This is a genomic window from Paenibacillus sp. 01T47, from assembly GCF_056398245.1.
In genome coordinates this window covers 114,119-171,789 of the sequence record NZ_JBFTPA010000015.1, presented here as the reverse complement: position 1 = coordinate 171,789, position 57,671 = coordinate 114,119, and the positions used below count along the sequence as shown (strand labels likewise).

General features: G+C 43.9%; 65 protein-coding genes (2 of these 65 running past the window's edge). 3 read left to right on the top strand and 62 right to left on the bottom strand.

Annotated elements, in window-relative coordinates:
- The 37 genes from AC1DOV_RS25215 to AC1DOV_RS25035 form a co-directional block, all read right to left on the bottom strand.
- Positions 1 to 40: the start of a hypothetical protein gene (locus AC1DOV_RS25215; protein ID WP_441883492.1), read on the bottom strand. Its footprint begins 122 nt before the window's first position; 40 of the gene's 162 nt are visible here — the first part of the coding sequence; the start codon lies at positions 38 to 40; the stop codon falls past the left edge of the window.
- Positions 41 to 70: 30 nt separating this feature from the next.
- A complete protein-coding gene (locus AC1DOV_RS25210; protein ID WP_441883490.1) occupies positions 71 to 952 on the bottom strand; it encodes a hypothetical protein in 882 nt (293 codons plus the stop codon).
- A 3-nt stretch (positions 953 to 955) separates the two neighbouring features.
- Positions 956 to 1,924 (bottom strand): hypothetical protein, encoded by a 969-nt coding sequence (locus AC1DOV_RS25205; RefSeq protein ID WP_441883488.1) that lies wholly within the window; start codon positions 1,922 to 1,924, stop codon positions 956 to 958.
- Positions 1,921 to 3,393: an ATPase, T2SS/T4P/T4SS family gene (locus AC1DOV_RS25200; RefSeq protein WP_441883486.1), complete on the bottom strand. Its 1,473-nt coding sequence runs from the start codon at positions 3,391 to 3,393 to the stop codon at positions 1,921 to 1,923. The genes AC1DOV_RS25205 and AC1DOV_RS25200 overlap by 4 nt, the downstream gene beginning before the upstream one ends.
- Positions 3,394 to 3,401: 8 nt before the next feature.
- On the bottom strand, positions 3,402 to 4,385 hold the full coding sequence (locus AC1DOV_RS25195; RefSeq protein ID WP_477512448.1) for a CpaE/TadZ family protein: 984 nt from the start codon (positions 4,383 to 4,385) through the stop codon (positions 3,402 to 3,404).
- Between the two features lie 170 nt (positions 4,386 to 4,555).
- On the bottom strand, positions 4,556 to 5,254 hold the full coding sequence (locus AC1DOV_RS25190; RefSeq protein ID WP_441883482.1) for an SAF domain-containing protein: 699 nt from the start codon (positions 5,252 to 5,254) through the stop codon (positions 4,556 to 4,558).
- 15 nt (positions 5,255 to 5,269) lie between these two features.
- Positions 5,270 to 5,641, bottom strand: a complete 372-nt coding sequence (locus tag AC1DOV_RS25185; protein WP_441883480.1) for a hypothetical protein — start codon at positions 5,639 to 5,641, stop codon at positions 5,270 to 5,272.
- A 271-nt stretch (positions 5,642 to 5,912) separates the two neighbouring features.
- Positions 5,913 to 6,206 (bottom strand): hypothetical protein, encoded by a 294-nt coding sequence (locus AC1DOV_RS25180; protein ID WP_441883476.1) that lies wholly within the window; start codon positions 6,204 to 6,206, stop codon positions 5,913 to 5,915.
- Positions 6,207 to 6,270: 64 nt separating this feature from the next.
- Positions 6,271 to 6,585, bottom strand: a complete 315-nt coding sequence (locus AC1DOV_RS25175; protein WP_441883474.1) for a type II toxin-antitoxin system PemK/MazF family toxin — start codon at positions 6,583 to 6,585, stop codon at positions 6,271 to 6,273.
- A 36-nt stretch (positions 6,586 to 6,621) separates the two neighbouring features.
- Positions 6,622 to 6,783 (bottom strand): hypothetical protein, encoded by a 162-nt coding sequence (locus tag AC1DOV_RS25170; protein WP_441883472.1) that lies wholly within the window; start codon positions 6,781 to 6,783, stop codon positions 6,622 to 6,624.
- Positions 6,784 to 6,864: 81 nt separating this feature from the next.
- Positions 6,865 to 7,656 carry an AAA family ATPase gene (locus AC1DOV_RS25165; protein WP_441883470.1) on the bottom strand — a complete coding sequence of 264 codons (792 nt, stop codon included), beginning with the start codon at positions 7,654 to 7,656 and terminating at the stop codon, positions 6,865 to 6,867.
- 223 nt (positions 7,657 to 7,879) lie between these two features.
- Positions 7,880 to 9,997 carry an FtsK/SpoIIIE domain-containing protein gene (locus AC1DOV_RS25160; RefSeq protein WP_441883468.1) on the bottom strand — a complete coding sequence of 706 codons (2,118 nt, stop codon included), beginning with the start codon at positions 9,995 to 9,997 and terminating at the stop codon, positions 7,880 to 7,882.
- Between the two features lie 7 nt (positions 9,998 to 10,004).
- Entirely contained in the window at positions 10,005 to 10,259 is a 255-nt protein-coding gene (locus tag AC1DOV_RS25155) for a hypothetical protein (RefSeq protein WP_441883466.1), read from the bottom strand.
- 6 nt (positions 10,260 to 10,265) lie between these two features.
- Positions 10,266 to 11,372, bottom strand: coding sequence for a M23 family metallopeptidase (locus tag AC1DOV_RS25150; protein WP_441883464.1), 1,107 nt, complete (start codon positions 11,370 to 11,372; stop codon positions 10,266 to 10,268).
- Positions 11,373 to 11,380: 8 nt separating this feature from the next.
- On the bottom strand, positions 11,381 to 13,234 hold the full coding sequence (locus tag AC1DOV_RS25145; protein WP_441883462.1) for a helicase HerA domain-containing protein: 1,854 nt from the start codon (positions 13,232 to 13,234) through the stop codon (positions 11,381 to 11,383).
- On the bottom strand, positions 13,206 to 15,089 hold the full coding sequence (locus AC1DOV_RS25140; protein WP_441883460.1) for a hypothetical protein: 1,884 nt from the start codon (positions 15,087 to 15,089) through the stop codon (positions 13,206 to 13,208). Before AC1DOV_RS25140 ends, AC1DOV_RS25145 begins: the two co-directional genes overlap by 29 nt.
- Positions 15,090 to 17,324, bottom strand: a complete 2,235-nt coding sequence (locus tag AC1DOV_RS25135) for an MFS transporter (RefSeq protein ID WP_441883458.1) — start codon at positions 17,322 to 17,324, stop codon at positions 15,090 to 15,092.
- Positions 17,324 to 17,608 carry a hypothetical protein gene (locus AC1DOV_RS25130; protein ID WP_477512450.1) on the bottom strand — a complete coding sequence of 95 codons (285 nt, stop codon included), beginning with the start codon at positions 17,606 to 17,608 and terminating at the stop codon, positions 17,324 to 17,326. The genes AC1DOV_RS25135 and AC1DOV_RS25130 overlap by 1 nt, the downstream gene beginning before the upstream one ends.
- Before the next feature lie 56 nt (positions 17,609 to 17,664).
- Positions 17,665 to 18,066, bottom strand: coding sequence for a hypothetical protein (locus tag AC1DOV_RS25125; RefSeq protein ID WP_076269575.1), 402 nt, complete (start codon positions 18,064 to 18,066; stop codon positions 17,665 to 17,667).
- Between the two features lie 83 nt (positions 18,067 to 18,149).
- Positions 18,150 to 18,950: a metal-dependent hydrolase gene (locus AC1DOV_RS25120; protein ID WP_441883454.1), complete on the bottom strand. Its 801-nt coding sequence runs from the start codon at positions 18,948 to 18,950 to the stop codon at positions 18,150 to 18,152.
- Positions 18,951 to 19,015: 65 nt separating this feature from the next.
- Positions 19,016 to 19,699, bottom strand: a complete 684-nt coding sequence (locus tag AC1DOV_RS25115; protein ID WP_441883452.1) for an EAL domain-containing protein — start codon at positions 19,697 to 19,699, stop codon at positions 19,016 to 19,018.
- Between the two features lie 11 nt (positions 19,700 to 19,710).
- Positions 19,711 to 20,763, bottom strand: a complete 1,053-nt coding sequence (locus AC1DOV_RS25110) for a CpaE/TadZ family protein (RefSeq protein WP_441883450.1) — start codon at positions 20,761 to 20,763, stop codon at positions 19,711 to 19,713.
- 283 nt (positions 20,764 to 21,046) lie between these two features.
- The gene (locus AC1DOV_RS25105; protein ID WP_441883448.1) at positions 21,047 to 21,451 is read right to left on the bottom strand and encodes a DinB family protein; all 405 of its coding nucleotides are present in this window, start codon (positions 21,449 to 21,451) and stop codon (positions 21,047 to 21,049) included.
- Between the two features lie 140 nt (positions 21,452 to 21,591).
- Positions 21,592 to 21,987, bottom strand: coding sequence for a VOC family protein (locus AC1DOV_RS25100; RefSeq protein WP_441883446.1), 396 nt, complete (start codon positions 21,985 to 21,987; stop codon positions 21,592 to 21,594).
- A 205-nt stretch (positions 21,988 to 22,192) separates the two neighbouring features.
- The gene (locus tag AC1DOV_RS25095) at positions 22,193 to 23,410 is read right to left on the bottom strand and encodes an MFS transporter (RefSeq protein WP_477512452.1); all 1,218 of its coding nucleotides are present in this window, start codon (positions 23,408 to 23,410) and stop codon (positions 22,193 to 22,195) included.
- Between the two features lie 66 nt (positions 23,411 to 23,476).
- Complete coding sequence (locus AC1DOV_RS25090; protein WP_441883444.1) at positions 23,477 to 24,052, bottom strand: TetR/AcrR family transcriptional regulator; 576 nt, start codon at positions 24,050 to 24,052, stop codon at positions 23,477 to 23,479.
- Between the two features lie 702 nt (positions 24,053 to 24,754).
- Positions 24,755 to 26,218 carry a hypothetical protein gene (locus tag AC1DOV_RS25085; protein ID WP_441883442.1) on the bottom strand — a complete coding sequence of 488 codons (1,464 nt, stop codon included), beginning with the start codon at positions 26,216 to 26,218 and terminating at the stop codon, positions 24,755 to 24,757.
- Between the two features lie 29 nt (positions 26,219 to 26,247).
- Complete coding sequence (locus tag AC1DOV_RS25080; protein WP_441883441.1) at positions 26,248 to 26,910, bottom strand: ArpU family phage packaging/lysis transcriptional regulator; 663 nt, start codon at positions 26,908 to 26,910, stop codon at positions 26,248 to 26,250.
- Positions 26,911 to 27,162: 252 nt separating this feature from the next.
- Complete coding sequence (locus AC1DOV_RS25075; protein ID WP_477512454.1) at positions 27,163 to 27,432, bottom strand: hypothetical protein; 270 nt, start codon at positions 27,430 to 27,432, stop codon at positions 27,163 to 27,165.
- Positions 27,433 to 27,611: 179 nt separating this feature from the next.
- The gene (locus AC1DOV_RS25070) at positions 27,612 to 28,055 is read right to left on the bottom strand and encodes a hypothetical protein (RefSeq protein ID WP_477551316.1); all 444 of its coding nucleotides are present in this window, start codon (positions 28,053 to 28,055) and stop codon (positions 27,612 to 27,614) included.
- 177 nt (positions 28,056 to 28,232) lie between these two features.
- Positions 28,233 to 28,484: a hypothetical protein gene (locus tag AC1DOV_RS25065; RefSeq protein WP_441883435.1), complete on the bottom strand. Its 252-nt coding sequence runs from the start codon at positions 28,482 to 28,484 to the stop codon at positions 28,233 to 28,235.
- 55 nt (positions 28,485 to 28,539) lie between these two features.
- Positions 28,540 to 28,875: a hypothetical protein gene (locus tag AC1DOV_RS25060; RefSeq protein ID WP_441883433.1), complete on the bottom strand. Its 336-nt coding sequence runs from the start codon at positions 28,873 to 28,875 to the stop codon at positions 28,540 to 28,542.
- A gap of 82 nt (positions 28,876 to 28,957) precedes the next feature.
- Positions 28,958 to 29,113 (bottom strand): hypothetical protein, encoded by a 156-nt coding sequence (locus tag AC1DOV_RS25055; protein ID WP_441883431.1) that lies wholly within the window; start codon positions 29,111 to 29,113, stop codon positions 28,958 to 28,960.
- A 5-nt stretch (positions 29,114 to 29,118) separates the two neighbouring features.
- Complete coding sequence (locus AC1DOV_RS25050; protein WP_441883429.1) at positions 29,119 to 29,280, bottom strand: aspartyl-phosphate phosphatase Spo0E family protein; 162 nt, start codon at positions 29,278 to 29,280, stop codon at positions 29,119 to 29,121.
- A 62-nt stretch (positions 29,281 to 29,342) separates the two neighbouring features.
- Positions 29,343 to 29,678 carry a hypothetical protein gene (locus AC1DOV_RS25045; protein ID WP_441883427.1) on the bottom strand — a complete coding sequence of 112 codons (336 nt, stop codon included), beginning with the start codon at positions 29,676 to 29,678 and terminating at the stop codon, positions 29,343 to 29,345.
- Positions 29,675 to 30,841 carry an Alp7A family actin-like protein gene (locus tag AC1DOV_RS25040; RefSeq protein WP_477512455.1) on the bottom strand — a complete coding sequence of 389 codons (1,167 nt, stop codon included), beginning with the start codon at positions 30,839 to 30,841 and terminating at the stop codon, positions 29,675 to 29,677. The genes AC1DOV_RS25045 and AC1DOV_RS25040 overlap by 4 nt, the downstream gene beginning before the upstream one ends.
- 433 nt (positions 30,842 to 31,274) lie before the next feature.
- Positions 31,275 to 31,466, bottom strand: coding sequence for a helix-turn-helix transcriptional regulator (locus tag AC1DOV_RS25035; RefSeq protein WP_441883423.1), 192 nt, complete (start codon positions 31,464 to 31,466; stop codon positions 31,275 to 31,277).
- Between the two features lie 144 nt (positions 31,467 to 31,610).
- On the opposite strand from AC1DOV_RS25035, the gene AC1DOV_RS25030 reads away from it, so the two are divergent.
- From AC1DOV_RS25030 to AC1DOV_RS25020, 3 genes are all read left to right on the top strand, one after another.
- Positions 31,611 to 31,970: a helix-turn-helix domain-containing protein gene (locus AC1DOV_RS25030; RefSeq protein ID WP_477512456.1), complete on the top strand. Its 360-nt coding sequence runs from the start codon at positions 31,611 to 31,613 to the stop codon at positions 31,968 to 31,970.
- 401 nt (positions 31,971 to 32,371) lie between these two features.
- On the top strand, positions 32,372 to 33,055 hold the full coding sequence (locus AC1DOV_RS25025; protein WP_477512457.1) for a LexA family transcriptional regulator: 684 nt from the start codon (positions 32,372 to 32,374) through the stop codon (positions 33,053 to 33,055).
- Between the two features lie 25 nt (positions 33,056 to 33,080).
- A complete protein-coding gene (locus AC1DOV_RS25020) occupies positions 33,081 to 34,595 on the top strand; it encodes a recombinase family protein (RefSeq protein ID WP_477551315.1) in 1,515 nt (504 codons plus the stop codon).
- A gap of 185 nt (positions 34,596 to 34,780) precedes the next feature.
- Here AC1DOV_RS25020 and AC1DOV_RS25015 read toward each other — a convergent pair whose 3' ends face one another.
- The 25 genes from AC1DOV_RS25015 to AC1DOV_RS24895 all read right to left on the bottom strand — a co-directional run.
- Positions 34,781 to 35,872: a prephenate dehydrogenase gene (locus AC1DOV_RS25015; protein ID WP_477551314.1), complete on the bottom strand. Its 1,092-nt coding sequence runs from the start codon at positions 35,870 to 35,872 to the stop codon at positions 34,781 to 34,783.
- A gap of 4 nt (positions 35,873 to 35,876) precedes the next feature.
- Positions 35,877 to 36,974, bottom strand: coding sequence for a histidinol-phosphate transaminase (hisC, locus tag AC1DOV_RS25010; protein ID WP_477551313.1), 1,098 nt, complete (start codon positions 36,972 to 36,974; stop codon positions 35,877 to 35,879).
- 733 nt (positions 36,975 to 37,707) lie between these two features.
- Entirely contained in the window at positions 37,708 to 38,517 is an 810-nt protein-coding gene (trpA, locus tag AC1DOV_RS25005; RefSeq protein ID WP_441883409.1) for a tryptophan synthase subunit alpha, read from the bottom strand.
- Positions 38,504 to 39,709, bottom strand: coding sequence for a tryptophan synthase subunit beta (gene trpB, locus AC1DOV_RS25000; protein ID WP_076271332.1), 1,206 nt, complete (start codon positions 39,707 to 39,709; stop codon positions 38,504 to 38,506). Before trpB ends, trpA begins: the two co-directional genes overlap by 14 nt.
- Complete coding sequence (locus AC1DOV_RS24995) at positions 39,706 to 40,383, bottom strand: phosphoribosylanthranilate isomerase (protein ID WP_441883407.1); 678 nt, start codon at positions 40,381 to 40,383, stop codon at positions 39,706 to 39,708. The genes trpB and AC1DOV_RS24995 overlap by 4 nt, the downstream gene beginning before the upstream one ends.
- Positions 40,380 to 41,180: an indole-3-glycerol phosphate synthase TrpC gene (gene trpC, locus AC1DOV_RS24990; protein ID WP_477551312.1), complete on the bottom strand. Its 801-nt coding sequence runs from the start codon at positions 41,178 to 41,180 to the stop codon at positions 40,380 to 40,382. Before trpC ends, AC1DOV_RS24995 begins: the two co-directional genes overlap by 4 nt.
- On the bottom strand, positions 41,167 to 42,219 hold the full coding sequence (gene trpD / locus AC1DOV_RS24985) for an anthranilate phosphoribosyltransferase (RefSeq protein ID WP_477510555.1): 1,053 nt from the start codon (positions 42,217 to 42,219) through the stop codon (positions 41,167 to 41,169). The genes trpC and trpD overlap by 14 nt, the downstream gene beginning before the upstream one ends.
- Positions 42,219 to 43,790 carry an anthranilate synthase component I gene (gene trpE / locus AC1DOV_RS24980; protein ID WP_477551311.1) on the bottom strand — a complete coding sequence of 524 codons (1,572 nt, stop codon included), beginning with the start codon at positions 43,788 to 43,790 and terminating at the stop codon, positions 42,219 to 42,221. The genes trpD and trpE overlap by 1 nt, the downstream gene beginning before the upstream one ends.
- Positions 43,791 to 44,149: 359 nt before the next feature.
- Complete coding sequence (aroH, locus tag AC1DOV_RS24975) at positions 44,150 to 44,518, bottom strand: chorismate mutase (protein ID WP_076271337.1); 369 nt, start codon at positions 44,516 to 44,518, stop codon at positions 44,150 to 44,152.
- Complete coding sequence (gene aroB / locus AC1DOV_RS24970) at positions 44,518 to 45,618, bottom strand: 3-dehydroquinate synthase (protein WP_477551310.1); 1,101 nt, start codon at positions 45,616 to 45,618, stop codon at positions 44,518 to 44,520. Before aroB ends, aroH begins: the two co-directional genes overlap by 1 nt.
- A gap of 2 nt (positions 45,619 to 45,620) precedes the next feature.
- Complete coding sequence (gene aroC, locus AC1DOV_RS24965; protein ID WP_441883398.1) at positions 45,621 to 46,790, bottom strand: chorismate synthase; 1,170 nt, start codon at positions 46,788 to 46,790, stop codon at positions 45,621 to 45,623.
- Between the two features lie 295 nt (positions 46,791 to 47,085).
- On the bottom strand, positions 47,086 to 47,256 hold the full coding sequence (locus tag AC1DOV_RS24960; protein ID WP_179089935.1) for a hypothetical protein: 171 nt from the start codon (positions 47,254 to 47,256) through the stop codon (positions 47,086 to 47,088).
- 73 nt (positions 47,257 to 47,329) lie between these two features.
- Entirely contained in the window at positions 47,330 to 48,109 is a 780-nt protein-coding gene (locus AC1DOV_RS24955) for a CheR family methyltransferase (RefSeq protein ID WP_477510551.1), read from the bottom strand.
- Between the two features lie 29 nt (positions 48,110 to 48,138).
- Complete coding sequence (gene ndk / locus AC1DOV_RS24950) at positions 48,139 to 48,582, bottom strand: nucleoside-diphosphate kinase (protein WP_477551309.1); 444 nt, start codon at positions 48,580 to 48,582, stop codon at positions 48,139 to 48,141.
- A gap of 29 nt (positions 48,583 to 48,611) precedes the next feature.
- Complete coding sequence (locus AC1DOV_RS24945) at positions 48,612 to 49,586, bottom strand: polyprenyl synthetase family protein (protein WP_477510550.1); 975 nt, start codon at positions 49,584 to 49,586, stop codon at positions 48,612 to 48,614.
- Positions 49,587 to 49,594: 8 nt separating this feature from the next.
- Positions 49,595 to 50,443 (bottom strand): menaquinone biosynthetic enzyme MqnA/MqnD family protein, encoded by an 849-nt coding sequence (locus AC1DOV_RS24940; protein WP_477551308.1) that lies wholly within the window; start codon positions 50,441 to 50,443, stop codon positions 49,595 to 49,597.
- Entirely contained in the window at positions 50,406 to 51,071 is a 666-nt protein-coding gene (locus AC1DOV_RS24935) for a UbiX family flavin prenyltransferase (protein ID WP_339203275.1), read from the bottom strand. The genes AC1DOV_RS24940 and AC1DOV_RS24935 overlap by 38 nt, the downstream gene beginning before the upstream one ends.
- Complete coding sequence (locus tag AC1DOV_RS24930) at positions 51,065 to 51,940, bottom strand: UbiA-like polyprenyltransferase (protein ID WP_076271344.1); 876 nt, start codon at positions 51,938 to 51,940, stop codon at positions 51,065 to 51,067. Before AC1DOV_RS24930 ends, AC1DOV_RS24935 begins: the two co-directional genes overlap by 7 nt.
- 2 nt (positions 51,941 to 51,942) lie before the next feature.
- Entirely contained in the window at positions 51,943 to 52,653 is a 711-nt protein-coding gene (locus AC1DOV_RS24925; RefSeq protein ID WP_339203276.1) for a demethylmenaquinone methyltransferase, read from the bottom strand.
- An 18-nt stretch (positions 52,654 to 52,671) separates the two neighbouring features.
- Entirely contained in the window at positions 52,672 to 53,532 is an 861-nt protein-coding gene (locus AC1DOV_RS24920; protein WP_441883392.1) for a heptaprenyl diphosphate synthase component 1, read from the bottom strand.
- 125 nt (positions 53,533 to 53,657) lie between these two features.
- Positions 53,658 to 54,233: a hypothetical protein gene (locus AC1DOV_RS24915; RefSeq protein WP_441883390.1), complete on the bottom strand. Its 576-nt coding sequence runs from the start codon at positions 54,231 to 54,233 to the stop codon at positions 53,658 to 53,660.
- Between the two features lie 160 nt (positions 54,234 to 54,393).
- Entirely contained in the window at positions 54,394 to 54,615 is a 222-nt protein-coding gene (mtrB, locus tag AC1DOV_RS24910; protein WP_054024369.1) for a trp RNA-binding attenuation protein MtrB, read from the bottom strand.
- 227 nt (positions 54,616 to 54,842) lie between these two features.
- Positions 54,843 to 55,145: an HU family DNA-binding protein gene (locus tag AC1DOV_RS24905; protein ID WP_441883526.1), complete on the bottom strand. Its 303-nt coding sequence runs from the start codon at positions 55,143 to 55,145 to the stop codon at positions 54,843 to 54,845.
- Positions 55,146 to 55,347: 202 nt separating this feature from the next.
- Complete coding sequence (spoIVA, locus tag AC1DOV_RS24900; RefSeq protein ID WP_076271348.1) at positions 55,348 to 56,826, bottom strand: stage IV sporulation protein A; 1,479 nt, start codon at positions 56,824 to 56,826, stop codon at positions 55,348 to 55,350.
- A gap of 295 nt (positions 56,827 to 57,121) precedes the next feature.
- On the bottom strand, positions 57,122 to 57,671 hold the 3' portion of the coding sequence (locus AC1DOV_RS24895; protein ID WP_477551307.1) for a hypothetical protein. The gene runs 203 nt beyond the window's last position; only the last 550 of its 753 coding nucleotides appear in the window; its start codon lies beyond the right edge, outside the window — the gene reads right to left on this strand; the stop codon is at positions 57,122 to 57,124.

The following is a 57,671-nucleotide window of genomic DNA, read 5'->3' as shown; positions in this document are numbered from 1 at the left end:
TTGCTGCGATTAGTAGAATAGTACCCATTGCTTCTTTCATTTTAAAATCTCCTCTCGCCCTCTAGGCGTTTTAGTTTAGTGCATCCATGAGGATGCTTTTATAGGCATTCGCGGCCATGTTCACAAAGTAAATGACCGAAATGATTGCTAAGAATACGACCGTATGGCCCATATACCCGTTTATCTTCAATCTTTGCTTGCGACGTTGCCTACGAAAATCCAAAAACGTATCGTAGTTCTTATCAAGTAGATCGACGGCCATTTCTGGGTTAGACTCATTGATTTTTTCAAGCAAATCCGCCAAAGTTTTTGCTTCCTTGGTTCCTACGCTCTCACCAAAAACTTTGAATGCGCGGGGACCATCCACCGGAAGATCTAATAGCAAACGATCTAGATCCGGACGAAGCGCTTTTGTAAAAACATTAAATTCCGTCAGCTTGGCAAATACGCTTTGGTAATGATCATTATTCTCCGCCTGATAATCATTAGAGAGCAGCATATAAAGATCAATAATCTCATCGCTCTTCTGCTTTTGCTTTTCTTTTCCGGCCATGACCAGGAATAAGCGTCCTGGCGCTATGGATGCCCCCGTCAACGTCAACAGATAGCACAAAGTAGCGATGACCATCCCCTTCAGTGGATACTGCTGATAGACCAGGAAAAATCCATGCAAAACAATAACAACAATAATGAAAAGCAAATCGCGATAAAATTTGTATTGCCAGGCCGAACCATTTTTCATAAATCCTGCAATCGAAAAGGCTGCATCCAAGCGATCATCTTGATAGAGCTGCGTAATTCGCCCCTTCTGACCACCCGCAAAATGAATGAATTGCTTGATTAATTGTGGCGGTGGACTACGGCGCCGAATATATAAAATTTCTCGTATAAACAGTGGTAGAGAGATCACCATCAGTAGATACAAACCTAACTTAAAAATAGGGATTAGCATGGGTTACACCTCAATTTTCGGCTTGGACAAAATCAAAGAAGTCACTAAGCCAATCACAACAAAAATAATACAAATGATTAATGCCTGTAAGGTCTTCGGATCATCAAATAAGACGTGAAAGATAGCCCCTTCAAACATTTTATTAATGCCAAAAATGGCAGCCGGTACAAGGAACAAAGGGATATAGCCCATGATAATAGAATCCGTATATTCCGATTTTTCGGACTCGACGATTCGTTTCGATTCTTGCATATCGGTATGCACTTTCTCCAAAGCTCGTCCAATATCTCGATTTTCTTTCGCGGCTTTGGTGAACAACACACCGAGCTGCTTCGACCAGCTATTATCGATTTGATAGCTAAAGAGCGCCACACCCTCACGGATGGCCATCTTACCCTGCAGCTGTAATACAGATACCAATGCACTAAATGCTCGTTTCATCGTTCCCTGCAATTCATCAGCCGTGTTATAAAGGGCATGATAGAGATCCCCATGAATCCCAGGGCTCCGGTATTTTAGAATAAGGAGCTCCGTTGCTTCAATCAAAGCATAGCTATTTTCTCTGCGAATATTGTAGAGCTTAACTCTAAGCAAACCGTAAGGCACGAGCGCCGTTATGCCTGCTAAACCAAATGCGCGTTTATTCCACCAGGTTACAAACTCCCCGCCGTTAAAGCCAAGTAACAGGAGCAGATACATGACGCTAAACACGCCACCACTGAAGATAAGAAACTGGTTAACGGAGTTACGATGAAACGTCTTACTGGTTGACCGAAGCAAAAGCTCTAAATGACTAAATGTTTGTTCCTCATCGTTTGCTTTCTTCGGCGTATTCAGATAAAGCGGCACACTCCATGACCGAAAAATCATATTCTGCAAAGCACCAATGAACCGGAAAGCAAAGCCTGTGTAAAGCAGCATAATCGCCGCTTTTAATATCATTTCAAGAGATAGATCGAGCTGGCTAATCATGCACTAGCCTCCTCCCCCTCAAGGCTGCTTAATGCGACCTCTATGTTGGATCCAAGCATTGGCTTATCTTCAGCTAGTCGTTTTAAAGCAAAGAAGGCTTGTTCGGCGTAATGCGGCGCGGTTTCTTTCATCTTTTGCATGGTATCTACAGATAAATCATCGCAATATGTCCAGCTGTTTTGTTCCATATCCCATCGCATAATGTCGTGACAACTCACCTCAAAGGTATACGGATCTAGCCTAACTTCCGTCATTCGTAGAAGTTTTTTTGATCCATCATCAAGCTCCTTCATGACAATGATGAGATGGATATTTTCGGCAACCCGAATCAACTCCTCGCGGTACTGACGATTTGGAAATCGCTGCAGTACGAGGCGAGCCAATTGACCAGGGATATTAGCTATACGCTCGGTATGATAGCTGGTCATGGAGCCGCCTTTACCGCGCTCACACGAAACAAGAAATAGTTCCGTTTCAATGCTGCGCGTTTCTCCCACAATCACAAAGAAATAATCGGAGCGCAGTACCAGGTCAAACACGCTATCATATTCTGCATCCGTCTTTACCACAAATTCAACGAGTTGATCATTCTCATGTAATTCGCTTAACTTTAATTCCGAATGGCCACGCTCAATGGTTACAGCCACTCGTCCTGGTCTGCGGCGTTCAGCATAGATAGCTTTAATCAGCGTACTTTTGCCCGAACGCACTTCTCCGGAAACAATCAAATTAAGCAACGCTTTTGATATTCCGCGTATCAGTGGCAGAGCTTCGGATGGAATACTCCCTGCCGCTACTAAGTCCTCCAGCGTCGGTGCTCGCATCGTTTGGTTACGAAAAATTATCGTAGGTCGACGAACGAGCGGCGGGATCATAATTGTTACCCTTGTCCCATCTACTAAATCGAGCTCTAACTTGGGATTGTGTTTATTAATGTGCGAAAATTCATCTTTCATCCTGATCTTTTCAATGATATTCTCGATAACCTCTTCCTCTGATTCGTATCCAAATGGCTGTAAATCAGGCTCGCCAGGAATATCAAAAAAAATCTTTTTCCCCATGATTCGTGCAGATTGGGATATGTGATACTTCGGATGATGATTCCACACCGAAATTGGACCGAGACCGAACGTTTGTTGAAAAACAGCTTCAACCAATGAATGATAATAGCTTGGCTGCATAATGTGCTGCAGTTGGTTCGTTTTTAAGTATTCTTCAATTTCACCCTTAAAAAGCTGCACGGCTTCTGTTATACCAACCACCGCATCGTGCTGCAGGGCCTGCCACTTTTTCATTTCTTTATCCGACCGCTCTTCATTTTTCTTTCTAAAGACCGTACGCACTTGTGTGCAAAGCGCTTTAAATTCATCCGTAAGGGCATTGTTGCTTGCTTTAAGCGCTACCGGCTGCTGCACGGCCTTACTCTCCAATTCCGAGATATGAAAATCTTTTTCACGCCATGCACCCATGATCGTATTCACCTCCTAGCAAACCATTTACTTTTTGGACTTTCGTTTTGCATGGGCCAGTTAAATCGTGATTGCAATAAATCAACCATACGTTTGAGCTGCTCGTTATATTTTGGGTGCTCTACTGTAGTCAGCAACCGACGTTCCATTTCACAGAGCATGCCATCCTCTTTTAGATCGGGTAACCATCCTAGCATCGAGGCAGCCATACTACGCTCAATCTCTTTGGTGTCTCCCCACTGCTTCGACCATTTATTGATGAGTAACAAAAACGACATCGGTTGCTCGTGATTGACCATCCGAAGCAAAGGCGCAAATCTTTGCCAGTTGGCCAGTGCAGATGGCTGCTGCGTCGTTACGACGATCCGCATATCCGCATACAGTAAAGCTTGCAAACAGAGATTATTATCGGGATTAGATCCGGCATCAATCAGTACGATATCAAAAGCCTCCCGTGCACAAGCGATGACATGTGCTACTGATTCCGACGAATACCGGTACCGTTTCGTCGGATCCGCATTGCCTGCCAAAAAGGCGAAATGCTTCGTTTGGTGCATATGAGCGACCAGTTCTGTTGGCGTTAGAATGCCACCGTCTTTAATTTGGGTATACAAGTCATGCAGATAGGTACCGGAGTAGGTGATAAACACATCACCTGGCGTAAAAGCATCCAGACCAATGACGGCGACTTTCCGATCCATCCGTTTTCCGATTTCTTCAGCTAATGACAAGGTGCTGCCTGTTAATCCGGTTTGAGATTTCGCGCCAACCAGAGCAATAACTTGCCCCCCATTGCGAATAGCCGGCGCGCCACCCATAAATTGTTGATGCACGTACTCCACCAATTGCTCTATGGTTCGCTTCGGTCGGCATACGCCGATACCGATTCGCTGGCATACAAGCGCTGCGTCTTCGGTGACCCCCGTGTCTGCTTTATAGCTGAGCAGATAAACCAGATTCTTTCCCTGTAAGAGCTCTACAACGCTTTCCAATTCATGCGGTTGTACCAGCCGGTCCGATATTAAGACCACCTGGCAGGTTTTAAATGTTTCCTGAATCAATTCCGGTTTCGTTACTTCTGAAGAAGAAAATAAGGCTTCGGTTTGTGCAGCCTGGCGCAATTGGCGACTTAATTCTTGATCATTTCCGATAAACCCAATGTTCATGAGCCATACCCCACAATAAATTGATAGCCACCGGCAGCTTTTTCCGACAAGAGTTTCAGTTGATCCGGCGTTAATTGCAGCTCTAGCTTACGCCCACGAACCGTTGCATCCACCCGTACATTCGGATTCACGTTACCCTCAGCATTCTTGACTTCATTTGAGCTCGCATCCTTGTAATAAGCAACCACGATATCCTCTATCACCTTCTCCGCCTGAGATAGCAGCGGCTCCGCAATGCCTGATTCTGGATTGATTTTCTCGATATCAGTCGGCACTGCGAATATCGTAATTCGGTCAAGCCTCCGCAAACTGCCTGGTACCGATAAAATCCAATCCTCCGGCATCTCCACCACCGTTGCTCCTGGTACACTGAGCAAAGACGTCTTATCTACGCGATTGATGGTCATTTGATCGCCGGCTTCAATCAGTTGCAAGGCTTCTTGGCCTACAAGTAAATGAGCATCCTCTTCCGGAATGGCACCAGAAATCACATAATCTTCTTTAATTCGGACAATCAAAAGATCGTCCTCCGTTATCGCCTCATGCGGAAGCATCTGCCTGGATGCTACGACTACATTTTGTGTATCCATTAAAACGGTCCACCTCGTATCGAGGAAGTAGAGCAGCACGAGCATAGCCACCATGGCAAATAGATAAAGCAACATTCGATTTACTTTTTTCAGACTTACTTTCATATCGTTCTCCTTTCGTTACGAAGATTTAACTTTGAACCACTGAGTACGGAGCTCAGCAATCGGTGCGTCTTTGCCCTGCCAGTAAATCGCCTCCGGTAATGCTTCGAGCAGCTGCTCGAAGAGAATCTCTTCTTGCGCTCGATTACCCGTAGACTCTTGCGGAATCAGCTGAACTACCCGCTGACATGCTTCCGGCAGTGTCATGACCTGACTTAATCTCTTCAACTCCACAAACGCGACGATATCTTGCTCGGTAAGCTGCCTTCGATTATTATCTTTCCGTTCAAACACATAACCGGCTTGTTCCATCATTGGCAACCAGCGGCGCAAGCTGCTCTCCGCCATTTGTAGTTGTTTGGCAACATCGTTCATCGCAATCTCTTTCACTCTTGCAGCTCCTTTCACCTCAGGTGTTCAGGTATGATTTGATGGTGATCGGTTACTATGATCGCTATATCATCAACTGATATGATGACGATTAAGCGATCAGTGAGCGCTGGCTGCCATAGCCTGCCTAGCAAGATTCCCACCTCCAAACCTTCCATCCATTTCGTGTGGCTCTTGTTATCTATTACAAGCATAGCAAGGATTTTGAAGGCAATCGTTCGCAATTCGTATGCAAAAAGTATGATTATTTTTCGTGGTTATCCACATTAAGCTAAACGATCACTCCAATGACATAGCGATCAATAAAGAAAAATGTGAGCATCATCAGGGAGAGCAGCGCCACACTACCTGTTAAAAAAGCAAATTTGATATGCATTAGAATTTGAGAACGAATAAATAGTGCAAAAGCAACGTCGTACTGAATCTTCCTTCGACTCACCTTATAATCATGTGTAGTATCATGGCCAACTGTCATACTTCGATCACTCCAGACTTTTATGAGAGCAACATCGACTTTTAAAAATTTAGCGAGAACTTCAGGATTAGTATCAACAATTCTAATCATTTACTCAGCTCTTTTCCGTCAATTTCATGACAAAGGCCGATCCTCAGCGGATCGGCCTTCGTTATTATTTATAAAAATGTGCCAGGACGTTTATCAAATCTTCCGGGTGCAACGTCCCTAAATACTTATCAATTTTGTCATGATTAAGCGGTACAAACATGGAACATCGAGCTACCGATGGCTTCTGAAGGCCAGCTGCTTGCCAATATACTAAAGCGAGATCTCGACTATCGTTCCCTCGCTCTTCATGCGAAGTCACTTTGATCACAATCGAGCGTTTATCCTTCGTATCTAAAATAATTCCTGGTCTTAGCTTTTCCTTTTCCCCATCATCAAATGGATATAACACCAAATAAACATCGCCGCGATTATGATTCATATGGACAAATAAAAAGAGACTATAGGTTGATATACCTTAGTCTCTTATCCCCTTATTTATTTGATTCTTATGATAATCTTCTTCTAGCTTCTCTAAATTTTGTTCCGCCTGCAGCCAGAGATCCGGCAGCTGAACATCGATCTTTTGATTAGCAACCGCTAATCGTTCTTTCAACGATTTATTGGACTTTTTCTCCAAGTAAAATCGCCTCCCTTATGGAATAATCTCTTGCTCAACGATACCACAATTCCTTATAGCACTCAAAGATTATGATGACCGTTACTTCCGATCTCCCATATATTCTTCTTTTGCCTCTTCAATATGCTGTAGGGTAATGTCTGTCTTCCTCAAAATCGACTTCCGCTTTGCTTTCATATAGATTTGCTCCATCTCTGCAAAGCTACATGAAGCGAGAGCAATGGCTATATCATCAATCAGCTGATTCTTCTCATAATTATCAAATAGCTTTTGCGTGTAAATCCTTCGTTCTGAATCCGTTGGCGGATCATACTTCATTTTGGTGTCAAATCTTCGCCATACTGCCGTATCTAATTCTTCATCCAAATTGGTTGCGGCAAGTAATATGCTTTCAGATTGAAACTCGTCCAGGCATTGGAGCAGTGTATTCACCACGCGAGACATCTCTTGCACATCTCTTCTTCCAGATCGATTCCTCGCAATAGCATCAAATTCATCTAAGAAAAAAACACAAGGATTCTGAATCGCATAATCAAATATTTTTCGAACGTTTCCCGCCGTCTCCCCTAAATAGCTTCCGATAATGGTATCCAGGCGAACAAGGATAAGTGGTAACCCTAGCATATGTGCTAAATAAAAAGCAGTTATGGTTTTCCCCGTGCCAGGAGGACCATACATTAGAATCTTATTCGGCATGGGTACTCCCTGTTCCGCAAAAGACGCCTTAAGCTCGTAAATCTCAAGAACTTCATCTATGATATTTCGATTGATCTCACTAAGTACGAGTTTTTGAGATTTAGTCTTACAAGCCTCGGCCGTATGCATGACTGCCATATCTACATCCTTACTCATGGGTAATTTAGCAGTATTCATTTGCTATTCTCCTTTCATTTTAATGAGTTCCCTCTATTGGTTCCCATCATTGGTTCCCATTATTGGTTCCCAGTTAAAACAAGCAGAAAACCTTATAGAATGGGGATTTTCAATCGGTTTCATATACATAATTTGAGTGGGAACTAATCAACGGGAACCAATAAATAATTATTACCAAATAGAAGCAGTCTGTTTTTAATCTAAATTCATACTCTACTGTCATTTAATTATCTTGAAGAAATGCCTGCATGACTTCATCTGACCAGGCTATCGTATAACCGGCTCGCGTGTTTTCGGGAGGATTTAAAAAACCATCATCTACAAGCTGCTGCATATATTCTAAAACCTTTTCTTTCCGGATCGAAAACACTTCACGCAGCTCCGAGCTCTTAGCGGATCGATGTTCGCAAATATAGCGTTTCATCTTTTGGAGAATTTCTGTTTGCTCATGTTCATGCTGTGCTTCAGCATCACGAACCAATGGTCTCATTTTCGCATCCTTATCGTATGGACCAATCACGTTATCATTTAGCATCCGTTCAATATGCCTTGTCGCTGCAGCATAACTTATTCGCAATTTCCTCTGTACTACCTCCATCGAAAATCCTCCGTGTTCGCGTACTATGGCAAGTACCTGCTCATATTCACTCTTCGGATGATCATCGGTATAGCTTGGCTGCTCGGTTTTATCAGCTTTCGGATCAGCTCCATCCGTCTCCTGGTCAGCTTCCCATGGCGGCTGATCCTCATTCGAGGTCGTTCCTGTTTCGCTGTCCTCTTCTGGCATCGTCCATTCGTTTTGCTTTCCAGTATCCTTTGACCAAAAAGTTTTTAATGCCTCAATTAACTCTGTTGCTTCATTATCAATCGCACTCGTTGCAGCTGATTGGAATCGTTGCAACGTCCCCCCTTGAATCATGCACACGCCATCCCCGTACCCTAGCAATGGAGGAGCTCCACGATCAAGTACCGTCCGATAATCAACCGCACTCTGCAGCCGGAAGGCCACCCGTGAAGGAAGATTTGCTTTAATCACACCCGTCACCACATTCACACTTGGTCGCTGCGTTCCTAAAACCAAGTGAATACCAGCGGCACGAGCCATTTGCGTAATCCGCTGTACACCGTCCTCTACCTCATCACCAGCTACCAACATGAGATCCGCATACTCATCGATAATGACCACGATATAGGGCAGCTGGTCTTGCTTCATCTTGCCATTGTAAGCCTCCAAATTACGTACGCCAGCTTCTGCAAACTTTTCATAGCGTTGATCCATCTCCATAATGACTTTATTAAAAGCGAGCATTGCTTTACGCATATCTGATACTGGCGGCACAAGCAAATGCGGCAGCCCTCGATAGACGGTAAACTCGACCTGTTTTGGATCAATGAGCAGCAATCGCAATTGCTTCGGTGATCGGGTGAGTAGTAACGAATTGATAAGTGTATTAATGCATACCGATTTACCCGAACCGGTTGCACCCGCGATAAGTAAATGCGGCATACGTGCTAAATCCTGAAGAATAGGCTTTCCAAGAATATCCTTACCGAAAATTACGGGCAAGGCTGCATCCTCAGCAAAAGCTATAAGTTCGTGTACCATATCCCGCATATAAACAAATGCACGGTCGGCTTGTGGCACGACAAAGGCTGCTGCACTTCTAAATTGCGGAGCAGACGTCACATCAAACCCCATATGGTGACCAATATGATTAGCAATATCTTCTTTCTTGCTAATTAATTTGGAGAGCTGCACTTTCGGCGGCAATTGAAAGGAAATCGCTTGAAGCGTCGGACCACTCTCTACTGCTAAAACATCAATTTCACCTTCCAACGGAATACCGGCCAGCTGCAGGGCATCAGAGATTAGCTGACCAGCCCCCTCAACTCGCAATGTAGATGTAGAATGTGGTTTAGGATTAACCGGCAAATATGAAAAGGGAGCGATCAATGGACCATCCGATAAGGGATTAGTTGGAGCACTCATCAATTGGTTGGTTGAAACATCAGAAACACTTACGGGCTGTGACTCTACCTGCCCCTGAAGAGCGCTTACTGGCATCATGATCGGTCGTTCTCGTTGCTTCCATTCGCGATATCGCTCCAACCATCTAAGCCGGTTGCGCCATACATATTGCATGGCTGCAGGCAACGCTACAAACAAACCAAATAGCATAAGTACATAGCGGATGAGCTGCAGCGCAAATAGCGATATCACCTCTGGCACATTTAGAAATTGCAACGCAATACAAACCGCCAGCGTAATTCCGCATATGCGTGTTAGATATTGTGCAAAGCTTTCTTTTTCATTTGATTTCCCTTTCCCCCCACCCTCCATGAATGAATCAGCCTCCCTGCATCATCTGTTGTATAAAACTACGTACCCGTTCGCTTGTCCGATAAGCATTTTCTTGAATTAATGGCCACCATTCCGACGCCTCATGACTTGCAAAATCAAAAACATCATTTAAGTTCTTTACGACCATAAAAATCAAAAATAAACCGATTATGGTCCAAATCCATTTCGGTATGACAAAATTGTTCCCCTGCCGGTGTAGGAACCACAGTACCAGACCAATAAGGATTACAAGGGTGGACATAATAAATCACTCCTTCAAATTGAGCAGCACACTATAAAATTTGGTGACACCAATCCACCAGCCTGCATGCTCTGCGTAATAGCCTCGTGGGTTGTCCTTCGCGCTAAGCCATTCAATCGCATTACGATTGCTTGGCCGATCCTGCGAAAGCTTTACAATCGTCTTTGCAGCGATCAACGCAGATTGCTCTGTGGTGAGTGTCGCGCCTTTGCCGCTACACCAGCATCCAAATACATTCCAAGGGTTTTTAACGATCAGTTCTGCATGTTTTTTGGTGATCGGAACAAAGGATTGTTCTTGCCCTGTGATCGCAAGTAAAAGCATAGGATCGACGTTTTGCGCCTTTCCTGCCTGATCGATGGCACTTAAAATCGAGCGGTCAGCAAGCGCTGATTTTTTGCTCACTAAGAAGCGATTAGCCAGTGCAATATCGAGCGGACGATAAGACAATTCGCTTGATACTTGAATGACCGGCTGCACATAATCAAGTGGATTAGCTCGTTTATTATTGACACGCACTTCAAAGTGTAAATGAGGACCCGTCGAGCGCCCCACTTTACCTGCACCGATCCTGCCGATTCGCTGCCCTTTGTTTACGACGCTCCCTGGCTCTACATCCATTCGCGTATCCAAGTGTCCATAGATGCTCACCAGCCCCCCACCGTGATCAATATAGATCGCTTGTCCGAATGTACCCAGCGTTCCCGCAATGGTTACTGTGCCGGAAGCGATCGCATAGATCGGCTGCAGCTCTGTGTTCGCAGCACCATCAGCAATATCAATGCCGCCATGCGCTTCTGCGCCTTCGCCAATATCTCGTATACCAAAATACGACGTAATGCGCGTAATCGATGGCACCGGCCATTGATAATTGCTGCCGTCGGCATCGAGCTGGATCGGTCCCCAAGAACTTCCTAACGCTCCTTGGTTATTCAAACTCCCCTCCTCAGCAAATAAGAGAAAGGGGAGAACGGTGAGCAGCATAATAAGAACAATCAGAACAGCTAAAATTATAAGGACGACTGAAGCCGGTGTACCTAGCAGAAGAATTAACTTATAGATAGCACGGGCTTTCTTTACGGTTTGTACTGTATTGGTGATGGAACCTTGCATTTTCCCACCTACCCTGCCTGTTTAAGACCACGAGTCTTGTACAAAGCGCTCTCTTCAGGAGGTACCACCATGACCAGCTCATCATATTTTTTGTGATACTCCAGGATGTATTGATTGGTATCTTCGTTTTGTGATATGCGCTCCTGAATTTCCATCGGCACATTGGAGTGCTCAGCAAGCTTTCTAATCGCTGATTGCTCCATGTAGAAATAAACGCGAACACTCGTGTTTTCCCACATGCCCTCGCCCTCTGCTGTATCGAGCATAATCGCTGGCGTATTAGATCCAAGGATCATCATGCCGTTCCACTTCCGTATCGCTGTATACCAAGCAAAAATCTCGCGCCTCATTTCTGGATTTTTCGTTTGTCGCTGACCTTCATCCACTAGCACCGCTGAAAAATAAGCGCCTTCGAATTTCAACCATTGAATATTGGAGTTTACAACGTCAATGGCCATCGACATTTTAAGTTGCGATTGTTTGGCTAGTTCATCTTTATCGTCGCTATTATCCGTTTGACCCGTTCCGACTTTAATGACGGTAAGTTTTGTCTTTTGAAAGGTGATGGACTCTTCAATTTGAAAAATGCCATCATAAATGCCAATAAAGTAAATCTTGATGGCATCGTACAAGCTTTTAGCTGCCGGATTTTCTTTCTTCGCTTCCTCGGCTATCTCCTCAAAAGCACGATGAATGGTTGGTCGCGGACCCGTATATGGCGCATCCCACGTTTCTGGCTTCTCTTTCACAATGCCAGCTTTGTCGAACACACGTTTAATCGCTTCACCTGCCTCAAAAAGCTCTGCCTTAGCTAAGCCATCTGCAAGCAGCGAGAAGGCGCGAACACCATTATCAATGGCTTTCCCTCGCCTTGAACGATTAAAGTTAATGCAATCCAAATCCAATTCAGGTAGCGCAGGCATAATCGTAAGCGGCTCATAGTAGCGGCCTTGGTCTGCCGTATGATCGATATAAACCCCGCCTACATATTCGCAAAGATCGCGCCACTCGCCGTCTAGATCGAAAACAAATACATGTATGCCTTCCTCTAGCAACGAAACAACTAAGGCTTTTAAAAAGTAGGATTTACCTTGTCCTGTTTTACCGAAAACCGTAATATTTTGTGCTCTTGGATCATCGGGATCACAAATATTAATAAAGGTAAAAGAGCCGTCTTCTGTCCGTCTGCCGAAATAAGGACCTTGCCCATCACTAGATCCACTTCTTGTCATGGGATAGGTGCGCGCAGCTGCGGTATCCGTGGTCACATGGCCATAATGCTTTTTGTTAAAGAACTCGCTATTTGGCGTGTGGGGATCAAATATAGGACTCGTCTGCCTCAGCGCCTCCTGCTGCTCAAATGGCAGATTATCCAGTTTGCAATCTAGCTCATCAAACCAGAGTTTAAGTTTTACTTCGACTGCATGGAGCTGATGGCGCTTTGGAGCTGTAATCGTAAGATAGGTATAAACGTCAAGCAGTTTGCGATTGTCCTGCTGCTTCGCATCGCGTAAGGATAAAATCGTTTCTTTCGCTTGCACTTCCGCTTTTCTAGCTGGATCGTCTTCCTGCTGCTTGGCTATCGACACGGTTAGCCGGTTTAATTTATTTTTTAGTGATAGATTCCATGTCACATCGCTGGCTGCATAACGAATCGTTTTACGCAGCGTAGCGCCTTCCTTGCCCACCAGCTCATCGAGCTTGTCCAGGTAGCCGGTGAGCAGCACCGGTGGATATCCCTTAATCATCAGTACGCGCACAAAGTGGCCACTTTTATCGTCTTTACCATCAATAACATTGACTACGGTTTCTGATTTTTCTTTTCGCCAATTTTTAACTAGCCGCTTGGTTTCCGCTAACATGGGACTGCTCCTCCTCTACCTGGATAAAATGAACAACCGCTTTAGGATCTAAGACAAAAGGTCGGCCCTGGAAGAGCCACCGGCTTGCCTCTTGAAAATGCGGGAATGTAAGTGATACACGCTGGCCCCATTTCTCCTTAAGCAGCGTAGCCATATGACTTGTCATAGGTTCTTCACACTGGTTAAGCCATACCTCGCCATGCCAGCTCTCTGCCGCTTGCTCCCATTGCAGCCAGTGGTGATAATCACCATCTACAATCGCAACCGCTTGACCAAGCTTTAGCAGCTCTGCTCGTGAGGGGTGCGCAAAGGGAAGATCAACCAAGACCGGACCCTGTTCCGAAAGCTTGCGAAGAAGACGAATGGTTTCCTCAATGTGAGGACGCTGCTCTTCACTTGGCAGCCACAAGGTAAGCCCTGGTGCATTCCGTGACGTCCAAGCTTCCCATCCTGGCTCCGAGCTTGATACGCGCAGCGGATTGAGATACGTATGCGTACCACGATCCGGTGATAAGTCCACCACGTGTAGAATTACACCCTCACCGCTTTGCGCAACAGCCATATTGGCCGTTAAAAATGACTTCCCGCTAGAGGTGGGCGAAGTCAGAAACAAGATCCCCTGAAGAGCAGACATAAGTTGCTGTTCCTTCTCCTCTTCTTCACCCTGCAGGGTTAGATCCGATAGTGAATCTGCTATGTGTAATAAATCATCCAGGACTTCCTTCCTTGGTCTCCTCGATTTCAAACGCGCTAGAATGCGATGTAATGCATTGCCTGCCCAGCGTAAGCCATAGCCGACTTTTCTCGCCAGCGTAATAAGACCAGCCGTTATGACCGCTAAAACGCCTTTGCGAGGTGGGCTATCCGTTTGTTCCTTCTCTTCATGGTCAACCTCTTCTTCCTTGCTATCCTCCTTTGCTAACGATATAACAAGCTCTTCAGGCGCCTCTTGCTCCCAATTCCCCTCTGCTGCCATCCAACGCTCCCAGCTGATTGGATCTAACCAGCGGCCAATGAGCTCCGGCATGCTAAGCCCTGATAGAATCGTTACCTCGTGGCCTGATGCCGTTAGCGGATCTAATACACGCTGCAGCTTTTCGCGCAGCTCCGCGATCATGCGAAAGCGCTGGCGCTCTTCTTTGGTCATTTCGGTTGTTTCGTCATCACGTTCACGCGAATCGATTTGGTATTCCATGACGGATAAACGCAGCACATACACGCTCCGCTTTGCTTCACCGCTTTCAGCCATGTTCCGCCACATCGTTATACGGTTTTGCTTCAGAGCTGCCATACCTTCGGAAGCTACCGGTTTATTAGCTTTAGCTGTCCATAACTCGTGCTGATAGTCCGAAATCTGTTCAGAAGATATCGAAGCCTCAAAACGTTCGCTTGCGCATGCCCTTAAAAATTGTTCAAAGCCGTTAATTCGTTGTTTCTTTTGGTTGTAGACCGCGGTTTGCCATGGATCTGCTTGCAACGAAATGACCATATGCAACATTTTGCCGCTGCGATAAAACCAGCCATCACTCTCAGCACCAAGCAGCTGCTCCATCTCATCACCGGTGCCTGTATTTTTTTGCCGAATATACCGATAACGACGACGACGCCGATAAGACCATGAAAATAATCGTCCGAATATGGATAAGACAAAGATCAATAGCAGTCCAGGGATCTTAATCCAAAATGGCAAAGGCAATAAAAAAAGGAATCCGCCTCCGAAGAGCGTATTCCCCATTACCCAAGCGATATCATTAAACGTCAAACCCAGATACTGTATATCCTCTCGTATATCCCCTAAAAAATAAGCACTCAACAACTCATTTTCCTGTTCTTGCCGACTGAGATCCTCTGCCACCTATTTCCCTCCTTTCTTTTTACTTGTTCCTTCATGCTGCCGCAACATATCCGCTTGCAGCTTTTCAAAACTGCCCATATCCATCCCATTTAGCGGTTGTTGCCCATGATCTACTGGCATACCGTCTATAATGACCATGATTTTTCCGGACATGGTCCGCCAGAAAGGCAGCCTATTTTCCCGATATAGCTTATGGACTTCTTCTAGTCGTTTGGCTTGCGTTTCTCTTACCATAATGTAATTCTCTGTTACATTTGCCTCAAAACCAGCAAGTAAATCAGTATCACCGCTGGATCTCAATTGCTGCTCAAGATCTGCCAAATATTGCGATCCCCGCGGCAAATCAAAACGCACATAAGGTGTACTCTCCGTGCGAAGGTTTTGCAGCAATGGCAAAATTTCTGGCATATCAATCTCCGGAATCCATAGCTGTCCATTTACCAGCTTCAATTGCTTGACCCATGGATACTGTTTTCCCTTTTCACTCAGCTGGTTATAGGCCGATTGTGCTTCGGTTGTACTTAAATTGGTTTTTGTATAAACCGGCAGTTTCTCCGTTAAAGCATCAAGTGTTTCCCTACTTGCTTCAGACTTCGTAAAGCGGCGGATATCCTGCTTGTCACTATCAATAAAGACACCATTTTTGGTATAACCATGACTGGCTGCTGACTTGATCTGCGCATCCTGCAGCTCGCGCATAACAGGTCTTACCGTTTTCTCTACTAACAGCTCACCGGTGCCTGCGTTGTATGCTATACCCTTACCATACGTTTGTTCGAGATGACCGACTATTTTCTCCATGTCTCCTCGACTTTCTTGATCCACTCGAATGACGGCACCTGATACAAAGCCCTCCGGTTTTAGCTGATGTTCAAGTTCGTGCGCAGGGATATCTAGTAAATTCAAGCCATGATTCGTCACTTCTTGACCAGCTTCTTTCATAACCACGTTACCCGTTTTATGCTTCCACACGGCAGGCGCTTCGTATTTCACACCCTGCAATGCTTCAGAACCACCACCGGTCATGATTGATTTCATGATGGCTTTTTGCACATTTCGCTCTTGCATCCGTCTGCCAACATCGGCTACACGGTTACTTGACTGTGACCAGCTTAAACCTTTTCTTTGGAGCGCTTCTGAGCCAAATCGCTTACCCATTGCATTTAAAGCCATTGAGCTGCGATGACCAAACGTTCCTAACTTTTCGACGGCTTGACCACCATTGAGATGTACCGGCATTTTAGCCGCTAACCATACCGGACGGAGCCAAACAAAGAAGAGGAGCACAAACAACACAATGGCGGTGATCGGAGCAGCAATAGCAGGATGGATGCCAATGTCCGACATAAACCCAATATCCGCCCCAAAGTCTGTTTGCGCTTTAACAAAAATCGCCCAATACACAGCCATCAGGTAACCCGCAAACAAGGTTCGAGTATAAATGTTTATAAATCCTACCAGTGTTTCTAGCTTTCCGGAATACGCTGTATAAGCTATCCAGAGTCCTACAAAGATGGCCATGATAATGACAATAATACTTTTAAGCATCGACAGCACAAAGGATGGCACAATAATCCCCGATACATCAAAAAACAGTATAAAAATACCGCCTTCTGTTTCTGCCATTAATTGTCCGAGCGACATGCCGGCATACGCAGGATTCGTTATACTGTCGATGCCGATTACCAATGACTTTAGGATCTCTTCACCCGTTAAATTTTGATACGTAATGTCAGCCTTGCCGATAATGCCAGCGAGCGTCAATTGTGTGAGCCAGTTTAAACCCACGTTTATAAAATTCATAACCGATAGGCTTACACCGGCAGATATAAAGCTCCATAAAAATACTTTTAAGAGCTGACCCATCTCTTTTTTGCCCTTTATAATCTGGATGGATAGCATACCAATACCTACCAGTAGCGCAACTAAGCTAATGATGGAAATAATCGACCACCCTACAAATACTGCTTTGATATCAGCAATATGAGGGGTAAACAAGTAACTCTTTGCAAATGTCCCATATAACGGTGCAAGAAACTCATCCGTCCAGCCGATAACTACGCCATCGATAGCATCTTTAATTAGCTTACCCGACATGAGATCCTGAAACGTTTGGGTTATATCGCGGAACTGACTACCTAAGTCCGTCACCCATTCCGGTATATACCATTTATCATTGCTCTCTTTTGGCTCCTCCACTGCAGCAGCCAAATAGGTGTAAAAAACATCTTGCATCACATCGTCCACCCCATTTTCCCCAAAACATTAAAGATGCCCTCTAAGATAGCAAACATCCCTGAAGTGACGAAGAGCATAATAATAGCGAGCGCAATCCCCATCCGTTTCCAAAACTTTGAATCATTCAGATTGGCCTTCGCCAACTTCACCTGCCATAAGAAAAGGATCATTTTATACAGCCAGTAGACAAGGGCGATGGTGGATACGATAGTGGCAAAGGTGCCTGCAATGACAAGCACCCATTCCAGCGCCCCCAACTGATTGACATCAATAGCGTACATTTTCTTCATCTTCTTGAGATAAGCTTCCGACGTTTCCGATGCGAGATAACTAAGCATTACATACCGGAAGTAATATCTTGTGTGCTCGTCCAGTTATATACCTGCTCCAGAAAGTCTAGGAATAGACCGGAGAAGAAGAAGAAGATAATGAGGAATACAACGCCCGTTTCAATCCAAAACTTCTTATTACCCATACTTTCTTTTGCTTGTTTGACTTTTATGCCAAAACGGATAATATCGTATATGCTGTAAACCAATAGGAAGATAATCATAAACGTAATTGGGACCATCACGACATAAAACATGAAACCAAGCCCATCAAGCAGTTTCCAATCGAATTTGAAATACTTCTTTAGTTTTGTAATTGGATTACTCTCATCTGCCGCATAGGCCATCACCGGCATCATCCAAACCATAATCATCATAGGCAGCCATACCAACCATTTTTTAATCTTCATTGTTAAAAACACCTTCCGTTTGTAGGATTTTTATAGGACTATTGCTCATTTGATCTCTTTCAATCGAAATGTTTGTAGGAGTTTTATAGGATTGAAGATAAAAAAGCCTCCATTCGCCAATCTTCTGGCATTATAAAGACGATCCAGCAAACAATGCTAATTCCCCAACACAACCCCGACAATAACCGTTCACCGGTGCCTCCATTATCAAAAAGCCGTAAAGCCACATGTATTTTTTTTGAGATTAGAGAGCCAATCCCCTCACGTCCAAATAGATCACCGATCAGATGCGCCCACCAGCCCACGATAAGCCCCATGCTAATGGCCTGCACCATCCATAGATCGCTTTGCTGCCCAAAAGAAAAGGCTCCAATACTTAAGGCTAGCGCAAACTCTGGCGTATGAATGATCCCCCGATGCTTCACCATGGGAAGAATAAGTAATGCCCCGCCTGCAAAAGCTGTGATCCAGTGCCAATCATACATGGCATATGCCGCAAGTAATAAGGCTCCTACGCCAAGCAATACCAGGCTACGCAGCTTCGCAAGCAATAAGCATAAAACGCCTGCAGCAGCCCAAAGCGGTGCACTCATTGCCCATACGTTGTCTAGGTCGAGTCCAAGTCTAGGGAGTCCCCATATGGCAGCCGCGATTAACAAAAGTAGCAAACCAAGTGATTGAGCCATTCTTCGGTTTTGTGTAGAGAGCTGAATGAGGTTACTAGCCGTACTGGTCTTATGATCTAAATCCGGTGCCAGGCTCCCTACCGCAACAGCTAAAATGTAGACTATGGGCGATGCCATATGTCCGTCCATTTGTGGCAAGAGTGAAAGCAGGCCCGATCCAACGGCCACACCTAGTGCCACATGTCCTGCTTTGTTCATTGTTTTCACCCCCTCTCTCGATTTTTTCACATAAAAAAACGATTCACCCAGGTATGGTGAATCGCTTATTTTACTGCTTGAAGTGGTTGAGAGCTGATTGTTTTCCCTTCAATAACACGGCTTGGCATGCCTAGGTAATAGCCCTGGACGTACCGGACACCACAGGTATGAAGCAATTGCAATTGCTCCTCTGATTCCACACCTTCGATAATGAGCTTAGTATGCAAGAGCTCACATAACTCTAGCATGTATCTTATGATAAGAGGCACTTGAGGTTCAGCATATGCCGCTATAAACGCCTTGTCTAGTTTGATCCATGATGGTCGAAATGTCGTAGACAGCAGCCGATCTAAGTTGGCATTTCGTTTGCCAAAGTCATCATAGGCCATGGTATATCCTTTCAAGGCCAATTGCTGCAGCTGCCTTTTTATACGCGCACTGTAGATCGTGCTCTCCATGATTTCCAGTACCAGTTGATTGGCAAGGCCTTCAGGTAATGACACGCCTGCTAATAACGTTTTAGGATGTACATTTAAAAATAGCAATTGCTGCGGTTGGAGCCTTGGTAAAGCTTCCGCGATAGCTGTATGCATGAGCTCACGATCAAAACGTGCGATTTGTCCAGCATAACGTTTGAAGAGCTCAGCTGGACTCTCTCCCCTAGATCCACTCACAAAGCTCTCATACCCAATAACCTCCTGTCCTCGCGAAATATCCACTATGGGTTGGTAACGTAAGATATAGCTCACTCATTTCCCTCCTAACGCTTTATAAATCGTCCAAAGAAACCTGCTGGCTTTCGTGTAGTGATATTTAGAATCCGCTCGATCACCTGCTCTGCTTCTTCCGACAACTGGTAGGGATCGCAAGTTGGTAAGGACATGACATGTCTTCCAGCCAAGGTTTCCGCTATTTCATCCCTGGCATCTTCCGAAGCCATAGGCAATACGACTCGCCACTTTTCTTGTGGCTTATGAATATGTTTGCGGCAAAGCTGCACCAGCTCACGTTGCCGCCAGCTGCTACCGGACCCGACCAAGACCGGAATCGTTGCCCGAAAGAAAAGACTCGTATGTTCACTCGTATTAATATTGCCCAGATCAACGATTAAATAGCGAAATTGCTCAGCGTAAGACTCTACCCAATCCATGTCTACTGTGCTTTTAAAGTAAGTCACTTTATCCATTTCAAAGCGTGGCTTAGTATTGACTACCCCATTGTGATTAAAAGCAAGAAATTCGAAACAGGGGTTGCGACCAGCCTCCCAAATGGCCACTTTACCATCGCCCTGTTTAGCTAGGTAGTTCGCAAGCGCAAAAGATAGATGTGTACTTCCAGCCCCATCAAAAGCCCCTGCTACGGCAATTAGTATGGTTGGTTGATCATACGTTTGCGATACTACCTTTTCTTGGCTATCCGCTAATTGTGTCTCCGGCAGCGGAGCATCGAGCGTAAGATTCAAATGTCTCTCCCAATTGGTTTCTGGCCAAACCCAAGCAATCCCTTGCGAGGTCCAGTGACGTGCATGTTGATGAGAATGCTCTTTGACCACAATAGCAATGGGGATATTGGGTGCGAACAAACTCAAACGTTCAATCAATCCAGCATGCTCCTCCGGCATGACAATAAGGGTAACCGTCATTTTTAGGAGCATGCCTTCCATTTCTTTTTGATCATTACATACATGCAGCCGGTACGCTGGCGGCGGTATCTCTTTTACTTCTAAATTGTAAATCAAGACATGCAATCCTCTGTCACCTCCATAAACGAGTAAAAGCCGCCAGCTCATGTCTGACGGCCTTTCGCTTCTCATTTTTCTACTCTTTCAGTATATCTAATTTTCTCATTGTCATCGTTTGCATTTCGTATGCAAAAAGTATGATATTTAAAGAAAACATGGATTGATGTAGCTTTATAATAAAGTTTAATAATTTTAAAGCTACTTTTTTCGTTAAGGAGACCAAATATTTTTAAAATAAGTTTTGATAAAAACTGAACTTTACGACGAAAGGTTTCCATCAGGCATCCCTTTTGTTCTTCAACTATCGTTTCCCGTTAGTTCAATCATCAGTAGCAAATAGCTTTAGGAAGTCGTGCTAACTAATGCTGAACTTTGCAATTTTCTCGTCCAGTATCGCCTTCTGTCGCAAATGGTGCCTGCTATGCATGCCAACCATCTCAAACCAATCACGCGCGTTCAGCCACCCAAACCAACCATGACGCACCTTGCAAGCCGGATTCGCCTCATTTACGCAACTCGCCCAGTATGCCAATTTCTCTAGTACTTGCTCCAAGCCAACTTTGATTTCATCCTTGCTACTGGGGTTTCTTGTCGCGTTGGGTGGTTGCTCAAGCTTCACACGGATATTGGGCCACTCTTTTTGGGCAAACGCCTTCGTTCCGTCTTCGGTCTTGCCTTTAGGCTCTACGTGCTTTGCCTTGATACAGGATTCAATATGCCCAATGTACTCTTCCGCCACTTCGATCACGTGAATATACATTTACCCGATCGACCATACGTTTTCATTGCATTTAAACCTCAACTGCTCCATCGAATACCTGTCCAAATTCCACATATATTGCTCGATAATAGTAGAAGAATCGTTCAACATCCTGATCCTCTCCCGCTAATCTCAATTAATTACAGCACCTGCGCAATCTCCCACACATGCCCGTCCGGATCGGCAAAACAAGCCGTCCGCCGCCCCCAGGGGCGCGTTACCGGTCCATTCAATAGCTTAACACCACGAATTACAAGCTCATCGCATACCTGATCAACATCGGGTACTTGGATCGTGAACTGAAACCGAGCGCCATCACCATTATGACCTACTCGTACCGGCTCAATTAACTCGCGGGCATTTGTTTGATTTAACAGATTAATGCTTGTATTGCCATAATCGAACACCGCACAATTTTCATCTTCATACATGATCGCAAGTTTAAACGACTCTTGATAGAATATCTTCGACCGTTTCAAATCTTCCACAAATAATGTGATTTCGGTAATTTTGTTTGTCCATTCAGTTGTCGCCATCCGTAATCAACCTCTTTTCCATTTTTCAGCAATTTTATTTACGAATTGCCGTCTCCCATTCTTTTTCCATCCTGAGTCGAGTTAATTATAGGATACCTCAATATAATAGAACAAGTGTTCCGTACAGTAAACGAATTCTTTTGAATAATTTTCTATATTATTCTGCCCGTTAGTTTAGAACGTGTGGATTACTCAACTGTGCTCCTCAATCAATGAGATTTTCCTTCCTTAATCTCGAAAACTCCGTCGCATAATACGCCATGGCGATGGCCGGTAAGGCGATTCCGATCAGCAGTGCCGCCTCCCAGCCCCCCGTTGCGTATGCCCATCCCCCTGCCGCTGAGCCCATAGCGCCCCCTAAAAAGAAAATGGCCATATACAAACCGTTAAGCCTACTGCGAAATTCCGCTCCTAAAGAGAAAATCACCCGCTGCCCGAGAACCATGTTGGCGGTAACCCCCATGTCAAGTAAAATCGCCGCAACTACGAGGATGGGGACTGCGAGTGCAGAACTTGTTGGAACGAGCAAGGGAAGCAGCCCGGAAAAGATGACGATGGCCAATGCCCATCCCGTAGCCGGGCGAACCCATCCACGGTCTGCCATACGGCCCGCCGCTGGCGCCACAATTGCCCCCATTACCCCGACTAATGCGAACAGAGCGACCTCATTCTGAGTGAAATGGAACGGCGGACTTGTCAATACCAACGGAACTGTAGTCCAAAACAAACTGAACGTTCCGAATACACAAGCATGATAAATTGCCCTCCGGCGCAATGCCGGTGTCGCCTTCAGCAGATGCAGCATGGAGTACAGCAGCGCCGGGTAAGCTTTAGTGGTCGAAGGCTTCCTTGCGGGTAGTGCCTTTGCCAATACAAGAGCCAGCGCGAAAATCAATGCTGCGGAGATGAAATATATGGCGCGCCAGCCCATATACTCCGCCACCAAGCTTGAAATGGGACGCGCGAGCATAATCCCCAGAAGTAGCCCGCTCATGACGTTGCCCACATTGCGACCGCGCTCGGCTTCAGGCGAAAGATGAGCCGCATACGGTACAAGGATTTGTGCTGCTACGGAACCTACTCCGATCACGAGTGAGGCGGTGAGGAACAGGATGGCGCTTTTGATTACAGCGGCAATTGTCAAAACGGCAGCTGTAAGGAGCAATGATGAAAGGATCAACTTACGATTTTCCAAGATGTCTCCCAACGGTACGATAAATAACAAGCCAATCCCGTAGCCGACTTGAGTCAACGTAACGATGAGTGCCGCAGCCCCGGAAGAGAGCCCGATGGTCGAACCGATTGAGCCTATCAATGGTTGAGCATAATAAAGATTTGCCGCTATGATACCGCAAGCGGCTGCCAGGATAAAAATCAGCGATGGCGAAACCGGTTTTTCCGTTGGAATGGAAGCTGAATGCATAGAAAGTCCCCTTTGCTCACCAGAAATTTTCTGGAACAATCGTTCCGGAATGCGCAAAAAAATGTCTTATATCATTTCCATCACCATGTCTATCATCTGCTGCATCTTGATGCGGTCACCCTGCACCTTCGCAACGATATTTATACTATGATTCAGGTTTGAGAGCAGATAAGATAAAGTCTTGATATCTTTCTCAGGCATGATTTCTCCCGTCTCCTGACCTTTGCGCAGCAGCTCGTAGAAGGATTTCTCCAACTCGTAAAACCGCTCCCGGATCAACGCATTCAGTTGCTCATCTGGCGAATCCATGCCGACTGCCGCATTAGTAATGAGACAGCCCTTCGGCGACTCGCCGTCCAAGGCGGAATCGATGTGTATCTCGAAGTACTGCCGGATTCCCGATTTTGCGGATGTCGCATTGACGAGGATGTCCCGTTTGGCTTGCTTCCACTTCTTGTACCAGTTGATCGCCTCGATATAAAGCGTTTGTTTGTCTCCGAACGTTTCGTACAGACTTGATCTGCTAAGATTCATAGCTTCCAGCAAATCGGGAATGCTTGCCGCTTCGTAGCCCTTCTTCCAAAAAACGAGCATCGCTTTATGAAGCACCGCTTCTTTATCAAACTCTTTGTAGCGTCCCATGGTTCTCCCTCCGTTTCCGTAGGTACAGTATATTCTTTTTCGGAATGATCAGTCCAGTATTTTCTGCAGATATGAAAGTTAGCTCAGACTGGGATAAGATGGAATACAGACTTTTATGTGAAATTAGTGGACCTCTGCTATTCGTGAGAAACCTGCATCGTACCGAGGGAGTTTAATGAAGCACCATTTTTGTAATCTACACCGAAATTTTATCGATCTTTGTTCCAAATTATCAAAACTTGTTTTAAGTCTACGATTGATGATGAAAACGTTTATAACCTTTAACGATTACAAGATTAAACGATTACGATTTAACGCACCTTAACAACAGCGCAGCATTTACGAGACTTTGCCGAATAAAAACGAACCTATTTTTATTTTACCGAATATAAACCGACTATTTCTAAAAAACAGCTTATAAAAACGGAAAATTTTTAAATAATAGAGTTTAACTTTCTTGTTTTTGCATACCTAAATTCCACTGGCTAGTTCAACGCTTTTTTTATCTGTTTATTTTCGAAAATGCTCTTACAAAAAATTCATCATTCAAAACTGTCATTACTTGGGTGAGAAATCATGTGTTAAGGACGATTACAGAAAATGATTAGGTGAGTTTTATTGCGAGAATGAATAGTTTTGAAGGGAACGATAACGGATTGGGAAATGCGAAAGAGCCCTTATCCTAGAGTCTAGGGCTGAGGGCTAAGCTTGCATTGTTTTTAAATATGTAGCGAGGCAAAAATCCTGCGGCGGATCAGGTATAGGCTTCCATGTAGGAAGTTTGTCCATTTCCCAAGCCATCCATTGCATCAATGACTCTGAGGATTCGCCTTCACGCATACGATAACCGGCATCCATAATCATATCCTTAAAGGCGGTAGGATCGATGCGCTTGGCCAGTGCCATCGTCCGGAATGTATGTAGATCCACATTCAACTCCAGCTCTTCAGCAGCCAAGGTCGACAACTTATAGTCTAGTGTATTAAACGCGCCTGGTAGGGCATGCTGTTGTTCCAGTGTTAGTAAAGCGCGGCGGCATAACTTTCTAAATCCTGGCTTCATAAAACCATTCAGCTTGAGTACAAAATCTTCTCGCTTGCGTTCCTTCACAAATCTTATGATACCTGTCTCTTTGGTAATGGCCAGTAGTGCAGCTGCCCCTTTATCTCGCATTTCAAGTCGTATGCGATCTATTGCCTTCTCTGGATGCTCACCATCCATATCAAAGCTTTCTTTAATGCGAGCCATAACGTATCGCAGTACACTTTGGCTTTTATCCTTCAGCATCGCAGCAAGCTGCAGCAAACCTTGTCCATTTTGCCAATCCAGGATTGATTCACAACCAATAGCCACTAAATAGCCCTTTATTTGGGCAATCAAGCGGCGGTAGCTTTTTTTGGCAGGAAAAATAGAGCGATAATGCATGCCGGTGATATGCCTTGGCATGAGTGCCGCATTCACCTGAAATACTGCTTTTGGTTCACCGAATAAGTTACGTTCCACTCGTGCAATTGAAAACAATGCCTGACCATCTATAACCATAGTTGATCCCAGCTGCTCTAATACCTTCCGAATATGACTGTTATCCTCACGATGTATGAGCTGCCCAAGCTTAGAGAAATTAAGCTGCAGCAATTTACGTCTCTCATCTCCTTGTTGGCCACAACCATAGATATAAAGCTTCTGAACCGCTATAGACAGCGATGTAAAAGCCTTTCTCGTTACTAGTGAAGGCAGCAAAATAAATCGCCCTAACTGACCGTCAGGCTCTAAATACGAGGGCAGGCTAATGGATAGCGTACCCATATACTTTTCTTTTGTTTCAAGTATGAGCTTATGCAAAACAAATTTATGATAGGATGCATAAAACTGATCTTTGTTTACGGGGACTTCAAAGAGTTCCTTCAGCTTTAAGTAGATAATATGACGATTGATGTACGTGGAAATACCTACTGTCTGAATGCCTACCTGAAGCGTCATTGCAAGCTGCAAATCTGCTTTAGTGAGATGATGCATGAGTCTTGCTCGTCCACTCGGAGAACGAAACGTCTGACGTGCTTCGAATCCTTCTTCAATAGCAAATAAAGCTTGTAAAAAACGGTAGCTGAACTTAATAGGTGTGTTAGTTTGAAGTGGCTGGATGATTGATTTATGTTCGTTCAGCATAGGTTTTCTCCTTTCTTGATGAGGTGATTCTATATAATTTTCAAACTGGTAGCTATTTTACATAAGGCATTGTGCTTTAGCTGAAAATATTTTTGACGGTTATAACGCATTTGTTCCAGCAACTCATAATCATATGGTTTGTACCGAACTAAATAGCGTTTTTCTATTAATTCACTTTGCTCCGATGATAAACGGGATAATGCTCGGTCCATCTCTTCTATTTCAATGTCTAGATCTGCAATTTCCTGTGCCTTGCTTGTCATCCGCTGTTCTTTTCGAATGTACTCCGCCTCGATAGGACTTGCAGGGCCACCGCCACCGCTCATGCCACTGTAGGAAGCGGTCATGGCTGGCAAAGCTAGTTGAGATTGCATAGTTTCTAAATCGAGCTCTAATTTGCGTTTGCGCTTTGTATTTAAAAAATACTGTTCAAGCAGCTCCTCCACGAGAGGAACATATTCTTCTTTTTTAGTCTGTGGTATGTTTAGCTCCACCTGCTCTGCTCCCGCATAGAAATCGTCAAAGCCGTTACCCGAGTCTGCCATATACGTCGCAATGAGTGAACTTTCTTGAACCAGCTCAGGTGTGAGCGTAGTCCTCAATTGTTTTTTAAGTTGGCCATAACGTACAGTAAGCCAGGATAAAGGAATAGATGCGATATTTTGTTCGGTTACTGATATTTTTCTCCGCATGATCGTCGTTCTCTCCTTTCGCTTAACAGGGACAACATATAGGTCATCTAAAGGTAATAAGGTTTGTTCAAATTGTTGGCTACAATAATCGCAGTAATAAAGTCCCTCGTCTATTGGATGGCATAGTCTATCGCAATGTATGCAAATCAAGATTTGTCACTCCCTCCGTTGTTGGTTGCCATCTTCAGGCGAGGTAACCAATCTCCTCGCGACGCCTGTTAAAGCCAGGCGTTTCGGCTCTTGTGTACATTATTAAGCGTAACGTTTTTTAATATCATCCCAATGATCCGCTACCTTCCGTAGTGTCGCTTTTGCTTCTTTCGCATGAGCAGCTGCTGCATTAAAACGCTTAATATCCAAAAACTCAGATACATTCGTCTCTTTGATTTGTTCCATAACCTGTGGATCAAGCGCATCCAATTCCCAGCATTCATAACCAAACTCCGATATATAGCTCGTAGCTCGCGTGTCTGTAAGCTTAGTTGGGTTGGGAGGCGGTAGATATTGTTCAATTTGATCCATATTTAAAGCTACTCGTCGCACTAATGGAAAGGATTCAAATATATTTAATCGCGCTTCGATATCGCGGGTCATGTCAATTCCACTAGGATCATGATCTCCCAAATGGATAATTACCGTTTCTTTACCTTCATCTTATTTTCGGACTAGCCGCTGTGCTGCGACCCACATTTCCGTTTGGCTTACATAACCACGACATGAGAAGTATGAAATACTAATTGATCGCAAATCGTACCAACCACACCAACGAGGGCATCTTTCTCAACCCAAACCTCGACATGATAGTCCTGGTCGACCCATTTATCATAAGCAAAGCTACTTGCTGCGGAGTACATAATATCCCCTGGTGTATTCCAATGGCTATTCCCTTTCAAATTTCGTGTTCGATCCTCTATCGCATCCCAATCAATCAGACCTGAGATTCGAGCATCCGATACGAGCGTTCCCAAATTTTTATAGCTGCGCTCAGTATTCGGTATGATATCTCGTGCGACCAGTTGATAATAAACTTGTCTAAGTGACAACGAGTATCCTCTAGAGATATATTCATCAATAATTCCGTTGACCTTGTGAATCAGTGCTAAGTTTTCACGACGAAATTTAATTTCCCGATTACAGATTTTCATAATATCCTCCCATCCTTATTAAATCCTGCAGAATTTCTAGAATAAGTGCTACTGGCCAACCGGTTAGTGGTAGAGAGTAATTGACGAATCAATTTCCTCTCTCCCTCAACAGATTGCAAAAGATTCTGCAAATCTACTTTCAAGTCATGAATTTGCTCAAATGCATCAACCTGCAAGCTATTTTGCATGCGAGGTTTCACCTCTATGACAATGCCCTCTATAAATCCATTTCCCATCAACTTTGGCTATCGTGGCGTAAGTAGCCCTTCCCCCAACGTGGCTATGAGGTTCACCGATTTGGACGAGAGAAGAAGTCCAGGATGCTGGAGGTAACACGTTCAAAAAATAATCGTAAAACTCCTCATCAACCTCATCACCAATTTTCAAGAAATCATCCATATTGCCCTTCCAATCCTCATACTTCTTCATAGAAATCCCCTCACTTTGCTTGTAATTTCAACCTACCATTATCAAGTGAGAGCGGTTATCTTCTCACGACGCCTGGAACGAGCGTTTCGGCTAAATCAAATGCTTCGTATTTTCTTAGATAACGATTACGATAGTAATCAATAAGGCCCTTTCTCTTAAGATACTCATATTTTGATCGAATCACTGACTCCGTGCGACCTAAGCCAAAAGCCAAAGTTCGATTTTTATCGATCCCATAAAACATACATAAATATTCCAAATCTTCATTTGAGAATTTTAATCCGTGATTCAAATGAAAGTCAGGATGATATGTCATCCGATAATGTTTGTCATATGTAATGCCATCGATAAGATCCATTTCTGAATTAGATTTTAACTTAGCAACCCCCATCCATTTTGCCTCCAATCTAGCCTGCCATCTTCAGGCGAGGAATGGCTATTTACCTCGCGACGCCCCATGCTGGGCGTTTCGGCTATGTCATAATAAAAAATCCTTGGTTGATTTTCTCCAACTCTTCATCCGTTGCCAGCTGCACGATATAAGCTTTTTCAGCCAGATATAGTACGATTTTTTCTCCTTCAACAAGCTGTTTTAAATCTTGTTGATAAGGGAAACCAGTAGCTTCCATCTGCCTTACCTCCTCTCCTTTTGCATCGCTAAATTAATAAGCTCGTCCAGTTCCTGACTCGCCTTTACCACATCTGGATGTACGAGATTATTGTTATTTTGATTAGCTGCTAATTGCATCATGAGTCGCTTTTGCTCAATGATTTTATCAAGCCCATCCCTCTGCACATCCATCCCTCCTTTTAAACGATTTTATGGTTCATGCCTGCCACCGTGTTGATAAAACGGCTTTAAAATCCGTATTCCAAATCACTTTCTACAATGAGCTGATTTATCGAATCACTACTAATTTGTTTCATGGCCGTTTTAGATTCTTTGTCTTCTGGCTCTTCTTGACTCGATTTATTGCAGCCGCTGATAAGAAGCTGCTTTATTTCCTTCAATTCATCCATTACTTTGCTGCAGGAGCATGTCCCCGTTGACGTACCGATACGTCCAATCTCCTGTTTAACTTGCTGTGCTACCCATTCAGATAATTCACGACTTGTAGATAAATGCTCCAAAAAGTCATGTACATCATCCGTAAATTTCAATGCGCTGACATTGTATTGATTTCGGCGTGTCATTCTGAATTAGCGATCCTTACGCTAACTGGAATGTTGCGTTTTAAATAATTTTTCGCAACGATCTCTGAAGCATAAATATTCAATTTGCGTGAATCTTCAGGAAATATATGATACAGCTTAGCTACTTTCTCGCCCAGTTGTTTACATAAGTAATCCATCATGTATTTGCGAAGTGCTTGATTTACACCACCAATGTGAACGTAATACACTAGATCCCCTTGCCTAAAATTGAAACTTTGTAATGACTTCTGCATGGCAACAGCTGCAAAATCATTTAGTACCGGCTCAATATCCTCTGTCAGAGGGAACTCTGCATGAGATACTGGATCCTTATATAAAAAAATTTGAGATTCAATGTGTGAGAGGATAAAGGATTCCAGAGACCGAACGTCCTGAAAATAATCCATAAGCTTGTCCGTTCTTAATTTCTCCAATACCGCTAAATAACTTTGATCCGTTGATGATACAAAGTCATCTGACTTTTGAGCTCCGTTTAGATCAGGCTGCAGCTTACATAAATCTTGACTTTGACCTCCAATATCATCTATGACCGTAAATGCTTCCTTGTACCTCTTAGCATCCTCCTTTATATTGCCTTCAAGATCGAGTTTCAGAGCATGTCGCGCATTTTCTCCTTCTATGCGGCACTCAGCATAATTCACTTTAATCGTTAGTTTACGACTAAATCCTGGAGTAATAAGTTCGAAAGAGGTTTCTACTTGAAAACGATCTGCCATCGTTGCTAATTTTTCTTTAAAACTATTTCCTTTCTTAACCAGCCAAACTGGTAATAACGTGCCAAAATACTCAATCGATATGGTATCTTGATTCAGCTCTGGGCATTTAAATGCATGATATAATGCTAATCCAGCAAGCCAAGTAACCCATACCGTCTCAGATTTTGTTTTATCATGTAATTTATAGATATGAGCATTACCTAAGAGCTCCGCCTGTGCTCGTTTTCCAACCATGAAGAACAGATCACCCGACTTGACAACAAGTTGTTCTCCAAGGGAATCAGCAGGAATGGTCTGTGCAAATAACCCCTCTACAGCCTCTGACGAAATTTCTTTAATAGATGAAGGCATCTCAAAATAATGACCATCAATCATGAATTGGCCAAGTGAGTTACCAAAGTCGGTAACCATACGTTGAATATTCAATTGTAATTCCTCCTATTAGTTATTTCGTATTCACTGATAGATTCACTTCTAAGATTTGTTTTGTATAATTTTCTCTTGTTTCTTTATGTTAGAGTAATTCTTCAATGCTTTAGCGACTAGTTTTAAAAATTCGTCTTCATAACTTTCAAGTGCTTTCAACGGTATTCTCCTTTCTACGAAGTTTCTGATTTATTTGAAGGAAAAAACAAAAAGGAAAATTTGAGGTTAAATTATGAAATATTCATTGCGGTAAGTACAGGGGAAAGTGTAAAATTGTAGGTGTCTAGGCAACAATCATACTTTTTCCCTGAGAAGATGGTCGACTCGTAATCGATCATCTTTTCTTTTCGATTTGAAATATGACTATATATCGCAATTGAATCGATAAATAATTCAGGATCAGTCACTTATATTGTTTCAAAACGAAACATTTTTAATCAAAAAAAAGCGTCCAATCAAATTTTAAAGCACCAGCTATTTTCTTAGCTGTATCAACGCTTGGAGAACGCAGACCATTCTCAATATTCGTGTAATTACTCCTACTGACTCCAGCACGATCAGCAACTGTTTCTTGACGTTCCAGACCTCTTAGTTGAATGAGCCATTCACGATTGGATTCTTTCATTTCGTCACCCCCTTATAAAATGTTTCGTAACGAAACCTTTATTGTGTTCATTATATGTTTCGTAACGAAACTTGTCAATGATTTTGTTTCTTATTGAAATGATTTCGTATATGTTTCAATAAGAAACGTTATAATAGTCTTGAGGTGATTAATATTTCAGAATTAATGGGTAAAAGAATTGAACAAGAACGAATTCGAAATGATTGGACTCAAGAAATAGTAGCTAACAAACTTGGTGTAGCTAGATCAACATATGCTAACTATGAAGCCGGTAAACGTGAACCTAGTTTAGAGAACATTAAACTATTGGCAGATATTTTCGATGTAACTACCGATTATTTAATAGGTCATTCAGACATTAGAAATTTATTTGATAAGAATAATATTGAGAGAATTAATCTAACTGATGACAAAAAAGTCGAGTTGTATAAACTTCTTGAGAAAATGAACAAAGAACAAGTCGATCATATCCTTAAAACTGTTCAGTTTATTATTAAAAATTAATTCTTTTTGATCTCTTCTAAAAAATCAACTAGTATGTACATATTCGGATCTACCTTTAAGTGTTTAACTAATATCTCAAACTCTTCATTTGACATAGCTCCTATTAGTTTTACTATTTCATCTATTTCCAAATCCATCCCACCATCCCACTCTAGATGCTATTATATTTACCATTAAGATTGAGCAACTTTAACGGTTGCTCTATTTATGTTTCTATCATGACACTTTGTTGCAGCTCACTTCACAAATTTTTAATTTGAAGATTGTTCATCTTTTTCCATATCATTCAGATAAATCAATAGTAAAATATACGCAAGTTTCAGTCAACAGTTAAATAATTATGATGTTGACTTTTTGGTGAAACTTTTATTAAAATACAGATTATAAACATGTGAGGTGAAATGATGACTTATCATCAAATGCTTAAAAGCTATATTGCTCAATCGGGTCTTACATTGCATGATATCTCAAAGGAATTAACAAATTTCGGTTTCAATATTAGTAAAGGATACATCAGTCAATTACAAAATGGTAAGACAGATAGACCTGCAACAGATGATTTAACTAGAGCTTTAGCTAAAGTTACAGGAGGAAACATTGAACAACTACTAACAGCTTCTTTTCTTGAACGCGCTCCTGAAGAAATAAAATTGAAATTTATACGCTTGAGTACTATGATTTCTGAAGATAATATTCAAGAAACAAACAAGCAGTTCATAGAACTCCCTGTTTATGAAAGTTTTTCAGGAAAGCACCGTTCAAAACGAATATTAGAAACTCAATATATAGATATTTCTAATGTGTTAGACAATGAAGTCTTTGCCGTCAGTGTACAAGGAAATACTATGACTGAAGACTTTATTAATGAAGGTGATATAGTTATTTGTACTGCTACAGAAGAAATAAGTTATAACGATATTGCATTAGTGTCAATTAATAATACTAATGCCAACATTTATCGAGTTCTTTTTCAAGATAATTTGTGTATGCTCATTCCATCAAATAAAAAAATGCAACCATTACTTGTATCTAGTTGTGAAGTGATCATTCTAGGGAAAGTAATTGAACTCAGGAAGAGATATTGATAAAGGTAACAAGGAGGTTATTAGGTTGGTTGTAAAAAATAGAATTGAAAATAATACGTATCAACAAGATGATCAAATAGAAGCAATAGGCTATATAAGACAAAGTGATGAACGCGATGATAAAGAAGATATATCAGAACAAACTCAATTAACAAAAATTAAACAATTCTGTGATATTAACAATTGGAAACTTGTAGATGTCTTCAAAGACATCGATTATTCTGGTTTTCGAATCAGCTACCTTAAAAGACCAGGCATTATGAAATCACTGGAATACATAAAATCTCATAAACGTGTTCGAAAATTTGTAATCTTTAATCTCTCCCGCTTAACACGTAGGAAAAAAGATTTTCTACTTATACATGAATCTTTATCCAAATTAGATGTAGATATCTGTTCCACTGCTGAACTATTAGATTTCAGTTCACCAACAGGAAGATTAGTTGCTAATATACTTGTTAATTTCAATGAATATTATAGTGATAATCTTAGTGATGTTACTAGTGATAACAAAAAAACAAATGCAGAAAAAGGACGTTGGAATGGTGGACCTGCCCCATTTGGTTTAATAAAGAAAGAAGGTGTTTTTAAAGCTGATGGATTAGATGCAGAAGCAGTCATACACTCATTTAAAATGGCAAAAGAGGGAAAAGGACCTTACATTATCTCAAAATGGCTAAAAAGTGCTTCAGTAACCACAAAAACAAATGTCGAATGGACACCACGAAGAGTACGTTATATGTTAACTAATCCAACCTATGCTGCTATGCAAAATTGGAAGGGAGTTTTATATCCACTAATAGGCTATGATGCTTTAGTAAGCTTGGATGATTATACATATGTTCAGAGTACGTTGTTTGGTCGAGAAAACTTTTGGAGAGGTAGAGAGCGACAATTATTATCTTCAATCCTACAGTGTCCAATGTGTAGTGGCAAAATGTATTCAAGACAAACAGGAAGCAAGAAAACACGAAGATATGTATGTAGTAATAAAAATGAACATGGAAATTGTAATAGTCCAGTGATTGACCTCCCTTCACTCAATGATGCAGTTCTAAAAAGAATTGTTGATATCAGTAATGGTAGGTACAGTAAAGAACAAATATCGAGCAAATTAGTTGACGATATAGATGAGACAACAAATGTTCTTCAACAATTACAAAATGAATATAACAGTTTAGAAAAGGCAATTCAGGATGTTTTTGATGATTTCTATATCTATAAAAAACTCAGTGAGCAACATTATAATGATTTAATGAAGCGGTACGAAAACAGGCAAAAAGAAATTAATAAAAAACTTGAAAAAATGCCTATACCAAAAACCAATAATAAATATGGGAATTTTGATGACCTTCTTAGTGAACTTGCAATCGCATTTGAACTCGGACTAGATTCACGTGATAAACGTATCATGACAGAACTTATTATAGAAAAAATAATTCCAAACAGAACCACACAAATTCACTTTAGATGGGGTGAAATACAAGAGATTAACTACACAAAATCATCTTACAAGAATAATGAGGTTCTATTTTTTTAAAAAAAAAACCACTCCGAGGAGTGGTCCGCTTTCATTATGAAAGCTACAGGATTTGGATAGGAGTGGAGAGAAACCATACTGTACCTTTATTATATGTATACGCTTCCATTTTGTCAATAAGCGTTTTCATTTTGTTCGAAATAAATTGTAAACGCTTTTTTTAATCAAAAATGACGAACACCCGATTAAAGGTGTACGTCATAGCCTTTAGCAGTAAGTACGATAACAGCCTGATCCAGATACTCTTGACTTCGGAATGAAAGTCTTAGAACGCCTGGCACGTCTTCTCTGCTCTCAATAATATGAATGTTGCTCAGGTTGATAAGGCTGTTCCCAAGCTCACTTGTGATTTTACCGATAATACCAGGATGATCTGGAATATCGACATAACAGTCGAATGCAGAATGAATCATGCCTTTGCGGCGCTCAGGCATTTTGCTGCGGAATTGACCTGCTGTTTCAAAAGCTTCAGCAATCGCATCCCCATCTGAACTCTCCAGCATAGACACAAATTTATCCGTTTCCTTGCTCCAATCGCGCAGCAGCTCAAGCAAAACCTTGCGATTATTAATTAATATATCACGCCAAATAATCGAATCGCTTGATGCTATCCGTGTAATATCGCGGAAGCCCCCTGCTGCTAACGATTCATATAGCATATTATTTTCGTTATATCCGCGAACCTGATTCACAAGTGACACGGCAATGATATGCGGCAAATGGCTTATCGCGCCTGCTATCTCATCGTGCTCTTTCGCATCAACTTTTACGATATTCGCTTTCGTATGGCTGAGAAGTTCAACTAGACGCTCCACTGCTTCCTCAGGCGTATTCTCATCAGGTGTCAGCACATAGAAGGCGTTCTCGTATAGATGCGAAGATGCCGCTTCAACTCCTGTACGCTCAGAGCCAGCCATCGGATGCCCGCCAATAAAAGTAGCTTGTCCAAAATCAAGTGATTTTGCACATGCCATAACAGAAGCCTTCGTGCTCCCAGCATCTGTAATGATACAGCCGGGTTTTAATTTAAACGCACTGAGCTTCTCGATATATTCCTCAATGTTGCCGACCGGTACACAAACGAATATAAAATCTGCTTGCTCGGCCGCTTCTTGCATTGAAGTCGTTGCAAAATCAACCACACCCCGCTGCATGTACTTCTCTACCTGCGAGGGACGGTTTGAATGTCCGATTACTGTAATATCTGGTTTCCCTTTAAAACAAAGGGCGATCGAACCACCGATCAGCCCTACTCCAAAAATCGCTACAGTCGTCATAACTTTATCCTTGCACCGCCGATTCCTGCAAAACCTGTTCTAGTGCTGTAATGAATTTTTCATTTTGCTCACTAGTACCAACTGTAATCCGAATATGATTCGGGTAGTAAGTCCAGCGCGGTCTTGAAATAATTCCTCTGCGCAGCAAACCGTCGAATACTGCAGGTGATGGACGCTTCACATCTACCATTACGAAGTTGCCGTATGCAGGGAAGTAAGATAAGCCAAGGCGATCAAATTGCTCCGACAAATAAGCAAGACCTTGTTTATTTTGGTCACGACAATAGTCAATAAATGCTTTGTCAGCAAGTGCTGCTTTCGCTGCAGCTTGTGCCGCTCGCGACGTGTTGAATGGTTCACGCACCTGATTCGTATAACGAATGACATCAGGATGCCCAACGCCATAACCAATCCGCAATGCAGCTAGGCCAAAAATTTTCGAAAAAGTTCTCAGCACGATTAAATTGCGGTGCTCGCGCAGCAATTGTATTCCGTCTGGAAACTGCAGATCATCGATATATTCTCCGTAGGCTTCATCAAGTACAACAAGTACGTTCGTCGGCACCTGCTGCAAAAACTCAGAAAGCTCAGGCAGTGTGACAATGGTACCCGTTGGATTATTCGGATTGCAAATCCAAATGATTTTAGTTCGCTCAGTAATTTTAGACAGCATTGCAGGCAAATCATGCTTGCCTTCTTTTAGAGGGACCTCTATGATCGTTGCATTCTCAATTTCTGCATTATGCTTGTATTGCGGGAAAGTTTCGTCCGCCATAATCGTTTCGTCGCCAGGAACGATAAACGCTCTATTAATCATAAGAATAATTTCACTGGAGCCCGTGCCAAAAATAATTTGGTTCGTATCTACGCCAAGCTCTTCCGCAAGTGCAGCCGTTAGTTCAACGCTCGCACCATCTGGATAAATATTAAAATTGCCTAATTCTTCAATGACTGCTGCTTTAACTTGTTCAGAACAGCCAAACGGATTTTCATTAGATGCAAGTTTGATGACTTCTTTTAACCCTAGCTCCCTCTTAACATCTTCAACCGGCTTTCCAGGTTGATAGACGGGAAGGTGGACGATATTACTTTTGGGCTGCATGAGCCGTTCACCTCTTTTATAATTGACTAGTCTCATTACTCGACATCCATTGTCTCATATCTGTGTTAGGTTTTAAAGTTTTTTTAACACAAGATTGGTCTATTGCGCAAGATTATATCGAAATTGTGATATATGTTTGATGATCTTATGATGCAAGAGGGTCTTTTGGTTTAATCCGTGGTTCAGTTTCTGTATATAAAATGAAGTGAAGGACATCCGCTTCCATGCCAAAAACAGTTCAAAACCATCGCTTGAAACAGTATTTTTAATGTCTTCATTCAAATAACGGACATCAGATCCCTTATTTGATGATAATCATGCTTTTTCTCGATATAACGGACATAGGATCCCTTATTTCTTAAATTTACATACAATTGAACGCCTTTTAGATAAAATAGCGGATTCTATGTCCGTTAAATAATAATTTTAGCCAATTATTTTAAAATAACGGATCCTATGTCCGTAAGCTAGCTTCAAAAGTTACTTTTCAAATCAACAGCTTCGTGCTTCTCCATTTATCCTTGTGCTTTACCATCCGTCCTCTCCACCCCCGAATCACCGTACCGAAATCCCTCCAAAACAGCTCCCTGCTACAAATCCCCCTCTTATACCGATAAAGCAAAAAAAGCTCACCTAGACCAAGTCTAGAGAGCTTTCCTGCTATTTATAAAATCCTATGTCAATTACAAGCCACTTCCGCAGCGTATAACTTCCTTTATCTAAAATAGTCTGCTTACCCTTTAAGCTGAGCAACAAAATCGCCGATTTGTTTAAGTCCCGCTTCACGCGTATCAGCATCATTCAGCAGTGGAATGGCATCTTCTATCGTACGCACAATTGCACTGCCCACAATCACGCCGTCACATTGCTTTTCAAAGCGAGCAACCTGCTCACGGCTTGAAATGCCAAAGCCAACCGCGATTGGCAAATTGGTCGCTTCGCGAACCATCGAGAGGAATTCATCAATACCCGTATGAAAATCAGCTCTCACGCCTGTTACGCCAAGAGATGAAACGCAGTAGACAAATCCTTTTGCTTTGCGTGAAATACGTGTTACCCGATCCTTAGATGTCGGTGCCACAAGAGGAATAAGATGTACATTCGCTGCTTCCGCAAGCTGCCTAACCTCTTCATCTTCTTCGATTGGCAAGTCAGGAATAATAAGGCCACTGATGCCTTTGCTCTGTACAAGCTCGAAAAACGCTTCAAGCCCATATTGAAACACCGGGTTGTAATAGGTGAACAATATGAATGGAATTTTAACGCCGGCCTCACGCGATTGTTCAGCTATTTCAATACAATCCTTAATTGTAATGCTGTTATGGCGCAATGCTCGCTCAGATGCACGCTGGATAACAGGACCATCTGCTAGCGGGTCGGAATACGGCACGCCAAGCTCGATCATGTCAGCGCCTGCCTTCTCGAGCGTTTGGATGATAGCAACCGAAGTGGCTAGATCAGGATCACCCATCGTAACAAAAGGAATTAACGCCGTTTTGCCTTCAGACTTCAGTCTTGCAAATGCTGTATCAATGAGATTCATGCTTATTTACCCCCAAGTAACCCATAATTGCTTCTACGTCCTTATCTCCACGTCCGGATAAGCTGACAACGACGACTTTGTCTTTATCAAGCGTAGGCGCAAGCTTAATCGTCTGAGCAATCGCATGTGCTGATTCCAGTGCTGGAATAATGCCTTCTGTGCGCGATAGCAGCTGCAACGCATCAAGCGCCTCGGCATCCGTTACAGGAACGTATTCAGCACGTCCGGAATCTTTCAAGTAGGCATGCTCTGGTCCAATACCAGGATAATCAAGTCCCGCTGAAATCGAATGCGCAGGTTGAACCTGTCCATACTCATCCTGCAGCACATAGCTCATCGAGCCCTGGAATACACCGTGACGTCCTTTGGTCATTGTTGCCGCATGCTCAATCGTATCTACACCGCGGCCAGCAGCCTCAACGCCAAGCAGCTTCACGCTGTCATCATTGATAAATGGATAGAAAATCCCCATTGCGTTGCTTCCGCCGCCAACAGCTGCTACAACATAATCCGGCAATCGGCCTTCTTCTGTCAATATTTGCTTACGAGCCTCGTCGCCAATGATACGCTGGAAATCACGAACCATCATCGGATAAGGATGCGGGCCTGTAACTGAACCCAAAATGTAATACGTATCTTCAACATGGCTAACCCAGTAACGAAGGGTTTCGTTACATGCATCTTTAAGTGTTCTCGTTCCTGATAGAACTGGCACAACTTCAGAGCCAAGCAGCTGCATCCGGAAAACATTAAGCTGCTGACGCTTCATATCTTCCTCTCCCATAAATACTTTGCATTCTAGACCAAGCAAAGCAGCTATCGTTGCAGAAGCAACGCCGTGTTGTCCTGCGCCTGTTTCTGCAATGATTTTTGATTTACCCATACGTTTGGCAAGTACGCCTTGACCAATCGTATTATTAATTTTATGTGCACCTGTATGGTTCAGGTCTTCACGTTTTAAGTAGATTTTTGCGCCGCCAAGATGCTCGCTAAGTCGTTCTGCATAGTATAGTGAAGTCGGACGACCTGAGTATTTATGCAACAAATAAGTAACCTCGTCTTGAAACGCTTGATCCTTGGAATAATGCTGATAAGCTTCCTCTAGCTCTAATAATGCTGTCATTAATGTTTCTGGCACATATCTACCGCCAAATTTGCCGAAGCGTCCATTCTCATCTGGTACTTGTGTCATGCTTCCATCACCCTTCTTACAAATAATCGGATTTTCTCGATATCTTTCCGTCCATCCGTCTCAACACCGCTTGATACATCTATCCCGTTTGGCGCATATGTCTTTAGCAGCTCTTGCACATTTCCTTCATGCAGACCACCTGCTACATATAGAGTAATGCCAAGCTCATCAGCTGCTTGCTTATATTCTTTTATCGCGTCCCAATCGAAGGTTTGACCCGTGCCGCCGCCAGGTGCGTCTATCAGTACAGCATCAACAGCTGCTCGGTATGGCGTTAACCGCTCTAGAGCAGACATTGGCGTGCTGCCCTCGGCATCCTTTTTCATGGAAAATACTTTCCATACTTGTACGTTCAGCTGCTCACGCACCATTTGGCAAAACGCTGCCGATTCATTGCCATGCATTTGAACCACATCTAAAGGTGCTTCTAACAAAAGATTTTGCAGATTAGCAAAGGTTTCATTTACGAATACGCCAACCGTTCTCGGGCGCTCACCGCCAGCTGCCTTTAACTTCGCAGTTGCTGATATAAGCAGCGATGCAGTCGACTTTTCCACCAATCGCTTGCTGGGTGCAAAGATGAAGCCGATTTCGTGAATAGGCAATCCATCCATCTGCTGAATCGTTTGCACATCCATCAGACCACAAATTTTGATACGCGTCTGCTGCTTCATCGAACGGTTACCGCACCCATTAAATCAGTAACCGATTGTCCTACTTGCTCATGCCGCATAAAATATTCACCAATCAATACACCATGAGCGCCGATTGACTTTAAATAATCCATATCGCTATTACCCGCTATTCCGCTCTCACTAATGACAGTAACATTTTTCGGCATAAGTCCGATTAACTCTTCGGTCGTTTTTAGATCGGTAACGAATGTTTTCAAATCGCGGTTATTTATGCCGATGAGCGTTGCTTTGTCCAGCTCCAGAACGCCTTCCAGCTCTTCTTTGTTGTGCACTTCTACGAGCACATCCATCCCAATCGACTTCGCAAGATCATGATACTCACCTAGCTGCGTTGGCGTCATAATAGCTGCGATGAGCAAGATTGCGTCCGCTCCGATTAAGCGAGCCTCATAAATTTGACGATGGTCAATCGTGAAATCTTTTCTTAATAGAGGTACCTTTACCGTTTTTTTCACGGCCTGCAGAAATTCATTAGATCCTTGAAAGTAATCACGATCCGTCAACACTGATATACAATCCGTACCAGCTGCTTCATATTGTGAAGCAAGCGTAGTTGGCTCAAAATCAGCACGAATCAGCCCTTTTGATGGCGACGCCTTCTTTACCTCGGCAATCAGTCCCATACTTCTGTTGCGGCCAGCTGCCGATAATGCATGTTCAAAGCCGCGGCATGCTTCCATCTCCGAAATTTGTTTCTCCACTTGCGCAAGGTCAAAGCGAGCCGCCAGCTCCTCAACCTCAGTTCGTTTTGTAGCTACAATTTTATCCAGAAACATTTGCCAACTCTCCTGTCGTATGAATAAGACTCACGAGCTTCCGCTGCGCCTCGCCTGAATCGATCACCTTGGCAGCAATCTCTGCACCCTCGCGAAGCGATTGTGCCTTCCCGCCAACATATATACATGCACCCGCGTTGGCAAGCACGATATCTCGATAAGCCCCGCGCTGCTCGCCTGAGAAAATAGAACGAATAAGTGCTGCGTTAACTTCCGGCTCACCACCCATAACATCCGCAATCGGCCAACGTGTTAGTCCAAGCTCCTCTGGCGTAACATCGTAGGTTTTCACATCACCGTTTAATAGCTCAGATATTTGTGTTGGTGCAGAGATGCTAATTTCATCAAGCCCATCATGACTGCTTACAACCATTGCACGTTTCAGTCCAAGCTCACCGAGCACCTCGGCAACTGTAGAGGTGCGGCTCCGATCGTAGAATCCAAGAAGCTGTCTATCTGCTCCAGCTGGATTTGTGAGCGGTCCAAGCATGTTGAAGATTGTTCGAATACCGAGCTCACGCCGCGGAGCAGCAGCATGGCGAAGCGATGGATGATACAACTGAGCAAACATAAAGCAAATGCCGATATCCTCCAAGCACTGTGCGGCTTGTTCAGGAGTTATCGTAATTTGTACGCCAAGTGCCTCCAGCACATCAGCACTACCCGTTTTCCCAGACATCGCGCGATTGCCATGCTTGGCAACTCGGATTCCTGCCGCCGCAGCAATAATAGAGGAAGCTGTCGAGATGTTGAATTTATGAATACCTGATCCTCCGGTGCCACATGTATCGAGCAAACCTTCTTGTTCGGTATGGAGATGGCTCGAATGCGCGCGCATCGCCTCAGCGAACCCGGTTATCTCGTCCTTCGTCTCGCCTTTCATCCGCAGCGCAGTTACGACGCCGGCTATTTGAACAGCTGTTGCTTCGCCGTTCATGATGATGTTCATTACCATTTCCGCTTGCTGCCTCGTCAAACTTGAGCCGCCAATAAGCTGGTTCAGCGCTTGCTGCATCGTTATCGCTTCGGTTGCCTGCATTATTGACCAATCCCCTCTCCGACCCTGACGTAATAATCCGAGTTAATGGAATTGAAGGAATCCGGTGCACTTTTTGGCTGTGCAAAAATCGCTTCAGCCGCACGAATGGCTTTAAGGCTACCTTTCGCCTTGTTGACCGTCTCCAAATATTCGCTCTCCGGAACAGAATCCCAAACGATTCCCGCTCCTGCTTGTACATACGCTTTTCCGTTCTTAAAAATAATGGTGCGGATCGTAATACAAGTATCCATTGTACCGCCAAAGCCCAAGTATCCAATAGCCCCTGCATATGCTCCGCGCGCTTCATTTTCCAGCTCTGCAATGATTTCCATTGCTCTTAGTTTAGGTGCGCCAGATACAGTGCCTGCTGGTAAACAAGAGACAAATGCGTCAAAAAAGTCTTTATCCTTGTGCAGCTTGCCAGAAACGTTCGATACAATATGCATGACATGGGAGTAACGCTCAATTTCCATAAACGAATCACATGTTACCGAACCAAACTCCGATACGCGTCCGATGTCATTGCGGCCAAGATCAACCAGCATCAAATGCTCAGCGCGCTCTTTCTCGTCCGCAAGCAGTTCTACCTCGTAAGCCTTATCCTCTTCCGGCGTCTTGCCGCGCGGCCTTGTTCCCGCAATCGGTCTTGTCTCCACACGGTCGCCTGTTACTTTCACTAACGCTTCCGGCGAAGCGCCGACAATAACTTCCTCGCCCATTTTCAAATAATACATATACGGTGAAGGATTCATCATGCGGAGCACGCGATATACATGCAATGGATCAACATCTGTATCAATGCTAAAGCGCTGTGACAATACAACTTGGAAAATGTCACCTGCGCGAATGTACTGCTTCGCCTTCTCAATGTTTCCGATGAATTGCTCCTTGGTCACATTGGATTGTACATCACCTAACTCGTAATCAACTTCAATTGAGCGCCCAGTCGTTACTGGAATGGTCACCGGCTGCTGCAAACGTTCTATGGTTGCTTCAATTTTGGCAACCGCCGCTGCATAGCTCTTCGCGATTTCTGCATCCGTAGAGCCTTCCGCGATATGAACATTTCCAACGATTTGCAGCTGCTGCTTAAAGTGGTCAAACACAATGATTTGATCACAAAACATAAACTGCATGTCATTCATATTCAAGTCGTCGATGCGGTGGGCAGGAAGCTTCTCATAATATTGCAGTAGGTCATAGCCGAAAAATCCGATTGCTCCACCTGTAAAGGGAGGAAGCTCTGGCAGCGACGGGCTGCGGAAGGAACGCAAATGAGCTTTTAGCAGCTCAATCGGCTTGTCATTAAGCACATGCTTCACGCCGTGATGCTCAAGCACCATCTCACCATTTTTACCGTAAAGCATCATGAACGGGTCCGTTCCTATAAACGAATAACGCGCCCATTTCGCTCCACCCTCGACACTCTCCAGCAGAAAAGCATGATCCTCTTTCGCAAAATGCTGGAATAGTCGAATTGGTGTTTCAGTGTCCGCCATCATATAGCGAACGATTGGAATTAAATTGTACTGACTGGCAAGACGGGTGACGTGCTGCAGCTCATTTGACATTCCGAACAACCTCCCTCAGTAGTGAAAATTCTATTATTAAAAACAAAAAAAGCTCCTGCCAGAGCAGGAGCGTTGGTTTAGATGATGACGGAAGTGTGTAAGCGGAAAAGACGCATGTGTAGATACGTTGAAGCAGCACTTTTACAATCCTGTGTGCCATTGCACATAAGATCGTTCAGCTTTTTCTCAAACTCGCGTATCTCTCATTGCCTAACTCTGCTTCTCTCAACTAATCTCGACTCATCTCTACTCAGCTCATAAAACTACTCTGCTACTCTCACTTACGTAACTAAATATACAACAACGTACAGCTATGCGTCAACAAAGGGATTTGTTCTTTATGAGCTAAAGTCAAAGCTTTATGCTTTAGATAAGTCTGGACGAAGCGCCTGCGCGCCGTTTAAATAAACGTGACGAATCTCCGCTTGCGTCTTGTCCGTGTTGATAAGAACCATTAATCTAATACAGCGCTCAAGACTGCCTTTAACCGGAACTTCAAGCGCGCACATAAGCGGAACAAGCTCCCAGCCCTTCATTTGGCGAATAGCTCTAGCAGGGAATGTCTCGTCCAGATCGCTCGTAACCGTCACGAACACGCTGCAAATATCGTCAGGCACGATCTCATTATCGGCCACGATTCCATTCAACATTTCAATTGTTGCATTCAAAATGGGCTGTTCTTCATTAGCATCTACAGTAATAGCACCACGAATTCCTCTAACACTCATTATTGTTGCACCTCCTGCTTTAATTGCTCTACGATCTCACGTACCCATTGGATGCTGACATCGGATTTTATTTCAACTGAACCTATTGCAGTTGGCACAACAAAAACCATCGTACCCTCAGCAAATTTCTTGTCATGCATCATTGCTTCCATAATCTTATCTACGTCCAAATGCTCAGGGAGCCGCACTGGCAGTCCTGCTTTCGCAAGAACGCGCTTCGTTATGGTATATACCTCTTCTGGAGCACCATATCGCATACCCAGCTTAGCCGAGCCTACCATCCCGATGGAAATGGCTTCCCCATGGAGCAGCTCCCCATATCCAGCTACCGCTTCTAGGGCATGGCCAATCGTATGACCCAGATTCAAGATCGCTCTCAAATCGTTTTCACGCTCATCCTTCGATACGACTGCCGCCTTCACGCTGCAGCCTTTATACAAAGCATAACCAAGTGCTTCCGCATCAAGAGCGCGCAGTTTCTCCGCATTCTCTTCACACCATGCGACAAAGGATTCATCCCAAATTAGTCCGTGCTTGATCACTTCCGACAAACCAGCGCTTACTTCTCTTGGAGGAAGGGTTTGCAGCGTGTTCAGATCATACAGGACAAGCTCAGGCTGATGAAAAGCACCGATAATATTTTTGGCAAGCGGATGATTGACGGCAACTTTGCCGCCCACACTGCTGTCATGCGCCAATATTGTCGTTGGAACCTGTACGAATTTGATGCCTCTCATGTATGAAGCGGCAACAAATCCAGCAAGATCTCCAACAACACCGCCACCAAGTGCAACGATAGCAGACTTGCGGTCGAGACCTTCCTCCAAAGCTTTAGCGACAAGCGTTTCGAGCATAGCTAGCGACTTTGAGCTTTCTCCAGCTGGAACAACGACGCTTGCCGTTTTAAAACCTGCGCCAGCAAGCTCAGACTCAAGCGTTTGCAAATGAATGTCTGCAATATTCGAGTCAGTAATGATGAGCAGCGGCGATTTTTGGCTAATGCCATGCTTAATAAAATAAGAGGATGACTCCTTCAAGAGGCCTTCCCCGATATAGATAGGATAAGAGCGATCACCAAGTTCAACTGTAAGCTCGCGCATTTTTAATACCGCCCTAGCTGTTCAAGATAATTGTTCAAGTTGGTGCGAATTTCCTCAATGGAATCGCCGCCGAATTTTTCAAGGAATGCTTTGGCAACTTCCCATGCAACGACATGCTCCATCACGACGCTTGCCGCTGGCACAGCACAGCTGTCCGAGCGCTCTACTTGAGCCGTAAACGGTTCTTTAGTATCAATATCCACACTGCGAAGCGGCTTGTAAAGCGTCGGAATCGGTTTCATTACACCGCGTACGACGATTTGCTCCCCGTTCGTCATGCCGCCCTCGAAGCCGCCGAGTCGATTCGTTGCACGATGATAGCCGCGCTCTTCCTCATACATAATCTCATCGTGCACTTGCGAGCCGCGAAGCTTGGCTGCTTCGAAGCCAATTCCAATCTCACAGCCTTTGAATGCATTGATCGATACGACCGCTTGCGCGATACGTCCATCGAGCTTGCGATCCCACTGCACGTGGCTGCCTAGACCAATTGGCACGCCTTCGATAATACATTCCACAATACCGCCAATCGAATCGCCTTCTGCTTTAATTTGATCGATATAATCAGTCATCTTTTGTTCGGTTTCTTTGTCAACGACACGAACCGAGGATTCCTCCGTCAAACGGATCAACTCATCCACGGATAGTTGATTAGCTGGTGCTTCGATTTCACCGATGCGAATAACTTGTCCAGCTACTTTAATCCCGAATTCCGCGAGGAATTGACGAGCTACCGCCCCAACAGCTACACGTGCAGCAGTTTCACGAGCACTAGAGCGCTCAAGCACATTGCGCAAATCCTTCAAATCATATTTAAGTCCGCCATTCAAATCCGCATGACCAGGACGCGGACGATGAACGCGGCGCTTCTCTTCATCGCTGCCTTCAATCGGTTCAATATTCATAACGGAAGTCCAGTGCTTCCAATCGTTGTTTGCAACGATCAGCGCTACAGGAGCACCAGTCGTTTTGCCGTGGCGTACGCCCCCAACGATGTTTGCTGTATCCTTCTCGATTTGCATCCGGCGTCCACGACCATGACCCTTCTGACGACGGTGCAGCTGGAAATTTAGTTCCTCGAAATCAATTTTCAAATTGCTTGGCAATCCTTCAATAATAGCGGTTAATTGGGGACCGTGTGTTTCCCCTGCGGTTAAATATCTTAAAGTCAACTAAAGCTCCTCCTCAAGTGTAAACGACTAACACAGTCCATTGACGGTCCAAGCTCGTTTCGCGGTGAAATTTAAGCGATTTTATAAGTGCATCACTTATAAAATTATAAATTTTCAAAACAGCTTTCAAGCGCCTGCTATGCTTTACAGCACTAAACATCTTTGCTCATTATAGTACACAGTTACAGGTTTGACAAGAATTTGGACACCTTGAAAGCCGCTGTAACCGTATAAAAAAAGGGCTGGTGGAACTGTCATCTAAAATGACAAATCCGCCAGCCCGGGCAGCGTGCAGTTAATTTGCTGTTAACCGATCTTTCCTAAGTATCGCCGTGCCTTCACTCGTCAGCAATGGATCATCAACAAGTCTTGTCATTTGTCCACTGTCCACTCCGATAATTTGCGCACATTCCTGAATAGAAATAAAACCACGCCTATAGGCAGCTATAACCTTACGTTTATCCATCGGTTGCTTCATCCTCCAAGTTTATTACATACTAACTAGTATAGGAGAAGATGGAAAACGGTATACATGCCGCTTATACCCGGCGATAAAAGAATGTATCAGCGGTCTCAAATCCGTATTGCGCAGGGGAAAAAATTTGTTCCGTACTGCCTACAAACAGCAGTCCGCCCGGTTTAAGTGCATTAGAAAATTTATGATACAATAAGTGCTTTGCTTCTTCTGTAAAATAAATCATTACGTTTCGGCAAACAATTAAATCAAATGATCCATCAAACGTATCATGCAGCAAATTTTGCTGCTTAAATTGAATAAATTGCTTCAGGGAGTCTGAAATCAAATACGCTCCCTCTGACTGCTTAAAATATTTTTGCCGGCAAACCTGCGGAACATCGCGCAGAGATCGCTCTAAATAACTGCCTTCCATTGCCTTTTGCAGCACATTTGAATCGAGATCAGTTGCAAGAAGCGTAGATCGCTGCAAGGCACCCAGCTCAGATAAAATCATAGCGAGCGTGTAAGGCTCCTCGCCTGTTGAGCATGCCGCACTCCAAACCTTGAGACGATTAGAAGCAGCAAGCATCTCAGGAAAAAAGCGCTTTTGCAAAACTTCCCAGCGGGAAGGATTTCTCCAAAACTCAGAAACATTAATCGTCATACGGTCCAAAAACTCATTTAGCATCGTCCGATTTTGCTCAATCGCCTTCCAATACTCATCGAACGTTTGATAGCCGTGCTTCATTCGTAATGTAGTCAGCCTGCGTTTCATTTGAGCTTCTTTGTACTGCGACAAATCAATGTCGGTCTTTTGCTTTATTCGGGCAATAAACTGTGCAAAATCACGATCTTCAAGCATAGGCTCCTCCATCGCTTGTGGGCGAAATATTAAATCCACCGTTGAATTGTATGCTCGTATTGCACCAGCTCCGCTGGCGTGAAGTAAATGCCGATCTCTTTTTCCGCATTAGCTGCCGAATCCGAGCCATGAATAAGATTAAAATTCGTATGTACAGCAAAATCAGAACGAATAGTGCCGGGATGAGCATCTAGTGCATCCGTTTTGCCAATAAGGGCACGCGTCAATGCAATGACATTGTCACCTTGCCATACCATCGCAAATACAGGACCTGACGTTATGAATTCGAGCAATGGCTCATAAAAAGCTTTGCCTTTATGTTCCTCATAATGGCGCTCAGCAAGCTCATGGCTCAAAACCATAAACTTGGCTGCTGCAAGCTGCAATCCCTTTTTTTCAAATCTCGAAACGATTTCGCCAATTAATCCGCGCTGAACGCCATCAGGTTTAATCATCAGAAAAGTTCTTTCCATCCCCAACCATTCCTTTCTATTTTGCACGATTAATAATTACGTTTACCAAACAAAATCGCAATATCGCTCAAGTTCTTCTTCGCTGTGACGTTCGGCAATCCCTCTAATGCTTTGAGAGCTTTTTTAATATATCGGTTTGCAAGCTGGTCTGCTTGATCTCCGCCATCGCTTTTGCGAATCATTTCGATGGCTCGTCCAGCATCTCGTTTCCCGCCTTGCTCCCTGATCAAAGCAATTTCCTTTAACAAAGGGTCGCGGGTTTTGGGGTCCTGCAAGGCAAGTAGAACCGGCAACGTAATATTTCCTTGACGCATATCTGAGCCTGAAGGCTTGCCGATCTGTTTCTCTGTTCCATAAAGATCAAGCAAATCATCACGGATCTGGAATGCCATACCCACATTATAACCATAGCGATATAAGCTATTTGCTGTTTTTCGGTCCGTTCCCGCGGCAACAGCGCCAAGCTGACAGCTAATAGCAATTAATAAAGCTGTTTTGCGTCTAATCCGAAGCAAATAATGCCGTACCGATTGTTCTGTGTTGAAGAAATCACGAATTTGCTCCATTTCTCCGATACACATTTGTACGAGCGCATGCGACAAAATTTGATGTATCTGCGGATTTGGAAGCTGAGCAGCGATTGACAATGCTTTGCCATGAATGAAGTCGCCCGTATACATCGCTATTCGATTGTCCCACTTGGATTTTACAGTCAGCTGTCCACGACGTGTTTCCGCGTCGTCAATAACGTCATCATGTACAAGTGAAGCCATATGAATAAGCTCGAGAGGGACGGCGACGCGCTTCATTACATCAAGCTGATAATCGCCAAACTTACCTGCCAGCAGGACAAACACCGGTCTAATCCGTTTACCACCAGCTCTAAGCAAGTGCAAAGAAGCTTCGCCAAGCAGCACATGATCATCCGAAATGCTGCGCTCAAGCTCCTGCTCGATCTGATTTAGGTCGCCTTTCATCTTTGCATACAAATCTAGTAGTTTCATTCTTTCACCTATTGGGCAGATTGGTCTTCAAAAAAAGTAAGCTCCACGTCATTCGATAGCAACCCTAGCTGCTTAGAATAATTGAAATATAATTTAAGTCCTTCTTGCAGCTTGCTCCCAAAATCATATTGAAGCGAATGAAAGTACATCTCCCAGTAAGTTGATTCTCCTCCAAGCTGCATACAGGCCTGTTCAATTAGTGGACCAAGATGGCTCTTATTATACTGTTTGCTCGCATTTAACGCTTTATATACTGCACGAACGGCTTCTGGGGCTGCAAGAGCTGCTTCTTTACGTGCAGCAACAACAGCGTAAGTCATGCCAAGTCCCGTCCACTCATTCCATAATTGTCCTAAATCAATGACATGAAGGCCGTGGTTTTGCCAAGAAGCATGAATGGCAGGATCGCCAATGATGAGTGCAGCATCGGCTGTCTCCAGCATACTTTCCAGATTCGGTGCGGCAGTGACATACTCTGGGTTGCAATCAAAGTGCAATGTCATCAAAATTTTCAACAGATTAACTGAAGTTGCTGATGTTGTCGTTACTGAAATTCGCTCAGGACGTTTACGGCTGATCGGCTCTTTCAGAAACAAAAAGATCGAGTTGACCTTCCCTACCGAACCTACGGACAATTCTGGCAGCAGTACATAATCATCCGCATTTAATCCGTAGGCAAATGATGATATAGCCGAAATATCCAATTCACCAGCTTGCAGAAGCCTATTTAATTCAGAAGGTACACGTTTAATGACCTCAAAGCTATCCCCATCCATTCGCTCCTCGAGCTGATGGAAAAGAGGCCATGCATTCGCGTAATCAATTCTTCCGATGGTGATCGGGCGATTCATGCCCATTCTGTTCATCTCCCCATCTTCTGTACAAATCATGTTCGATTGTCATATTATCAAGTACTTTACCAACTAAAAAGTCAATCATTTCATCCATCGTTTGCGGTTTGTAATAAAAAGCCGGCATAGCCGGTATGATCCTAACGCCAAGACGAGCCAGCGTCAGCATGTTTTCAAGGTGAATCGCATGAAGCGGCGTTTCTCTTGGAATAATAAGCAGCTTCCTGTTTTCCTTTAACATAACATCAGCGGCTCTAGTCATCAAATTATCGGAAATGCCGTGCGATATCGACGCAAGCGTCCCCATCGAGCACGGCACAATAACCATTCCTTGAACCCGGTAAGAGCCGCTTGCAATGCTTGCGCCAATATCCGCATTGGGATGAAAAACTAGTCTAGCTTCTGCGATAGCATCGCCAAAACGTTGTTCAAGAGCTGCTGAACGACGAGTCGTCTCCCAGCCCAGTTCTTCTTTTAGTACTCTCCAACCAGCTTCTGTTATGACGAGATGAACCTCGTATTTCATCTGAAGGAGAACTTCAATAAGCCTTATTCCATAAATTGAACCGCTTGCTCCTGTAATGCCTACTACCCATCGATTCGTCCAGTTGGTTTCGTTGCGGCCGTCTACCATTGGTGAATAACCAATAAATCAACGATAACAAACAGAAAAAGCACGACGCTTAATGTACCGTTCATTCCAAAAAAAGCAGTTTGGACGCGCGACAAATCGTGTGGCCGTACCATCCAATGTTGATAGAACAGAAGCGAAATCGATATCAAAGTACCAAGTAAGTACATCCAGCTAAGATCTGTCAGCCAAAACAATGCTATAAAGCCGATTGCCGTAACGACATGAAAGGACCGAGCAATCCAGATAGCCCCTTTAATGCCGAACCGAGCCGGAATCGAATGCAAGCCAGCATTGCGGTCATACTCAAAATCCTGCGTTGCATAAATAATGTCAAATCCAGCAATCCATAAAGAAACGGTAATATATAATATCCAAGCAGCTAGATCAAATTGACCTGTTATGGCAACCCAGCCGCCAAGCGGCGAGAGTCCAATTGTTAATCCCAGCACAACATGGCATAACCATGTAAAGCGTTTTGTGTAAGAATAAAGAACAAGCAAAGCTACCGCGATTGGCATAAGTTTCATTGCGATTGGTGCCAAGTTCGCCGTTGCTACAAACAACAAAACGAAGGAAACAATGATAAATAACATGACTTCTGCTGATTTAAGCAAGCCAGCCGGAAGTGCTCTTTTTTCAGTACGCGGGTTGCGTAAATCGATAGCCTTATCTATCAGTCGATTCAAGCTCATCGCAGCGCTTCGAGCACCAAACATCGCAAGCGTTACCCAGCCGATCTCCCCCCATGAAGGAAGGCGCTGCTCCATCATTACTGCACCTAGAATCGCTCCCATAAAAGCAAAAGGCAAAGCAAACACAGTATGTTCAAACTTAATCATTTCCAAAATAATACGTAATTTGCGAATCATTGCTATTTCTTCTCCTTTGTCCCCATATGCAGCGCAGCTACTCCACCGGTCAGAGGATATGCCTTCACCTGATGAAGACCCGCTTCTTCAAACAGCTCAGCAAGCTGCTGTCGACCGGGAAACATTTTCAGTGATTCGGGCAGCCATTTGTATTCACTGAAGCTTTTGGCTACCACTTTACCCATAACTGGCAATATACGTTCGAAATAAAGATTGTACATCGATTTAAATGGCTGCCAGGTTGGTTTGGATACCTCTAAACATACAACTAAACCGCCTGGTTTAACAACGCGGTGCATCTCCTTCAGTACCTGTAAATAATCAGGAACATTGCGCAGACCAAATCCAATCGTAACATAGTCAAAGGAATTATCCTCAAACGGCAAGCTCATTGCATTTCCTTGGACTAATGTAATTTGCTTATTCAAGCCCATCTTGTTTACTTTGACAGCACCCACATCAAGCATGTTTTGGCTAAAATCAAGTCCTACGATTTGTCCAGTACCGCTCGCTTCTGCAAGAGCAACCGTCCAATCACAAGTGCCGCAGCAAAGGTCAAGTGCTGTTTGTCCTTTTGCAACGCTCATTTTTTTCATCGTAAACTTCCGCCATGCCTTATGTCTTCTAAAGCTGATCAGATCATTCATCAAATCATATTTTGGAGCAATCCTCTCAAATACGCCATGCACATGGCTCTTGGAGTTCGTATCCACCCTTGCAAGTCACCTCGTCTAATTGAGTGCAGGCGTGTAATCGGTTTTTTCGTTCAATAGATTATCGACGATAGTCGTCAATTCTCCGAGCAACTTGTCCGATTCCAGCTTGCCAGCCAAAACCTTCACTGAATCTGCTGAGACCTTCAGCTTCGCTATAAGCTGGCTGCGCACCTTATATTTTTCCACTAAACTGTTAATAAATGCAGGTTCAGACATACGCTGAGAGAGCTGCATGCGCTCATCTTCTGACCCCGCTTGCATGATATGCCAATAGGACCAGCTTTTATCGAACGTAGCTGGGTTCTCGCTGCGCTTGATTTCATCAACTATAACCTCGCACCGGCTAATGCCATCCAGAATCCCTGGCCAGACGCGAGAAAGCTCGCCCTCCAGCACCTCTGTGAAAATCTGGAACAACGTGCTCTTAAGCTGAACTGCAAGACCTAAATATTCTTCTGAGGTCATCTTAAGCTGCCTCATTCGAACGTAAAGATTAACTTTTAGTCTGTTGACCTCACTAACCGCGCTGCTGATTTTGGAAACCATCTCAATTTCGCCGGCTTGCGAGAGCAATTGATAAAAAGTTGCGCTAAAGTAGTCCCCTGCCAGCACCTTAAGCTGCCTTGAACGCATCTCCGGCTCAGAGCGCTGCTCTTGGTGTGTGTCGATTAAATCATGCGTATCCATTCCTAGCTGAACGAGAGATACGACGAGCGTGTAGAGCTCACTGTGGGTCTGTAGCGACGCTTGCTGGCTCAGGAAGGCGTGTAGCAAGCGAAGCCTTGCATTCGCTAAGTCAGGAAGAGACGTATGCTCCTCGATCATGTCATATTTCACATATTTTTGAGCTATTTCAGGTATACGGTATGTTCTCATTGGGGAAGCCTCCGAACAGAGAAGCGCAAATCGCCGCTCAATAATCTAAACTATTATAGCACAACTTAATCTAAAGAACATATGATTGAGCCTGCTTGTTCAACAAATTGCAATATACATCACCTTTATTGCTGCGAAATGGAGGAAGGCTTTACAGTAAATCCCGATACTGGTCCAAAACGTTTTTCCCAGGCCGATGTAAAGCTAACTCTTAGCCTCTTTCTCCACAGCTCATCATGCACAGGATCCGCTTGTGCAAGATGATCCAGCTCCGTAATAAGCCAATCGTCGGTTTTCCGTACATCAACAGCAGCAAGCAGAGCATCGCCTTCCGATTGCGCCTCAATGATCCGAATCAGAATACGTTTCACATTCTCTAGCTGTATGAATGAGACACGAATAAGCTTCTCAACATCTGAGAACCAAATTGCCGGCCGCCCTTCAATGGTGCTTACCCGCATATCGATCGATAAAACGCCGTTATTCCATTCCGCCTTATTCAACCGCTCATGAAGCTGAGTTGCAATGAGCACATCTACCAAATTGTTATTGGAGAGCCTTACGACCGGCGTCGTGCGAAAAACAGCCACGTCGCCGCGATTTGCCGAATGCTGCCATCCTGCATGAGGAAGCCATGTAAATAATAATGTAGCTGCTATCGCAGTCACACAAGCTGTTAGAAGTGGTTTTCCGATGTTCACTCTGCACCTCCGAATATAAACTTATCACCTTAACCTTTAAATTCACTCGATCCGCATGAATATAAAGTCCCATCTCTCATTGTACGAGCGGTGCAGGATGATTATTCGGACTGCAGGCAGGCAAAAAAAAGCAGGCATAGCCTGCTTTGCACATTCGTTGTTACTGATCGGTTTCCATCGTACCGTATTTCGTCATCACGACCGCTTTACCTCGAATTTTTATAGCTGAAGTATGATCGGTAAATTGGCAAATTAAAATTTCGTTTTTATCCAACTTTTCCGTATGATGAAATTTTGTGTCAAGCCCGCGTGTTAATCCGATGACTTGAACGCCTTGATCTTTTGCCTTTACGACAATGTACTCGCCATGTGTAGGCTCCATCGTTATCCCTCCGCATCCGTAATTCCATACTATCCATGTGAATTATAGTGGATGTGTAACGTTTGTGCAATCCATTCTATCATGCAAATAAACAAATAACGCCCGAACGGTATCCCGTTCGAGCGAAATTAGGCCGAATTATAAGCAGTAACATCAAGCTTATATTTCGTGGCATATGGATGCTTGCCGCCAAACATCGGCGTCAATGCAGTTAAGCTGGAGTATGCTTAATTGGATACGAGGTCCTTGAGTGATTTTCCTGGTTTGAATGCAGGCGTTTTGCTTGCTGCGATCTCAATAGGATCTCCAGTTTGCGGATTGCGGCCTTTACGTGCTTGGCGCTCGCGAACTTCGAAATTACCAAACCCAACCAATTGGACTTTATCCCCGCTTTGCAGCGCATCGGATATCGCATCAAAAACAGCGTCAACTGCTTTCGTTGCATCTTTCTTCGAAAGATCAGTCAATTCAGCTACTTTTGTAATCAAATCTGTTTTGTTCATTGTTTCACCTCCTCCAAAGTGCATTATGTACTTTTTTTTGGTGTAAGCATATAAACTCTCATCTTATCCCTCTTATTAACGGAAAACTTCAAAAATATACCTTTTAACCGAACAAACCTATAGTAATACAGCCGTTTGCCAATTTCAAGTGCCAACCTACATTTCCTGCAAAACAAATAAAACCGCTCCCTTTACGGCAGCGGCTTATTCGTATACTAGTATCGATCAACTACAGAATGATAGCAATCAATCCGCCGGAGCCCTCGTTGATAATACGTCCGAGCGTTTCCTGCAGCTTGTAGCGGGCATTATCCGGCATCATTGCAATTTTGCCTTGAATGCCTTCTCTCACAATCGAATGCAAGGAACGACCGAATATATCAGACTCCCAAATCTTGATTGGATCATTCTCAAAGTCTTGCATTAAGTATCTTACAAGCTCTTCGCTTTGCTTCTCCGTGCCGATAATCGGAGCAAATTCCGATTCCACGTCGACGCGGATCATATGGATGGATGGTGCTGTTGCCTTCAGTCGAACCCCAAAGCGTGAACCTTGGCGGATTAACTCCGGCTCGTCGAGTGCCATTTCCGCAAGTGTCGGTGCTGCAATGCCGTATCCAGTTGTCTTGACCATTTCCAGCGCTTCTGCAAAACGGTCATATTCCCTCTTGGCATGAGAGAACTCCTGCATCAACTGAAGCAAGTGGTCTTTGCCGCGAATCTCAACGCCGACTACTTCCATCAAAATACGGTCATACAGCTCATCTGGCGCGTACAAGTCGATTTCTGCTACGCCCTGCCCCATATTCATGCCGCTTAGTCCAGCTTTGGCGATGAAGTCATATTCCATGAACTGGGTTACTACTCGATCCACATCGCGCAGCCGGCGAATATCTTTAACCGTATCGCGAACGGAGCTCTCATAGTTGCTGCGCAGCCAGTGCCGATCGTTAAGCACCATGACCCAGCTTGGTAAATTAACATTTACCTCATGGACAGGGAATTCATAGAGCACTTCCCGCAATACCGAGATGACTTCTTCCTCACCCATCGTAGCTACGCTAAGCGTCATTACTGGAATGTCATATTTAGCTTGCAGCTCGTTTCGCAATTGCAGCGCCTCTTCACCCTTAGGACGAGTGGAGTTGATGATGAGGACAAATGGCTTGCCGACTTCTTTCAGCTCGTTTATGACACGCTCTTCTGCTACAACATAGGAGCTGCGCGGAATTTCTGCGATAGAGCCGTCTGTTGTAACAACAACACCGAGTGTAGAATGCTCTTGGATTACTTTACGCGTCCCGATCTCCGCCGCTTCCTGGAATGGGATCGGCTCATCGAACCAAGGAGTTGTAATCATTCGTGGACCATTTTCATCCTCATAGCCCTTCGCGCCTTCAACCGCATATCCAACACAATCGACGAGTCTCATGTTTACCTCAAGTCCATCGGTAACCCTGAGCTGCACCGCTTGATTCGGAACAAATTTAGGCTCTGTTGTCATAATCGTCTTACCTGCGGCGCTTTGAGGAAGTTCGTCCACGGCTCTCGCACGGTCTGATTCGTTCGCAATGTTCGGAAGTACAACCGTCTCCATAAACCGTTTAATAAACGTTGATTTGCCCGTCCGGACAGCCCCGACAACCCCGAGGTAAATATCCCCGCCGGTTCTTTCGGCTATGTCCTTGAAAATATCTACTTTCTCCACTGAATATCCCCTCCCAATTGATTTTTCCGGTTCGCCGCCATCCACCGGTCAATAGGGCAGGCCAGCGACGCAACTCGTACATGCTTTTTGGACTAGTAACATCTTATGTGCAAGCTTTCCGATTATGACGATTCCTTCAATGAAATCTTTTTTTGTTCCTCTGCGGGGCTTCCCTTCCAAGATTGAGTTATATGAGAAAAAAAGCAAATCTATGACCCAAACAGCCAAAAAAACCTCTCCGAGACGATAGTCAAGGAGAGGTTTGGAACTAGCTTATTGAGGAATGTGCATGAAGTTAAGGTTTTACAGCTTGCGGCTCATTATTTACAAAGTGATAGACCGGAGCTTTGACAGGGACAAAGTCTGATCCATCGACGAGCAATGTACGCAAATCAAAATCTGCCTCAAAATCATTTTTTCCACTCTTTTGTATGTATTGCATGATATCTATCCCATAATCGGAAAATACTACCCCATTCTCATCCACGATTGCTTGAATCGTTTGCCCTGAGAACACGCTTCGAATCGTTGGGGCTGTTTTGCTCATTGCTTTGTAATCGATTTGATAAAAACCTGGGTATGTTTGCTCGCCCTTTGGAAGGACACTGTTTGTTTGGATATAAGTAGTTACCCAGCTCTGAATATCATTAATTTTTTGAAATGCCAAAATATCAAGCAGCTTTACTCTAGGCTTACTCTCTTCATCAATAATAAGGTAGCTGTAATTGCCGCCTTTCTCAAAAGCAGAAGAAGGTATATCAGACATATAGCCTGTCCGATTTAGCACTCCAAAATCAATATAAAATTTCTCATACTTCGGTGTGTCAGCGGTACTGTTTTTCATC

Bases quoted from the DNA above. Each gene is read 5' to 3' on its own strand.
- AC1DOV_RS24935 (WP_339203275.1), bottom strand. From the start codon at position 51,071: ATGGTAGACGGCCGCAACGAAACCAACTGGACGAATCGATGGGTAGTA.
- AC1DOV_RS25045 (WP_441883427.1), bottom strand. From the start codon at position 29,678: ATGACACGCCGAAATCAATACAATGTCAGCGCATTGAAATTTACGGAT.
- AC1DOV_RS25200 (WP_441883486.1), bottom strand. From the start codon at position 3,393: ATGGGTGCATGGCGTGAAAAAGATTTTCATATCTCGGAATTGGAGAGT.
- AC1DOV_RS24960 (WP_179089935.1), bottom strand. From the start codon at position 47,256: ATGGATAAACGTAAGGTTATAGCTGCCTATAGGCGTGGTTTTATTTCT.
- AC1DOV_RS25100 (WP_441883446.1), bottom strand. From the start codon at position 21,987: ATGGCGACAACTGAATGGACAAACAAAATTACCGAAATCACATTATTT.
- AC1DOV_RS25065 (WP_441883435.1), bottom strand. From the start codon at position 28,484: ATGAAGAAGTATGAGGATTGGAAGGGCAATATGGATGATTTCTTGAAA.
- AC1DOV_RS25085 (WP_441883442.1), bottom strand. From the start codon at position 26,218: ATGCTGAACGAACATAAATCAATCATCCAGCCACTTCAAACTAACACA.
- AC1DOV_RS24940 (WP_477551308.1), bottom strand. From the start codon at position 50,443: ATGGGCATGAATCGCCCGATCACCATCGGAAGAATTGATTACGCGAAT.
- AC1DOV_RS25060 (WP_441883433.1), bottom strand. From the start codon at position 28,875: ATGGGGGTTGCTAAGTTAAAATCTAATTCAGAAATGGATCTTATCGAT.
- trpD (WP_477510555.1), bottom strand. From the start codon at position 42,219: ATGCAGGCAACCGAAGCGATAACGATGCAGCAAGCGCTGAACCAGCTT.
- AC1DOV_RS25180 (WP_441883476.1), bottom strand. From the start codon at position 6,206: ATGATTAGAATTGTTGATACTAATCCTGAAGTTCTCGCTAAATTTTTA.
- aroH (WP_076271337.1), bottom strand. From the start codon at position 44,518: ATGAGTGTTAGAGGAATTCGTGGTGCTATTACTGTAGATGCTAATGAA.
- AC1DOV_RS25105 (WP_441883448.1), bottom strand. From the start codon at position 21,451: ATGTATATTCACGTGATCGAAGTGGCGGAAGAGTACATTGGGCATATT.
- AC1DOV_RS25165 (WP_441883470.1), bottom strand. From the start codon at position 7,656: ATGAATACTGCTAAATTACCCATGAGTAAGGATGTAGATATGGCAGTC.
- AC1DOV_RS25145 (WP_441883462.1), bottom strand. From the start codon at position 13,234: ATGTTAGCGGAAACCAAGCGGCTAGTTAAAAATTGGCGAAAAGAAAAA.
- trpE (WP_477551311.1), bottom strand. From the start codon at position 43,790: ATGTCAAATGAGCTGCAGCACGTCACCCGTCTTGCCAGTCAGTACAAT.
- AC1DOV_RS25075 (WP_477512454.1), bottom strand. From the start codon at position 27,432: ATGGATCAAATTGAACAATATCTACCGCCTCCCAACCCAACTAAGCTT.
- aroB (WP_477551310.1), bottom strand. From the start codon at position 45,618: ATGCGCGAGCTTACAGTTGAACTTGGTGATCGCTCTTATCCTATCTAT.
- AC1DOV_RS24945 (WP_477510550.1), bottom strand. From the start codon at position 49,586: ATGAAACTACTAGATTTGTATGCAAAGATGAAAGGCGACCTAAATCAG.
- ndk (WP_477551309.1), bottom strand. From the start codon at position 48,582: ATGGAAAGAACTTTTCTGATGATTAAACCTGATGGCGTTCAGCGCGGA.
- AC1DOV_RS25160 (WP_441883468.1), bottom strand. From the start codon at position 9,997: ATGGAGGGTGGGGGGAAAGGGAAATCAAATGAAAAAGAAAGCTTTGCA.
- AC1DOV_RS25155 (WP_441883466.1), bottom strand. From the start codon at position 10,259: ATGTCCACCCTTGTAATCCTTATTGGTCTGGTACTGTGGTTCCTACAC.
- AC1DOV_RS25190 (WP_441883482.1), bottom strand. From the start codon at position 5,254: ATGAAAGTAAGTCTGAAAAAAGTAAATCGAATGTTGCTTTATCTATTT.
- AC1DOV_RS25205 (WP_441883488.1), bottom strand. From the start codon at position 1,924: ATGATTAGCCAGCTCGATCTATCTCTTGAAATGATATTAAAAGCGGCG.
- AC1DOV_RS25135 (WP_441883458.1), bottom strand. From the start codon at position 17,324: ATGCAAGATGTTTTTTACACCTATTTGGCTGCTGCAGTGGAGGAGCCA.
- hisC (WP_477551313.1), bottom strand. From the start codon at position 36,974: ATGCAGCCCAAAAGTAATATCGTCCACCTTCCCGTCTATCAACCTGGA.
- AC1DOV_RS25070 (WP_477551316.1), bottom strand. From the start codon at position 28,055: ATGAAAATCTGTAATCGGGAAATTAAATTTCGTCGTGAAAACTTAGCA.
- AC1DOV_RS25130 (WP_477512450.1), bottom strand. From the start codon at position 17,608: ATGTACGCTATTGATGTCAATCAGTTGGGGGCGCTGGAATGGGTGCTT.
- AC1DOV_RS25125 (WP_076269575.1), bottom strand. From the start codon at position 18,066: ATGAAGATTAAAAAATGGTTGGTATGGCTGCCTATGATGATTATGGTT.
- AC1DOV_RS25025 (WP_477512457.1), top strand. From the start codon at position 32,372: ATGATGACTTATCATCAAATGCTTAAAAGCTATATTGCTCAATCGGGT.
- AC1DOV_RS25150 (WP_441883464.1), bottom strand. From the start codon at position 11,372: ATGCAAGGTTCCATCACCAATACAGTACAAACCGTAAAGAAAGCCCGT.
- AC1DOV_RS25090 (WP_441883444.1), bottom strand. From the start codon at position 24,052: ATGGGACGCTACAAAGAGTTTGATAAAGAAGCGGTGCTTCATAAAGCG.
- AC1DOV_RS24995 (WP_441883407.1), bottom strand. From the start codon at position 40,383: ATGAAGCAGCAGACGCGTATCAAAATTTGTGGTCTGATGGATGTGCAA.
- AC1DOV_RS25080 (WP_441883441.1), bottom strand. From the start codon at position 26,910: ATGCGGAGAAAAATATCAGTAACCGAACAAAATATCGCATCTATTCCT.
- trpA (WP_441883409.1), bottom strand. From the start codon at position 38,517: ATGAATCTCATTGATACAGCATTTGCAAGACTGAAGTCTGAAGGCAAA.
- AC1DOV_RS25095 (WP_477512452.1), bottom strand. From the start codon at position 23,410: ATGCATTCAGCTTCCATTCCAACGGAAAAACCGGTTTCGCCATCGCTG.
- trpC (WP_477551312.1), bottom strand. From the start codon at position 41,180: ATGTTTCTGGATAAAATTGTAGCTACAAAACGAACTGAGGTTGAGGAG.
- AC1DOV_RS24920 (WP_441883392.1), bottom strand. From the start codon at position 53,532: ATGAGAACATACCGTATACCTGAAATAGCTCAAAAATATGTGAAATAT.
- AC1DOV_RS25055 (WP_441883431.1), bottom strand. From the start codon at position 29,113: ATGGAAGCTACTGGTTTCCCTTATCAACAAGATTTAAAACAGCTTGTT.
- AC1DOV_RS25035 (WP_441883423.1), bottom strand. From the start codon at position 31,466: ATGAAAGAATCCAATCGTGAATGGCTCATTCAACTAAGAGGTCTGGAA.
- AC1DOV_RS24930 (WP_076271344.1), bottom strand. From the start codon at position 51,940: ATGATTCGCAAATTACGTATTATTTTGGAAATGATTAAGTTTGAACAT.
- AC1DOV_RS25210 (WP_441883490.1), bottom strand. From the start codon at position 952: ATGCTAATCCCTATTTTTAAGTTAGGTTTGTATCTACTGATGGTGATC.
- AC1DOV_RS25120 (WP_441883454.1), bottom strand. From the start codon at position 18,950: ATGAACAAAGCAGGACATGTGGCACTAGGTGTGGCCGTTGGATCGGGC.
- AC1DOV_RS25175 (WP_441883474.1), bottom strand. From the start codon at position 6,585: ATGAATCATAATCGCGGCGATGTTTATTTGGTGTTATATCCATTTGAT.
- AC1DOV_RS24955 (WP_477510551.1), bottom strand. From the start codon at position 48,109: ATGCTTGAAGATCGTGATTTTGCACAGTTTATTGCCCGAATAAAGCAA.
- mtrB (WP_054024369.1), bottom strand. From the start codon at position 54,615: ATGGAGCCTACACATGGCGAGTACATTGTCGTAAAGGCAAAAGATCAA.
- AC1DOV_RS25015 (WP_477551314.1), bottom strand. From the start codon at position 35,872: ATGACGACTGTAGCGATTTTTGGAGTAGGGCTGATCGGTGGTTCGATC.
- AC1DOV_RS25110 (WP_441883450.1), bottom strand. From the start codon at position 20,763: ATGAGAAGCGAAAGGCCGTCAGACATGAGCTGGCGGCTTTTACTCGTT.
- trpB (WP_076271332.1), bottom strand. From the start codon at position 39,709: ATGACACAAGTACCAGATGAGAATGGACGCTTCGGCAAATTTGGCGGT.